At 70.1% G+C, this 49,954-nt stretch carries 38 protein-coding genes; 23 read left to right on the forward strand and 15 right to left on the reverse strand.

Annotation, left to right across the window (positions count from 1 at the left end):
* Nucleotides 1-415: 415 nt before the first annotated feature.
* The 3 genes from ACX93N_RS13300 to ACX93N_RS13310 are packed head-to-tail and all read left to right on the forward strand — an operon-like array spanning nt 416 to nt 7,098.
* Nucleotides 416-3,334, forward strand: a complete 2,919-nt coding sequence (locus tag ACX93N_RS13300) for a PAS domain S-box protein (RefSeq protein WP_459428919.1) — start codon at nt 416-418, stop codon at nt 3,332-3,334.
* Nucleotides 3,335-3,352: 18 nt separating this feature from the next.
* Entirely contained in the window at nt 3,353-5,716 is a 2,364-nt protein-coding gene (locus ACX93N_RS13305) for a PAS domain-containing sensor histidine kinase (protein WP_459428920.1), read from the forward strand.
* A 38-nt stretch (nt 5,717-5,754) separates the two neighbouring features.
* Nucleotides 5,755-7,098: a hypothetical protein gene (locus tag ACX93N_RS13310; protein WP_459428921.1), complete on the forward strand. Its 1,344-nt coding sequence runs from the start codon at nt 5,755-5,757 to the stop codon at nt 7,096-7,098.
* Between the two features lie 52 nt (nt 7,099-7,150).
* Here the strand turns inward: ACX93N_RS13310 and ACX93N_RS13315 are convergent, their stop codons facing one another.
* Nucleotides 7,151-8,491, reverse strand: a complete 1,341-nt coding sequence (locus ACX93N_RS13315; protein WP_459428922.1) for an MFS transporter — start codon at nt 8,489-8,491, stop codon at nt 7,151-7,153.
* A 90-nt stretch (nt 8,492-8,581) separates the two neighbouring features.
* On the opposite strand from ACX93N_RS13315, the gene ACX93N_RS13320 reads away from it, so the two are divergent.
* The gene (locus ACX93N_RS13320; protein WP_459428923.1) at nt 8,582-9,382 is read left to right on the forward strand and encodes a glycerophosphodiester phosphodiesterase; all 801 of its coding nucleotides are present in this window, start codon (nt 8,582-8,584) and stop codon (nt 9,380-9,382) included.
* Between the two features lie 80 nt (nt 9,383-9,462).
* On the opposite strand, the gene ACX93N_RS13325 is transcribed toward ACX93N_RS13320, so the two are convergent.
* Nucleotides 9,463-10,293 (reverse strand): class I SAM-dependent methyltransferase, encoded by an 831-nt coding sequence (locus ACX93N_RS13325; RefSeq protein ID WP_459428924.1) that lies wholly within the window; start codon nt 10,291-10,293, stop codon nt 9,463-9,465.
* Nucleotides 10,294-10,526: 233 nt separating this feature from the next.
* On the opposite strand from ACX93N_RS13325, the gene ACX93N_RS13330 reads away from it, so the two are divergent.
* Entirely contained in the window at nt 10,527-11,189 is a 663-nt protein-coding gene (locus ACX93N_RS13330; RefSeq protein ID WP_459428925.1) for a winged helix-turn-helix transcriptional regulator, read from the forward strand.
* 101 nt (nt 11,190-11,290) lie between these two features.
* Here the strand turns inward: ACX93N_RS13330 and ACX93N_RS13335 are convergent, their stop codons facing one another.
* Nucleotides 11,291-12,916 carry a tRNA-dihydrouridine synthase gene (locus tag ACX93N_RS13335; protein WP_459428926.1) on the reverse strand — a complete coding sequence of 542 codons (1,626 nt, stop codon included), beginning with the start codon at nt 12,914-12,916 and terminating at the stop codon, nt 11,291-11,293.
* 78 nt (nt 12,917-12,994) lie between these two features.
* Nucleotides 12,995-13,669 (reverse strand): class I SAM-dependent methyltransferase, encoded by a 675-nt coding sequence (locus tag ACX93N_RS13340; protein ID WP_459428927.1) that lies wholly within the window; start codon nt 13,667-13,669, stop codon nt 12,995-12,997.
* Between the two features lie 133 nt (nt 13,670-13,802).
* Between ACX93N_RS13340 and ACX93N_RS13345 the strand changes: the two genes are divergently transcribed.
* Nucleotides 13,803-14,651, forward strand: a complete 849-nt coding sequence (locus tag ACX93N_RS13345) for a hypothetical protein (RefSeq protein WP_459428928.1) — start codon at nt 13,803-13,805, stop codon at nt 14,649-14,651.
* Between the two features lie 65 nt (nt 14,652-14,716).
* On the opposite strand, the gene ACX93N_RS13350 is transcribed toward ACX93N_RS13345, so the two are convergent.
* Entirely contained in the window at nt 14,717-16,189 is a 1,473-nt protein-coding gene (locus tag ACX93N_RS13350; protein WP_459428929.1) for a protein adenylyltransferase SelO, read from the reverse strand.
* Between the two features lie 135 nt (nt 16,190-16,324).
* Between ACX93N_RS13350 and ACX93N_RS13355 the strand changes: the two genes are divergently transcribed.
* From ACX93N_RS13355 to ACX93N_RS13365, 3 genes are read left to right on the forward strand one after another with little or no spacing between them, the layout of a single operon-like run.
* On the forward strand, nt 16,325-18,199 hold the full coding sequence (locus tag ACX93N_RS13355) for an N-acyl-D-amino-acid deacylase family protein (RefSeq protein ID WP_459428930.1): 1,875 nt from the start codon (nt 16,325-16,327) through the stop codon (nt 18,197-18,199).
* A 34-nt stretch (nt 18,200-18,233) separates the two neighbouring features.
* Nucleotides 18,234-19,832: an amidohydrolase family protein gene (locus ACX93N_RS13360; protein ID WP_459428931.1), complete on the forward strand. Its 1,599-nt coding sequence runs from the start codon at nt 18,234-18,236 to the stop codon at nt 19,830-19,832.
* A gap of 30 nt (nt 19,833-19,862) precedes the next feature.
* Nucleotides 19,863-20,231 carry a YMGG-like glycine zipper-containing protein gene (locus ACX93N_RS13365; protein ID WP_459428932.1) on the forward strand — a complete coding sequence of 123 codons (369 nt, stop codon included), beginning with the start codon at nt 19,863-19,865 and terminating at the stop codon, nt 20,229-20,231.
* Here ACX93N_RS13365 and ACX93N_RS13370 read toward each other — a convergent pair.
* The 4 genes from ACX93N_RS13370 to ACX93N_RS13385 form a co-directional block, all read right to left on the reverse strand.
* Nucleotides 20,228-20,476: a hypothetical protein gene (locus tag ACX93N_RS13370; RefSeq protein ID WP_459428933.1), complete on the reverse strand. Its 249-nt coding sequence runs from the start codon at nt 20,474-20,476 to the stop codon at nt 20,228-20,230. The genes ACX93N_RS13365 and ACX93N_RS13370 overlap by 4 nt on opposite strands.
* Before the next feature lie 13 nt (nt 20,477-20,489).
* Nucleotides 20,490-22,328: an AsmA family protein gene (locus ACX93N_RS13375; protein WP_459428934.1), complete on the reverse strand. Its 1,839-nt coding sequence runs from the start codon at nt 22,326-22,328 to the stop codon at nt 20,490-20,492.
* Between the two features lie 66 nt (nt 22,329-22,394).
* Nucleotides 22,395-23,867 carry an FAD-binding domain-containing protein gene (locus tag ACX93N_RS13380; protein WP_459428935.1) on the reverse strand — a complete coding sequence of 491 codons (1,473 nt, stop codon included), beginning with the start codon at nt 23,865-23,867 and terminating at the stop codon, nt 22,395-22,397.
* Complete coding sequence (locus tag ACX93N_RS13385) at nt 23,864-24,817, reverse strand: GIY-YIG nuclease family protein (protein ID WP_459428936.1); 954 nt, start codon at nt 24,815-24,817, stop codon at nt 23,864-23,866. The genes ACX93N_RS13380 and ACX93N_RS13385 overlap by 4 nt, the downstream gene beginning before the upstream one ends.
* A 135-nt stretch (nt 24,818-24,952) precedes the next feature.
* On the opposite strand from ACX93N_RS13385, the gene ACX93N_RS13390 reads away from it, so the two are divergent.
* Complete coding sequence (locus tag ACX93N_RS13390) at nt 24,953-25,267, forward strand: DUF6482 family protein (RefSeq protein ID WP_459428937.1); 315 nt, start codon at nt 24,953-24,955, stop codon at nt 25,265-25,267.
* On the opposite strand, the gene ACX93N_RS13395 is transcribed toward ACX93N_RS13390, so the two are convergent.
* On the reverse strand, nt 25,264-25,794 hold the full coding sequence (locus ACX93N_RS13395) for a retropepsin-like aspartic protease family protein (RefSeq protein ID WP_459428938.1): 531 nt from the start codon (nt 25,792-25,794) through the stop codon (nt 25,264-25,266). The genes ACX93N_RS13390 and ACX93N_RS13395 overlap by 4 nt on opposite strands.
* Nucleotides 25,795-26,011: 217 nt before the next feature.
* Between ACX93N_RS13395 and ACX93N_RS13400 the strand changes: the two genes are divergently transcribed.
* The 5 genes from ACX93N_RS13400 to ACX93N_RS13420 are packed head-to-tail and all read left to right on the forward strand — an operon-like array spanning nt 26,012 to nt 32,965.
* On the forward strand, nt 26,012-28,309 hold the full coding sequence (locus ACX93N_RS13400; protein WP_459428939.1) for a glycerol-3-phosphate 1-O-acyltransferase: 2,298 nt from the start codon (nt 26,012-26,014) through the stop codon (nt 28,307-28,309).
* A gap of 13 nt (nt 28,310-28,322) precedes the next feature.
* Nucleotides 28,323-29,915, forward strand: a complete 1,593-nt coding sequence (locus tag ACX93N_RS13405) for a WS/DGAT/MGAT family O-acyltransferase (protein ID WP_459428940.1) — start codon at nt 28,323-28,325, stop codon at nt 29,913-29,915.
* Nucleotides 29,912-31,636, forward strand: a complete 1,725-nt coding sequence (locus ACX93N_RS13410; RefSeq protein WP_459428941.1) for a 2-oxoacid:acceptor oxidoreductase subunit alpha — start codon at nt 29,912-29,914, stop codon at nt 31,634-31,636. Before ACX93N_RS13405 ends, ACX93N_RS13410 begins: the two co-directional genes overlap by 4 nt.
* The gene (locus ACX93N_RS13415) at nt 31,629-32,453 is read left to right on the forward strand and encodes a thiamine pyrophosphate-dependent enzyme (protein WP_459428942.1); all 825 of its coding nucleotides are present in this window, start codon (nt 31,629-31,631) and stop codon (nt 32,451-32,453) included. The genes ACX93N_RS13410 and ACX93N_RS13415 overlap by 8 nt, the downstream gene beginning before the upstream one ends.
* Nucleotides 32,450-32,965 carry a ferritin-like domain-containing protein gene (locus ACX93N_RS13420; RefSeq protein WP_459428943.1) on the forward strand — a complete coding sequence of 172 codons (516 nt, stop codon included), beginning with the start codon at nt 32,450-32,452 and terminating at the stop codon, nt 32,963-32,965. The genes ACX93N_RS13415 and ACX93N_RS13420 overlap by 4 nt, the downstream gene beginning before the upstream one ends.
* Nucleotides 32,966-32,971: 6 nt before the next feature.
* Here ACX93N_RS13420 and ACX93N_RS13425 read toward each other — a convergent pair whose 3' ends face one another.
* Genes ACX93N_RS13425 through ACX93N_RS13440 form a run of 4 tightly spaced genes read right to left on the reverse strand, consistent with a single transcriptional unit; the run spans nt 32,972 to nt 36,782 of the window.
* A complete protein-coding gene (locus ACX93N_RS13425; RefSeq protein WP_459428944.1) occupies nt 32,972-33,772 on the reverse strand; it encodes an enoyl-CoA hydratase/isomerase family protein in 801 nt (266 codons plus the stop codon).
* Nucleotides 33,769-34,743 (reverse strand): methylmalonyl Co-A mutase-associated GTPase MeaB, encoded by a 975-nt coding sequence (meaB, locus tag ACX93N_RS13430; protein WP_459428945.1) that lies wholly within the window; start codon nt 34,741-34,743, stop codon nt 33,769-33,771. Before meaB ends, ACX93N_RS13425 begins: the two co-directional genes overlap by 4 nt.
* An 8-nt stretch (nt 34,744-34,751) precedes the next feature.
* Complete coding sequence (locus tag ACX93N_RS13435) at nt 34,752-35,132, reverse strand: cobalamin B12-binding domain-containing protein (protein ID WP_459428946.1); 381 nt, start codon at nt 35,130-35,132, stop codon at nt 34,752-34,754.
* 15 nt (nt 35,133-35,147) lie between these two features.
* Complete coding sequence (locus ACX93N_RS13440; RefSeq protein WP_459428947.1) at nt 35,148-36,782, reverse strand: methylmalonyl-CoA mutase family protein; 1,635 nt, start codon at nt 36,780-36,782, stop codon at nt 35,148-35,150.
* A gap of 155 nt (nt 36,783-36,937) precedes the next feature.
* Here ACX93N_RS13440 and ACX93N_RS13445 point away from each other — a divergent pair, with 155 nt between their 5' ends.
* The 4 genes from ACX93N_RS13445 to ACX93N_RS13460 are packed head-to-tail and all read left to right on the forward strand — an operon-like array spanning nt 36,938 to nt 42,639.
* Nucleotides 36,938-38,119 carry an iron-containing alcohol dehydrogenase gene (locus tag ACX93N_RS13445; RefSeq protein WP_459428948.1) on the forward strand — a complete coding sequence of 394 codons (1,182 nt, stop codon included), beginning with the start codon at nt 36,938-36,940 and terminating at the stop codon, nt 38,117-38,119.
* Nucleotides 38,116-38,760, forward strand: coding sequence for a TetR/AcrR family transcriptional regulator (locus ACX93N_RS13450; RefSeq protein ID WP_459428949.1), 645 nt, complete (start codon nt 38,116-38,118; stop codon nt 38,758-38,760). The genes ACX93N_RS13445 and ACX93N_RS13450 overlap by 4 nt, the downstream gene beginning before the upstream one ends.
* A gap of 23 nt (nt 38,761-38,783) precedes the next feature.
* Nucleotides 38,784-40,400 carry an AMP-binding protein gene (locus ACX93N_RS13455; protein WP_459428950.1) on the forward strand — a complete coding sequence of 539 codons (1,617 nt, stop codon included), beginning with the start codon at nt 38,784-38,786 and terminating at the stop codon, nt 40,398-40,400.
* Nucleotides 40,401-40,446: 46 nt separating this feature from the next.
* Entirely contained in the window at nt 40,447-42,639 is a 2,193-nt protein-coding gene (locus ACX93N_RS13460) for a TonB-dependent receptor (protein WP_459428951.1), read from the forward strand.
* Between the two features lie 27 nt (nt 42,640-42,666).
* Here the strand turns inward: ACX93N_RS13460 and ACX93N_RS13465 are convergent, their stop codons facing one another.
* Nucleotides 42,667-43,410 (reverse strand): TetR/AcrR family transcriptional regulator, encoded by a 744-nt coding sequence (locus ACX93N_RS13465; protein ID WP_459428952.1) that lies wholly within the window; start codon nt 43,408-43,410, stop codon nt 42,667-42,669.
* Nucleotides 43,411-43,558: 148 nt separating this feature from the next.
* Between ACX93N_RS13465 and ACX93N_RS13470 the strand changes: the two genes are divergently transcribed.
* Genes ACX93N_RS13470 through ACX93N_RS13485 form a run of 4 tightly spaced genes read left to right on the forward strand, consistent with a single transcriptional unit; the run spans nt 43,559 to nt 49,851 of the window.
* A complete protein-coding gene (locus tag ACX93N_RS13470; protein WP_459428953.1) occupies nt 43,559-45,394 on the forward strand; it encodes an acyclic terpene utilization AtuA family protein in 1,836 nt (611 codons plus the stop codon).
* Nucleotides 45,391-47,025: an acyl-CoA carboxylase subunit beta gene (locus ACX93N_RS13475; protein ID WP_459428954.1), complete on the forward strand. Its 1,635-nt coding sequence runs from the start codon at nt 45,391-45,393 to the stop codon at nt 47,023-47,025. The genes ACX93N_RS13470 and ACX93N_RS13475 overlap by 4 nt, the downstream gene beginning before the upstream one ends.
* A gap of 14 nt (nt 47,026-47,039) precedes the next feature.
* Nucleotides 47,040-47,858: an enoyl-CoA hydratase/isomerase family protein gene (locus ACX93N_RS13480; protein WP_459428955.1), complete on the forward strand. Its 819-nt coding sequence runs from the start codon at nt 47,040-47,042 to the stop codon at nt 47,856-47,858.
* A gap of 1 nt (nt 47,859) precedes the next feature.
* Nucleotides 47,860-49,851, forward strand: coding sequence for an ATP-binding protein (locus ACX93N_RS13485; RefSeq protein WP_459428956.1), 1,992 nt, complete (start codon nt 47,860-47,862; stop codon nt 49,849-49,851).
* Nucleotides 49,852-49,954: the final 103 nt, after the last annotated feature.

The following is a 49,954-nucleotide window of genomic DNA, read 5'->3' on the forward strand; positions in this document are numbered from 1 at the left end:
GCAAGCCGTTTTCGATTAATCTGGCTGGTCCTACCACCTACAAAAGAGCCCCGCACCCGCGGGGCTTTTTTGTAGGTGGTTGAATCCCGGGCAGGAGAACTGTCTTCGACAAATTGCGCAGCAGTTTGAACGAGCGCCGCAGGCGCGCAGCCCACACCCTGCGCACGATTTCCCTGGCCCGCTCACCAGCCGGGCCTCGAGACAGACTAGCCTTGTCCGCTGCGACTGTGCTATCAAACCGGAAAGAAAAAAGCGCTGCCGCGGCCCGGTCGTTCCCGGATCGCGCGTGGGCGAGGCCGATCGGGATCGATGCATTGCCAGTGAAGGGGGCCTTCACACGGGTGGGCCAGATGCCGGATCAACCCCCAGCAACCGTGTCCGGGCGTCCCGGCCACGCCGCCCAGGAAGCCCCCGGATGCAAGCTCCCGCCCGCCCCGAGACCGAAGCCGAGCGCCTGGCGGCCCTGCTGGACTGCCGGCTGCTCGACACCCCCGACGAGGAGTGCTTCGACCGGCTGACGCGGCTGGCCCGCGCGACCTTCGGCACGCCCATTGCGCTGATCTCCCTGGTCGATGCGGAGCGCCAGTGGTTCAAGTCCCGCCAGGGCCTCGAGACCCGCGAGTTCCCCCGCGATGTCTCCTTCTGCGGCCACGCGATTCTCGGCGACGACATTTTCCAGGTGCCCGACGCCAGCCTCGACCCGCGTTTCCAGGACAACCCGCTGGTCACCGGCGAGCCGCGGATCCGCTTTTACGCCGGCGCTCCCCTGGCCACCCGGGAGGGGCATCGCATCGGTACGCTGTGCCTCATCGATACGGCCCCGCGACGGCTCGACGATGACGGGCTCGCCCGGCTGCGCGACCTCGCCGCCTGCGTGGAGACGGAGCTGGAGCTGCGCCGGCAGGAACTGCACAGCGAGGCGCTCGCCCTGCTGGCGCGGATCGCCGCCCAGGAGACCGCGGATACGCCGCGGGCCCTGCGCGAGGCCCTGAAGCTCGCTTGCAGCTACCTCGACATGCCGCTCGGCGTCATCAGCCGTGGCGCGGGCGATGACTACCAGGTCCAGCTGCACGTCTCTCCCCCGGACATGCTGCGTGAGCAGCAGCGCTGCCCGCTGGCGCGTACCTACTGCAGTCTCGCCCTGGCGGCGAAGGACGTACTGGCCATCGGCCGGGTCACCGGCAGTGAATATGAGGGGCACCCCTGCCACGAGACCTTCGGCCTCGAAAGCTATATCGGCGTGCCCATTTCCATCCTGGACGAACCCTACGGCACCCTGGGCTTTGCGGCCTTTGAGCCGCGCGACCCGGACGTGTTCAGCCGTTCCGAGCGGGAGTTCGTCCGCCTGCTCGGCCGCTGGGTGGCGAGGACGCTGCAGCGCTGGCAGCTGGATGAATCGCTGCAGCAGAGCGAGGCCCGCCTGCGCCGGCTCTTCGAGCTGTCGCCGGTGGGCATCGCCCTCAACGATTTCGAGACCGGGGACGTCATCGAGGCCAACGACGCCCTGATCAACGCCACCGGTTACACGCGCGAGGAGTTCTTCGCCCTTCGTTACCGGGACCTGACGCCCACCTATTACGCGGAGGAGCGGGAAGAGGCCTTGAAGGCCCTGGAAACGACGGGCCGCTATGGTCCCTGGGAAAAGGAGTACATCGGCAAGGACGGCCAGCCCTTTCCGATCGTGTCCAAGGGGGTGCTGTTGCGCGACCCCTCCGGCCGGCGCCTGATCTGGTCCATCGTCGAGGACGTAACGGATCAACGGCGCGCGGAGGAGAAGCTGCGCGCGTCGGCCACTTTCCTCGAGAGCATCGTCGAGAACATGCCGGCCATGATCTTCCTGAAGCACGCCGCCGACCTTAGCTTCGCCCTGCTGAACCGCGCCGGCGAGGAACTGCTGGGCCGCTCCCGGACCGAACTGATCGGCCGCAGTGATTTCAATTTCTTCCCGCAGCAACAGGCGGAGTTCTTCAGCCGCCAGGACCGCCTGGTACTGGAGAGCGCGGACGTCGTGGACATCCCCCGGGAGCCGATCGAAACCACCGCGGGGACCCGGATCCTCCACACCCGGAAGCTGGCGCTGCGCGACGCCCGGGGCGAGCCGGAATATCTCCTTGGCATTTCCCAGGACATTACCGAGCGCGTGCAGGCGGAGGCGGCGCTGCTCGCCGCCCGGGACGAGGCCGAGCGCGCCAACCGCGCCAAGTCGGAGTTCCTCTCCGTCATGAGCCACGAGCTGCGCACCCCCATGAACGCGATTATCGGCTTCGGCCAGCTGCTCGACTATGACGAGGGCCTGAGCGCGGATCACCGGGAGAATGTGCGCGAGATCCTCAAGGCGGGCGAGCACCTGCTGCAGCTCATCAACGAGGTGCTGGACCTGGCCAGGGTGGAGTCCGGCACGGTCAAGCTGTCGCTGGAGCCGGTAGCGGTCGGCCCCCTGGTCGAGGAGTGCCTGGGCCTTGTCGTCACCCTGGCCGAGCAGCGCGGCATCGATGTCCGCCTTGACGACCCGGGCCCCGTCCAGGTCCTGGCCGACCGCACCCGCCTGAAACAGGCCCTGCTCAACCTGCTCTCCAACGCCATCAAGTACAACCACGAGGGGGGGCGGGTGCGGGTCGCCGTGGAAGCCGGGGCCGGGGAAGCGCTCCGCATCGTGGTGGCCGACACCGGTCCCGGCATTGCCGCAGACAAGCTCGACGGGCTGTTCAGGCCCTTCAACCGCCTCGATGCCGAGCACAGCGACATCGAGGGTACGGGCATTGGCCTGGCGCTGACCCGGCGGATCGTCGAGCTGATGGCGGGCACCGTCGGCGTCGAGAGCGAGCCCGGGGTGGGAAGCCGCTTCCGCATCGAACTGCCCGCCGCGTCGCCGGCGGCCGCCAGCCCCGGGCCCTCAGGCGATGCCACGACCGCCGCGGTCCCGGGTCCGGCACAGGACAGCGCGCAGGAGCAGCGCCGCAGTGTTCTCTACATCGAGGACAACCCCGCGAACCTCAGGCTCATGGAGCAGATCCTCGCCCGGCGGGGGGACGTGCACCTGCTGACGGCCCACACGCCCGGCCTCGGGATCGAGCTGGCCATGGCCTGGGAGCCGCAGCTGATCCTGCTGGACATCAACCTGCCGGGCATGGACGGCTACGAGGTACTGAAGGTGCTCGGAGCCGAGGAGCGCACCCGGCGCATCCCCGTGGTCGCCGTCACCGCCAACGCCATGCCGCGCGACATCGAGCGGGGCAGGCAGGCCGGCTTCGTCGACTACCTGCCGAAGCCGCTGGCGATTCCACAGCTTAACGCTCTGCTGGACCGGCTCCTGAGCCGGGCCGCGGAGCCCTAGCGGGCCGGGGGCAGGGAGATGCGTCGCCGAATTCCGCGGCCGATGACCGAGGCGCAGCTGCGCCGCTCCATCTACGGCACGGTGCTGCTGACCGTGCTGGTGCCACCCTTCCTGGGCGGTTCGCTGATGGGTTTTGCCGGTTTCTACCCCATGCCGGAGTTCTACCACGCCTTCCTCCACCTGACCGGCGCCTACTTTGCCCTGGTGCTCGCCACCGCGCTGGCGCTGACGCCGCGGGCGCTGCGCTTCGTCCTGGCCACGGCCGAGCTGCCGGCGGCGCAGGCCCGGGCGAGGACCCGCTGGCTGCTTGCGCGGGTGCCCTGGCTGCTGCTGTGCCTGGTTACCGCCTATTCGGTCATCGGTGTCATCACGGTCGACTGGTCGCTGGCGGACCTGGGCTACGCCAGCTACAGCCTGCAGGAGCACCTGCTCCACCAGGCCGGTCTCGTCCCCGTGCTGCTGGTCACGATCTTCCCCGTCTATTCCTACTTCACGGACAGCCTGGGCCGCTACCTCGCCCCGCGCGGCATCCGCGTCAATGCCGCGCCACTGTGGGTCAAGCTGCTCATGCTCGGTATCGTCACGCCGCTGCTCATCGACACCCTGCTGGTGGGCTATTTCTACAACCACACGGGCTATTTCGAGGCGGAAACGCTGGCTATCTGGCTCACGCTGCTGCTGCTCGCCGCGGGTGGGACCCTGCTGGCCATGGACAGTTTCCGGCAGGCGCTGGCGCCGCTGCGCGCCTTCGTGCAGGAAGCCACGAGCGCCGGCCCGCCGGAGGCCATGCCGCCACCGCTGTCGCTGGACGAGCTCGGCCTGCTCTCCGCCCGGCTGGGGGACATCACCCGCTCCCTGCGCCTGAGCGAGGCCAAGCTGAACGAGGCACAGCGCCTGGCGCGAGTCGGCAACTGGGAGTTGGACCTGCGCAGCGGGAGCCTGTCCTGGTCCGACGAGGTCTTCCGCCTCTTCGAGATCGACCGGGACGGGTTTGCCGCCAGCTACGAGGCCTTCCTCGCCGCCATCCACCCGGACGACCGCGCGCTGGTGGACGCCCGCTACCGGCGGTCGCTGGAGGAGCGAGAGCCCTACACGGTGGTCCACCGCCTGCTCATGCCGGACGGGCGCATCAAGTGGGTGGAAGAGCGCTGCTCGACCGACTTCGCCGCGGACGGCACGCCGCTCGTTTCCCGCGGTACCGTGCAGGACGTCACGGAAAGGTACGAGCTGGAGCAGCAGCTGCGCCAGCTGAACGAGCGCCTCGAGCAGCGCGTCGCCTACCGAACGGCCGAGCTGCAGGAGCAGAACGAGCGCAACGAGGCCGTGCTCAGGACCACGCCGGACGGCTTCTTCGCCGCCGACAGCGAGGGCCGGCTCACCTACGTCAACCCGGCCTTCTGCCGCTTGCTGGGCTACACGGAAGAGGAAATGGCGGCGCTGTCGGTCGTGGACATCGAGGCCATCGAAACGTCGGCCGGGGTGGCCAAGCACATGGCCAGGATCGAGCGGCTGGGCTACGACCGCTTCGAGACCCGGCACCGTCGCAAGGATGGCACGGAGATCGATGTCGAGGTCTCGGTGAGTTTCGTCAGCGCCGGTGGCTACCCCTCGTTCTTCACCTTCGTGCGCGATATCAGCGAACGCAAGCGGAGCGAAGAGGCGATCAGGCTGGCCCGGGAAGAGGCGGAGCGAGCGAACGCGGCAAAGACGGATTTCCTGTCGCGCATGAGCCACGAACTGCGCACGCCGCTGAACGCAATTCTCGGCTTCGGCCAGCTGCTTGAGAGCGACAGCGAACGCCCCCTCGACGCGGTGCAGGCGGAGCAGGTCGGCGAGATGGTGCAGGCGGGGGAGCACCTGCTGGCGCTGGTCAACGAAGTACTGAACCTGAGCCGGATCGAGCGCGGGGAACAGGAAAGCCGCTCCGAGGCGCTCTCCGCGGCGCCGCTGGTCGCGCAGTGCCTCCGGCAGCTGGAGCCCCTGGCGGCGCAGCGCAGTATCACCCTCGATGCGCAGCTGTCCGAGGACTGCTGCCGGGTGCTGGCCGACCCCATGCGGCTGCGGCAGGTGCTGCTCAACCTGCTTTCCAATGCCATCAAGTACAATCGCGACGGTGGCACCGTCCGGGTCTTCTGCTCGGTCGCCGGAAGTGGGGTGGCCAGGATCAGCGTGGAGGATTCGGGCCCCGGTATCACGGCGGAGAACGAGGCGCGGATCTTCCTGCCCTTCGAGCGGCTGGAAACTGCCTACGAGGGGGTGGAGGGCACCGGTATCGGCCTCGCCGTCGTGAAGATGCTGATCGAGGGCATGGGCGGCCGGGTGGGCGTTGACAGCACGGTCGGCAGCGGCAGCACCTTCTGGTTCGAGCTGCCGGCGGCGTAGCTTTCCCGTCCACGGCAGCTGTGTCATCTTGCGGTGTCATGGACACGCATCCCGCTCCCGCCGGCGCGGCCCGCTGTGCGCTCGCAATGCTCGCCTGCCTGCTACCGGCCCTGGCGGGCGCGGCGCACCCGAACAACTCCATCGCGCCCCGCATCCCGCCGGCAACCCCCTACGGCTATAACATCAGCCTGAGTAACGACCCCCGGCGACGCGACGGCGAGCGGGCCCCGGTGCCTGCCGAAACGCCACTACCGCTCATGGACTATCACGCCACCGAGGCGCAAGCCGGTGCCTATACGGCGGCGCTCATCGAGCCGGCCGGTGATCTCGGACGCGCCCTGCAGGCCCGCGGCGACCACCGCGAGGCGCTGCCGTACCTGAGGCGCGCCATCCACCTGGCGCGGGTCAACGAGGGGCTGGCGACGCCGACCCAGCTGCCGCTGCTGGAGCGGGTGCTGGCCAGCCAGCTCGCCCTCGGCGACCGCGATGGGGCGGCCGGGACGCAGCGCTACCTGCTGCGCCTGCGTCTCGCGAATGCGCCGGATGAGGCCGCACGACAGGCGGCGGTGGCGGAATACGCGGACTGGCAGCGGGGACGCTACCTCGCCCGCGAGGGGTTCGAGACCTACCGCTTCCTGGTCGACCTGCGGGCCGTGAACGAGCGTGAGCTCGAGCGGCTTGAGGCCGCGGAAGCGGCCGGGACGCCCGCGGCGGACCTGGCCCGGCTGCCCTACCTGCGCGACATGCTGCGCACCGAGTACCTGGTCTCGCGCTACGAGGGAGAGCGCAAGGAGACCATCCGCATGCGCGCCGGTTCCTCGGCGAACCGGAGCTATGCGCCCTCGCAGAGCCTGGAGGCCGAGGACTTCCGCCTTCTGCGCAAGTACAACTACCGCGGGGGGCGGCAACTCGCCGAGCGCATCATCGAGATCCACCGCGCGCAGCCGGAGCCGGACCGCGCCGCGCTCGCCCGAGCCCTGCTGGACCTCGGCGACTGGCACCTCTGGTGGCACCAGCCCGGCTCGGCCCTGCGCAGCTACCGCGAAGCCTGGAACCTCTACGCGAACGACGGCGACCCGGCGACCGATCCCGCCGCGCTGTTTCCCGCCCCGAGGGAACTGCCGGTCGCCTCACCCTTCTTCACGGCGGCGCCGCCGCCGGACGAGCACCTCGAGCCCGCCGAGGGGCAGGCCCGTTTCAAGGTCAACCGGCTGGGGCAGGCTCGGGACGTGGAACTCGCCGTGCTCGAGGCCCGCGACGCGGAGGCGGCACGCACCGCGCTCTACCGCATGCTGAAGGAATTCCGCTTCCGGCCGGTGCTGCGCGGGGGCGACGCGGTCGAGAGCGGCGAGCTCACGCGCCGCTACAGCTATCGCTACTGAGCAGCCGAACGGGAGGGCGACTCGACGCAGCGCCGGCGCCCGCACTCCCGGCTCAGCCTGGCGGCGGGGAGGCCGATAGCGCCGCGCCGCGCCCCCTTGCCTCGTCCACGAAGAACAGCGCTGCCATACCGGCCAGGAACAGGGCGAGGGTGGAGAGCAACGCCAGCCGGTGGTCGCCGCCGCTGAGGCGCCCGACCAGGCCGTAGCTGAGTGGGCCGATGATGGCCGCCGCACGCCCGGCCAGCCCCCACAGGCCAAAAATCTCCGCGTTCCGTGTCTGCGGTGTCAACTGGCCGACCAGTGCCCGGCCGCCGGCCTGCGTTGAGCCCATGGCCAGGCCCATGAGGTTTCCCGCCAGCCAGAGGTCGGCGGGGCTGCTGGCGAAGTAAGTCCAGCCGATCGCGGCGACCCACAGAAGCAGCGCCCCGGTCAGACTGCGCACGGAGCCGAAACGGTCCTGTGCGAAGCCGAATACGAAGGCGCCCAGGGCTGCGGTCAGGTTGACCACCATGATCAGCAGGATGAGCTGCTGGCTGCTGAAGCCCATGACTTCCTGCGCGTAGATCGCGGCGATGACGACGACGGTTGCCACGCCGGACTGGAACAGCGTCAGGCAAAGCAGAAAGCGGAACAGGTCCGGCAGCTCCGCGGCCCGGGCCAGCGTCTGCCGTACCCGCTCGAAGCCGAGCCGCGCCCATGAGCGCCCCGGCGGCTGGGGCCTTGGCTTCGCGCGTTCCCGGAGCCAGAGGAAGGTCGGTGCAGCGGTGACCGCGAAGATCGCGGCGGTGATCAGCAGTGCGACGGGCACGTAGTCAGCGGGGCCTTGGCCGCGGGCGTCCGCCCAGCTGATCCAGGCGAGGCAGCAGCAGAGCGTCAGCAGGCCACCGAAATAGCCGATGCTCCAGCCGAAGCCCGAGATGCGCCCCATGCGGTCGGCGTCGGCAAGCTCCGGAAGGAAGGCCGCGATCAGGTTCTCGCCGCAGGCAAAAGCCACTGCCGACAGCACGACGAGGGTCATGGCAAGCGCGACCTCCCCCGGTCCCGCGACGCCGAGCAGCGCGGTGGCCGCCACGCAGGTCGCGGTGGTGATCAGCAGAAAGGGTTTCTTGGTCGCCCGGATGTCTGCGATGGACCCGATCACCGGCCCGGCGAGGAGGACAAGCAGGTTGGCGGTACCGATGGCAAGGGCCCACAGCAGCGTCGCAATGCCCGGTGTTTGACGCTCCAGATCGGCCGCCACCACCGCCACGAAGTAGGCGCTGTAAACGGTGGTGAGGACGACGGTCGCGTAGCCGGAGTTGGCGAAATCGTAAAGGGCCCAGGCCACCAGCTCACGGCGGCCGGCGCTTCCGCTGACCCGTGCCCTGTTGCCGTCCCCCGCGGGCGCGCTCACCCTGACTCCGCGGGCGGGGCCTGACACGGCATGGTCAGGCGGGCTACTATCAATGGCAGGCCCAGCGGGGCAGCAAGCGAGGTCGGAGCCATGGGCGAGGGGCTGCGGCGGCTGAAGTTGAGAGCTGCCGATGCACTGATGGCGGCGATACCGCGGCCGGTACCGTCACGGGCCGCCCTGCAGAACTGTAAGCTCATCTCTCACCGCGGCGAACACGACAACGTCGACGTGAAGGAAAATACCCTGCCGGCCTTCGACCGGGCAAGGGCGGCTGGGGTCTGGGGCATCGAGTGCGATATCCGCTGGACCGCGGACCTGGTGCCGGTCGTGTGCCACGACACATCGGCGCAGCGGGTGTTCGGCCATCCCGCGGTGATCGCTGCGCTGGCCTTCGAAGAACTCCGCGCCGAGCTGCCGCTGATCCCCTCCCTGGCCGAGGTGATCGAGGCCACCGGCGGCGAGACGCACCTAATGCTCGAGCTCAAGGCCGAGCCCTTCCCCGATCCGGAGCGGCAGCGGGCGGTCCTGGCGCGCACGCTCGCTGCGCTGACTCCCGGGGTGGACTACCATGTGCTCGGCCTCGATCCGCAGGTCTTCGACCTGGTGCCTTTCCTGCCCCGGCGATACTGCATTACCGTTGCTGAAGAGAACGTCGAGGCGCTGTGTCGCGTCTGCCTGGAGGCCGGCTACGGCGGCCTCGGCGGCCATTTCCTGCTGCTGGGCCGGGGGGTGCAGCAACGCCTGCAGCCGGGGGGCCAGGTTCTCGGTACCGGCTTTGTCGGTTCCCGCAACTGCCTGTTCCGGGAGCTCAACCGCGGGGTGGAATGGGTCTTCAGCAATGATGCCGCCCGGCTCCAGGCCATCCGCGACCGCCACCTCGGCGCGCGCTGACCCTGCCGCGGCGCTCCCGGTGGGATTTCTCCATGGCTGCAGGCGTTCCCACTATGCAGTGCCGCCTGCTGCCGGGCTCTTCAACGACGGGTGCCGTGTACGACCAGGTAGTCTCTCGGCACGGTAATCCCGAGTTCATCCCTGAACTGCTCGTGGAAGGCGATGAAGTCGGATTCGAACTGCTGCCGGCGCTCGGTGTCGAGGCTGCCTGCGAGGGCCTGTACGGGGCCATAACCATCGACAAAGGTCCGCCAGGCGGCCTCGCCATCGGGTTCCCGGTAATAGGAGGTGCCGCGTTCAAAGCGCAGCTCGAAATCATTGCCCAGGAGTTCCACCAGCCGCTCCCTGTTTCCCCACGAAAAAGGTGAGGCGGGTGGCTGGCCCTCGGGCGGCGGCATGTGCTGCCTGATCACCTTGAACATTTCGAAGACGTTACCGTCCGCTGTCCAGACCGTCAGTACCAGCTTTCTGCCCGGTCGCAGGACGCGGGCCATTTCGGCGACGGCATCTCGGGGCCGGAGGGTGAACATAACGCCGAAGGTGGAGATGACCGCATCGAAAGATCCGCCAGGGAAGGGGAGTGCCTCCGCGTCACCGTCCACAAAAGGAACGGCGAGACGCCGCGCATGTGCGAGTTCGCGCGCGGAGGCCAGCATGTCCGGTGCGAAGTCGGCACCGGTGACCGAATAGCCTCTGTCGGCGAGTCTTCGCGCCGTCCAGCCGGTCCCCGTCGCCAGGTCAAGGATGCGCATCCGCCCGGTCGGCTCCAGTCTATTGATGGCATGCTCAATGGCATCGAGGATGCCGCGACTGATCTCGTCATAGGCGCCGCCGCCTCTCGACCAGGTGGCCGACGAATTCTCGTTGTGGGGGCGCAGCGTCTGTTGAAGATTTTCCCCTGCAAGTGTCATGAGGTACCTCCGCGCGCATCGCGCTCTGTGCCGGTGGGAGTGGGACGAGCGCCGTGCCCGTCCGTGTTCAACCTCGCAGACGCGTTCTCGCGGCGACCAGTGCAGAAAATGCACCGGGCGTGGAAATAGTGGCTTTCAGATGGCAGTGTCGGCGCATGGGCCAGGTGGCCCGGGTGGTTCATTGGTGGCCCGGCGCTGCCTCGCACAAGGCACGGACAACGGGAGGTCGGCGTATGGCAGGCTTCACGGGGTATGGCCAGTTCTGCCCGGTGGCGAAGGCTTCGGAGATTCTCGCGAAACGCTGGACGCCACTGATCGTGCGCGAACTGCTCAGCGGATCCGCCGGATTCAACGAGATACATCGCGGTGTCCCCCTGATGTCGCGCCCGTTGCTGTCGCGGCGCTTGCGGGAACTGACCGGCGAGGGCGTGGTGCAGCATACGGCTGCCGGCATCTATCAGCTCACGGAAGCGGGCCATGCCCTGGAACCCGTCATCCGCGCCATGGGCCTATGGGGTCAGCGTTGGGTTGAAAGCGAAATCAACGGCTCCGACTGGGATGCTGGCGTACTCATGTGGGACATGCGCCGTCGTATCGATACCGATGCCCTGCCGGCGGGGCGGACGGTGCTGCAGTTCGATTTCCGGGACGCACCCGAGGAAATGCGCTGGTGGTGGCTGCTGATCCAGGGCGGGGAGGTGGATCTGTGCGTCTCCGACCCCGGCTATGAGGTCGACCTGTTCGTTATCACCCGGGTGCGGGTCCTCGGGCCGATATGGATTGGCAAGCGGGCGCTTGCGCCGGCGCTCGAGCGGGACGAGCTTCGCCTCCACGGCCGCGTCGATCTAGCCAGCTCCATCAGCCGGTGGCTGATGCTTTCGACCCTCGCCGAATAGCCGCGTCTGCCGAAACGGGAATCGCTGGGAGCAGTCCGAGCATCGGCAAGGCCGTCACGCTGCGAGCGAGTGCGGCTGTGACAGGGGCCGGCAGCGGCGCTTCAGCCTGCTGCGGCGCTGAGGAACGGCCCGTCGACGCAGAGCCGGCGGCCGTCCGGCGCCGCACAGGCGCCGCAGATGCCCACGCCGCACTTGGTCAGGTAGTCGATCGCGCTGAAGATCTGTGAAGGCCGGCAGAACTCGCGCTGTACGGCCTCGGCCGCATGCACCATCGGCGCGGGACCACAGTTGTAGAACACCAGCCGTTCGTGTTCCGCCGGGGTCATGGCTTCGAGGCGCTCACGCAGCAGCTCCGTGACCCGGCCGTGGAAGCCGGCGCTGCCGTCGTCCGTGGAGACGTGCACCTGGGCCACCGCGCGGCATTCCTCGAGGTAGTAGAGGCGTTCGGCGCTGCGCGCGCCGGTGAAGACTTCCGCGTTGCCGAAGTCCCGGGCGAGCTGGTAAACGGCGGCGAGGCCGGTGCCGCCGGCGACGGCCATGATGTGCGCGTCCTCCGGCGGGTCCGCGGGGATGCCGTGGGGGCCGCGGACATAGGCCTCGGTGCCCACGGGCAGCTCCATGAGGGCATGGGTGAACCGGCCCACGTCGATGGCGATGAGGGTGAAGGGGTCGTCGTTCAGGGCCGAGAACGGCTTCTCGCCGAGGCCCGGGATCCACAGGAACACGAACTCGCCGGCCTGCACGTTCACCTTGCGGTCGAAGGTGAGCAGGGCGATGTCGTCGCAGACCCGCGTATTGTCCACCAGGGTCACGGGACGGAAGTGCATGTCGACGTCGTAGCGCACCTGAGCCTCGGCGTGGGCGCCGCCGCCGGCGAGATCGGCGTCCAGGCTGCGGAAGTACTGCTCGATGTCATCGGTGGTCATGCCGGTAAGCGCCGAGCCGATGCCGACCACGGTGGCGCCGGCCTCGCGGGCGGCGCGCACGTCCTCGGCGCTGGAGAGGCCGCCGCAGCCGACGATGGGCAGGTCGCTCACGGCGCGGATCTCGCGCAGGCACTTGAGCGCGATGGGCAGCACGCCCTTGCCGGACATCCCGCCGGCGCCGTTGGACAGCACCGGGTGGCCGTGGGCGCTGGTGTAGCCGGGGCCCACGGTGTTGATGGCGCAGAAGCCGTCGGCGCCCGCCTCCTCGGCGGCCCGGGCGATCGCACCGATGTCCGGCGTATTCGGGGTGAGCTTGGGGATGACCGGCACGTCGACGGCGGCTTTCACCGCGGCGACGATCTCCGCGACCAGCGCCGGGTCCTGGCCCATGGCCATGCCGTAGCCCTTGGCGTGCGGGCAGGAGAGGTTGAGCTCCAGGCCGTCGCAGATCGGGGCCAGCTCGCGGGCGACGGCGACGAATTCCTCGACGGTGCCGCCGAAAATGGACGCCAGGAGGAAGCGGTCGTCCGGCACGGTGAGGCCGGCAAGCACCTCCCGGGAGGCCTCCGGGCCGGGGTTGGTCAGGCCCACGGCGTTGACGAAGCAGCCGGGGGCATACTGGCTGTAGACCGGCTCGCGGTTGCCGGCGCGCGGCACCGGGCCGATGCTCTTGGTGGTGATCACGCCCACCTGCGGCACGTGGTCGAGGAAGTACTGCATGATCGGGCCGGCGGTGGTGACGATGCCCGAGGGGATGGTGAAGGGCCCGGACAGGCGCTTGCCGAAGAACTCTGTAGTCAAGGAAACCCCGCGATAGCTGGCGGTGAGCGGAATGGGGCCATTATACCGCCTGCCGCCGGCCGCGGCAGGCGGACGGGCTCAGACCAGGCGCTCGAAGACGTGGTTGACCTTGCGGCGCTTGCTCGCCAGGCCCAGCTTCTTGCGCGGGCCGGACTTGTCGGTCATCACGAAGCGGTAGGCGATGTCTGTGTGGCGCATGGCGATGCCGTGCACCAACCCGGCCCACCACTCGGGCGGGTGCAGCGTACAGTGGGCGTTCTGGCCGTTGGGCAGGTGCTTCACCGCCGGGTAGCAGGCGACGTTGGCGAACACGAACTTGCGCGCCAGGCTGAACATCTCCTCGATGACCCAGGGCACGTCCGGCTCGGTGATGTGCTCGAGCACGTCGGTGCTGATCACCGCGTCGTAGGGCCGGTCCGGCAGCTCGGCAAAGGGCGCGTGGCCCGGGTCGTAGCAGCGGATCTCGTCGACGCCCCAGTAGTCCTGCAGGCTGCTCACGGTGAGCTGGTTGTCGATGCGCAGGTTGCGCTCGGCGTAGGCCAGGCCCTTGCCGGCGCCGTAGTCGAGGAGGTCCCGGGCGCCGGTGCGGTCGATGAGCGCCTTGATCTCGCGCACGTGGCCCACGAGCATCTTGCCGGGGAAGGTCTCCTCGGCGCTCTTGCCCTCGGCCTGCTCCCCGGCCGTGTGCAGGGTCTCGTACATCTGCACCATGGCGAGGTACTCGGGGCTGGGATTGTCGCGGGTGTAGCGCATGGAACCGGGGTTGTTCCTCGCGGAATGGTGTTGGCCAACGGGAGTCAGCAGCTAGGGTATCACCGGGGGGCGTACCGGAACAGTGTGATCCCGCGTCGGCACTGATTCAGCTGACGCGCACCGGGTAAACTTGATGGCGCTGCCGTCTTCTGTAAAGCTCTCGCTGAACGAAGAAAGTGAGGGGGAGGTTCCAGCCATGCTGCGTTCAATCATCAGGAGTTTACTTGCTGGATCGTTGCTTGCCTGTGCCTCTGCCCTGGTGGCGGCGCAGGATGTATATTATTCGAACAATACGTCCCACTCTGGTGAAATCGCGACTGCGGCCTCGGAGCTCGCCGGTTCGCTGGGCGGGTCGGCCGTCGGCTTTGACGGCAATAGCGGTGCGGAGTGGTCAACGGCCGCAGCCAGCGCCAGCGTAATTCTCCAGGGGCAATCCGCCCAGGTTGCCTCCCTCTCCTCAGCCGAGCGGAGCAATCTGGCCAGTTTCGTCAGTGGTGGTGGCACCCTTCTGTTGCTCAGGTCGCAGGAAAACCTGGACCTGATGAACGAGATCCTCGGTACCTCCATGACAGCGGGAACATCCACGAGCGGTTCCGGCACGCCGGCCATACCGCGGACGGCTGCGGGCGACGCCAGCAGCTTTTCCAGCGCTCCGGCGACGCTGCCTAGCCTCAACGACATGCAGCCGATCAATACAGCGTCCATCCCGCCTTCGGTCCTCAACGCCTATGAACTGACCGGAGCCACCCATGTCGCTTCCGGGGGCCTCGGTGCGGGTTCCGTTACCTATCTGTCCTGGGATTGGTGCTGTGGGGATACGCCTGCGCAGCGCGCAGACTGGGACGCAGGGCTGTTCGCAGCGGCCGGGTTCAGCCCCGCTGAACCGGAGGCGGTCCCGGTGTCCCGGCCACTCGTCACCGTCTCGCTTTGCCTGGCGTTGGCGCTGCTCGGTGCCGGCTATCTGAGGCGCCGCCCCGCCTGAGACCGGCTCGCGCGCTACTGGCGCCTTGCCCGAATGGTCGCCGTGGCTGGCTTCCCGCCCGGCCCTCAGGTCCCGCAGAAGGTCCGCCGGACCTGTTCCTCCGGCCGCGCCGGCCGCGCCAAGTCGGCATCTGCGGGGTCCCAGGTCCAGGGGTTGGCAACCCGCTCTGCCAGGCGCTGGAAGGGCGCGAGGTCGCCGCCCTCGGCGGCCTCGATGGTCGCCTGCACGAGGTGGTTGCGGGGAATGAACACGGGGTTCGCGGCGCGCTGTCGCGAGCGGCGCTGCTCCGGGCTCTCCCCGTCGGCGGTGAGGCGTGCCTGCCAGCGCGGCAGCCAGGCGGCGAGGGTCTCGCCCGGCTGGAACAGCGCCTCAAAGTCCCTGGCCTCCGGCCCGTCGAACTCGGCCAGGTAGCGGAAGGCGAGCGTGAAATCCGCGCCGTCCTCCGCGAGGGCCGCGAAGAACGCCTCTACCAGCCCGTCATCGTCCGGCCGCAGCGCCGCCAGGCCGAGCTTGCGCGCCAGTCCCGCCGCGTGCGCCTCGCCAAACTGCCGTGGGAACGCGCCGAGAGCCTCCTGGGCGAGGGCGATGGCCTCCTCCTGCTGATCGTGCAGTAGCGGCAGCAGCGTCTCTGCGAAGCGGACCAGGTTCCAGTGGGCGATGCCCGGCTGGTTCTGGTAGGCGTAGCGGCCGCCGTGGTCGATAGAGCTGAACACCGTTTCCGGGTGGAAGGCCTCCATGAAGGCGCAGGGCCCGTAGTCCACGGTTTCGCCGCAGAGCAGCATGTTGTCCGTGTTCATGACACCGTGGATGAAGCCCAGCTGCTGCCAGCTGGCGATCAGGCCGGCCTGGCGGGCGATCACTGCCTCGAGGAGGGCGAGTGCCGTGTTGTCGGCACCGGCAAGCGCCGGGTAGTGGCGCTCGATCACGTAGCCGAGGAGTGTCTCCAGCGCCTCCCGGTCGTCGCGCGCGGCGAAATACTGGAAGGTGCCCACGCGGATATGGCTGCTCGCCACCCGGGCCAGCACGGCACCGGGCTCGATGCCGTCGCGCATGACGCGCTCGCCGGTCGTCACCGCCGCGAGGGCGCGGGTGGTGGGGACGCCGAGGGCGTACATGCCCTCGCTCACGAGGTACTCGCGCAGCACGGGCCCGAGGGGCGAGCGGCCGTCGCCGCCGCGGGACCAGGGGGTGGGGCCCGAGCCCTTGAGCTGGATGTCGAAGCGGCGGCCGTCCCGGTCGAGGAGTTCGCCGAGGAGGAGGGCGCGGCCGTCGCCGAGCTGCGGGTTGTACTGGCCGAACTGGTGTCCCGCATAGGCTGCGGCGAGAGGCTCGGCGCCCTCGGGGACGGCATTCCCCGCCACCACGGCAACGCCTGCCGCCGAGGCGAGCCAGTCCGCGTCGATGCCCAGCGCCGCGCAGAGCGGGCGGTTGACGCGGAGGAGCCGCGGCTCACGTACCGGTATCGGGTCCAGGCGGGCGTAGAAGCGTGCCGGCAGCCGGGCGTAGCTGTTGTCGAAGGGCAGGGCGGGTGCGTTCATGCTATGGGTGACTCCTGGCTGGCGGGTGCCGGCGGTGTGGCGCGGCCGGCACCACAGGGGTAACCTTAGCGGCGAAAGTGCTCGCGCGAAAGCGCCGGCGCTCCGGTCAAGTCCCTGTTTTTATTAGGTGATTTTATGAGTGACGGGCAGTCCTGGGACGTTCTCATCCGCAACGCGACGGTCTTCGACGGCAGCGGCGATGCGCCGCGGAAACTCGACCTTGCCCTGCGCAAGGGCCGGATCGCCGCCAAGGGCAGCGCCCTGCCGGCGAATCATGCCGGGCGCGTTGTCGATGCCGGCGGCCTCTGGCTCATGCCCGGCCTGCTCGATATCCACACGCACCTCGACCTGGAGGTGGACCTGGAGCCGACCCTGCCCGAGGTGGTCCGCCATGGCACCACCACGGTGCTCGTGGGCAACTGCAGCCTCGGTACCTGCTTCGGCACCCAGGCCTTCGGCGGGCAGGAGCCGATCATCGACTGTTTCACCCGGGTGGAGAACATCCCCAAGAGCGTGCTGCGCAAGTGCGTGGAGGCCATCACCTGGGACAACACCGGCGATTATCTCGATCACTTCGACGACCTCCCGCTCGGGCCCAACATCGGTGCCTTCGTGCCGCACTCGATGCTGCGCATCGAGGCCATGGGCCTCGCGGACAGCATCAGCCGTGCCCCGACGAGCGCAGAGCTCGCGCGCATGGACGAGCTGCTGGAGAGCGCCATGCGGCAGGGGTATGTCGGCATGAGCACCGATGGCCTGCCCTTCCACTACCTCGCCAACGAGCCGCACACGGACCAGCGCATCCCCACGCAGTTCGCCAGCTTCGGCGAGCTCAGGCGGCTGCTCGCGACCGTGCGCGGCCACGACCGGGTCTGGCAGACCACACCGATCCTGCAGAACCGGGCCACGGCACTGCTCTATTTTGCGCTCACCAGCGGCCGGCTGTTCGGGAAGACGCTCAAGACCTCGGCCCTGTCGGTGATGGAGTTTGCCCTGGCGCCGCGGGCGGCGAAGGCCTTTCTCGGCTTCGCCGGGCTCATGAACAGCCGGCTGTTCAAGGGGAACCTGCACTTCCAGGCCCTCGGCACGAATTTCCGCATCTGGTCCGACGGCATCGTCAGCCCCATGTACGAGGAGCTCGACAGCACCTGCCGGCTCATCGCGAAGGAATACGACGATGTGGCCGGCCGCCGGGCGCTCCTCGACGACCCGGCCTGGGTGGAGGCTTTCCGTGCCGACTGGCACCACGGCCGCCGCGGCCGCAACCTGGCTTATCTCAAGGCAAGGCTCGGCTTTCCGGAGCACATGGTGGTGCGGGAGCTGGACCGGCTGGTCTTCGACGGGGCGCCGGTCCCCGACTGGGACGGCGAGACGCTGCAGGCGGTTTACGAGCGGGTGCTCGCCTACCAGGCGGGTGCCGGCGCTGCGGCGCGCTCCGCGGACGAGGAGGCCGCGCTGGCGGCCTTCCCGAAGCCTCTCGGCGATGACGCCGACTTCATGCTTCACCTGCTGCGCGAATATGACAAGGGCTTCCGCTTCTGGACGGACGTCGGCAACGTGGGCAACCGGGCGACGCTGGACTACCTCCTGCACGAGCGGGCGCTGCCGGGCTTCAACGACTCCGGTGCGCACATCACCAACATGGCCTTCTTCGACGGCAACCTCATGTCCCTGAAGCTGGCGCAGCAGCACGGCCTCGACACCGTGGGCCGCATGGTGCGCCGGCTGACGCGGGAGCCCGCCGAGTTCTTCGGCCTTGACGTGGGCACCCTCGACATCGGTGCGCAGGCCGATATCACCCTGATCGACCCGGAACGCCTTCGCGACTGGGACTGCAACGACACCCGGGAGTACATCTACCGCGACCTTTTCGAGCACCATCAGCTGGTCAACCGCCCGCAGGATATCGTGCGCCAGGTGTTCATACACGGGGAGTCGGTCTGGGAGGACGACGCGTTCACGCCGGTGCTCGGCAGCCGTTCCCTCGGCCGCGCCCTGCGCGCCGCCTGAGCCCCCGCACCGCTGACCGGACAAGGAGAACCGCATGCCTCGCCGCTACCGCACCCTGGCATTCATCCTCGCCCTGGCCGTTCCCTCCGCCTTTGCCGTGGAGCCCGGGGAGGAGGGCATCAGCCGCGTCCTCGCCAGCGGCGAGGTCGATCCGCCGCGCGTTGCACCGCCGCGGGGCGAGGAGGCCCGCGGGCCCTTCCCGCGGCTCACGGTCGCCAACGCCATGCTGGTGGACGGCACCGGCGCGCCGCCGACCGGACCGGTGACCCTTACCATCGAGAACGACACGATCACCCGCATCGCCGGCAGCCGGCCCGCGGATCTCGACGCAGAGGGGGAGGTCATCGATGTGGCCGGGGGCTACGTGCTGCCGGGGCTCATCGATGCCCACGTCCACCTGGGCACCCCGTCGCACGCCGCGGCGGGCGCCCTCACGGACCCGGAGTACGTGCTCAAGCTGTGGCTCGCCCACGGGGTGACCACGGTGCGTGACGTCGGCGCGGTCATGGGCCTGGGCTGGACCCTGGAGCACCGGGAGCGGGCGGCCGCGGGCGAGATCAGCGCGCCGCGGCTGCGCGTGCACGCCATGTTCCCGCCGGAGACGGCCACGGCAGAGGCGGCCCGCGCCTGGGTGAAGGCGGTACGCAAGCGCGGGGCCGATGGCGTGAAGTTCCGCGGTGCCCGGCCGGGCCCCTTCGCCGCCGCCATGGCCGAGGCGAAGCGCCTCGGCATGAAGACCTCCTACCACCACGCGCAGCTTTCCGTGGTGCAGACCAATGTGCTCGACAGCGCGCGCCTCGGCCTCGACAGCATGGAGCACTGGTACGGGCTGCCGGAGGCGATGTTCGAGGACCGGGTGATCCAGGACTACCCCCTCGACTACAACTACGGCAACGAGCAGGACCGCTTCGGCGAGGCCGGCCGGCTCTGGCTGCAGGCGGCGGCGCCGGGCTCGGACACCTGGCAGCGCACCATCGACGAGCTGGTGGGTCTCGACTTCACCCTGTCGCCGACCTTCACCATCTACGAGGCGAGCCGGGACGTGATGCGCGCCCGCAACGCCGACTGGCACGACGCCTACACGATGCCCTACATGGCCCGCGCCTTCGAGCCGAACCCCGAGATCCACGGCTCCTATTTCTTCGACTGGACCACGGCGCACGAGGTCGCCTGGAAGCGCAACTACCGGCGCTGGATGCACTTCGTCAACGATTACAAGAATGCCGGCGGCCGCGTGGTGGCCGGCAGCGACGCGGGTTTTATCTACAAGGTCTACGGTTTCGCCTACATCCGTGAACTCGAGCTCCTGCAGGAGGCCGGCTTCCATCCGCTGGAGGTGCTCCAGGCCGCCACCCTCAACGGCGCCGAGCTGCTCGGTATCGATGACCTCACCGGCACCGTCGAGGTGGGCAAGCGGGCGGACCTGGTGATCGTCGACGAGAACCCGCTGGCCAATTTCAAGCTCCTCTACGGAACGGGACATCGTCGGCTGAACCGGGAGACGGGAGCGATGGAGCGCGTGGGCGGCGTGCGCTACACGGTGCGCGACGGTATCGTTTTCGATGCGCCGGCGCTGCTCGAGGATGTGCGGGCACTGGTGGCGGCGCAGAAGGCCGCAGAGGGCCGGCAGTAGCGCGGTTGCGCGAGCAAGCGAGGAGACGTCATGGCAGGTCGGAAGCGGGCGGTAGTGCTTGCGGCGGGGCTGGTCCTGGCCGGGTGTACCACCACGAAGGAAATCATCATCGATGAGCAAGGCGTCGACATGGCGCGCTACCGGCAGGACCTGGCCGAGTGCCGCGCGTACGCGGAGCAGGTGCGTACCGGGGAGAAGACCGCCAGGGGCGCGGCCAGCGGTGCGGCGATCGGCGGCGCCATCGGTGCTATTACCGGCGGCAGCCGCGAAAGCGCGGCCCGCGGTGCCGGCGTGGGTGCCGTGTCCGGTGCCGCGAAGGGTGCCTCCCGTGGTGAACAGGAAGCCGTGCGGGTCGTGAAGCAGTGCCTGCGCGGCCGGGGCTACCGGGTCCTCAACTAGCGCCCCCGGCTCCGGCGCCGGAACAGGCGCCGCCACCAGGGCCGGCGCGGCCCGGCCTGGAGCTGGCGATGACTCTCGGGCACCCCGTGCTCTGCATACCACTGCTCCCACTCGAACGGCGTCAGGGTGCGAGGCAGCTCCTCCGCCTTTGCCCGGCGCAGCGACTGCGCACGCAGGGAGGTATCGGAGGGCTCTTCCCGTTCCTCGAGCAGCTCGCGGATCAGCCGCTGGTTGCGCGTTTCCATCGCCCCCTGCGCCTCAATCGTTGTCGAACAGCTTGTTCAGCAGCTTGCCGGCCTTTTTCTCCAGCTTCTTGCGGGCCTCGTTCTTCAGTGCATCCTCGATCACCGCCTCGGCGTCCAGAGTGCACCAGTCCTTCGGCTCGCCCGCGAGGTTGCCCTCACAGGCTACCGGGAAGGTAAGCGCCAGCAGCCGCTCGTCGACGGCGCAGGCCGGGTCGAGCTCGCCCAGGGCGGGCCGGAGCCGGCCGCCGATCGTCGCGGTGAAGTCGCCCGCGAGGAGGGCGAGGTCGCCCCGGCCGGCGAGCGCGATGCCGGGAAGCGACGCGGCGAGGCGCTCGAGACGGGCGCGTCCGCTCCCGAAGGCGACATCCGCTTCCAGGGCCTTGAAAGCGGTGTCTCGCGGGAAGGGCTGGCTGAGCCTGTCGCCATTGGCCAGGGCCACCACCCGGCAGAATTCCCGCTGCACGCTGATGTCCTTCACCGTGACGGCGTCTGTGCGCAAGGTCACCGGGCCGGTGAGCGCCTCGACGAACTCCTCGCTGTCGCTGCCGCGACTGTTCACGTCCCAGGTCAGGCTCGCCGAGCCGTTCCCGCTGACGGGGCTTTCAAGGGCCGTCAGGGCGCTGGCGAGGTCGAGATCCGTGACCGCCCCGCGGCTTTCCAGTGTGGCCGGGGCGTAGTGGGCATCCAGCGTTGCCGCGAGGGCGATACTACCGCCGTGCAGTTTCCCGCCGACGTCGCTCAGGGTGACTGTTCCCTCCACCGCGCGCAGCGTGGCGCTGACCCCGGTCAGCCGGTGCGGCCCGAGCTGTACCTCGTCGATGGCCAGGCGGGCGGCCGTGTCCAGGCTGCGCAGCGCATCGTAGGGCAGCTCGCCCGCGCCGGCGGGTTCCCCCCCGGCCGCCCCCGGGCCGGCCAGCGCGAGCAGGGCCGGGGTGAAGCGGTTAAGCTCGAGGCTGGCGTCGATCATCGGGCTCTCGTACCGCGCGTAGCGCACCGTGCCTTCGCCGCGGCTGTCGTCCACCGCGAGCGAGAGCTGGAAGTCGCCGGCGGCGCGGCGGAGATCCATCGCGCCGGAGAGTTCGAGCTCCAGGGGCGCCGTGGTCGGGCCGCTCACCGTGACCGCCAGGGAAGGCAGGCTGAGTCGACCGGCCTCGAGGTCGGTGCTCAGGCGGCCGACGGCGGCGATCTCGAGGGGGGACTCATCGGCACCGCCGGGGATGCTGATCATCAGCTGCAGCGGCGTTTCCCGGCCCGCGGTGTTCACGCCCTCGGCGGTAAAGTGCTTCAGCTGGACCAGGGAGAGTGTTTCATCGGCCGTGTCCACCGTGCGCAGGCGGACATTCCGCAGGCTGAGCTCGCCCACGTCCAGAGCCAGGGGGGCGGCCAGTGCTTCGGCGCCGCCGGCCTCCAGGCGGCGGGCTTCCCGCCGCGCCGCGTAGAGCGCATCGAGCTCGGCATTGGAGAGGCCCACGGTCGTTTCTGCCGCCGCGGCGCGCGCCTCGGCCGGGTCGGCTACGCGGGTGACGTCGGCGTCTTCGATGTAGAGGCGGTCGATTTCCACGCTGCCGCGGACCAGGGGCATCACCGCGAGACCGATACCGAGACTACCCGCGCGCAGCACGGGGCCTCCGGCCGGCGTCTCGAGGGTTGCGTCCTCGAGGGCGAGGGACAGACGCGGGAAGAGCGACAGGGCAACGTCCCCCTGCACGGTAAGCCGGGCGCCGGTCTCGGCCTCGAGGCGCTGGCTGGCCATCGCCACGAGGTGCTCCCGGTCGACGAGGAGCAGGCCGGCGATTGCGGCGAGGGCCAGGACGACCAGGATGATCAGCAGGGCTTGCAGGCTGCGTGCCATGGAAACTCTCCGGTAGATCGGGTCAGGCACCATGGTAGTCCCCTGGGCCCGGCGGCGCACGGCGGCCTAACGGGGCGCCGCGTTACCGTGAAAGCGCCGCTCCACGTGCCGGTCGAGGATGCGCTCGCGCTCGGCGCGTACCCGGGGGTCCTGCTTCAGGGCCCAGAGTGTCTCTCGCGCCCGTCGCTGTGCGGCGACGGGGTCCACCACGGGCGCGGGGTAGGCGTCCGCCGCGTAGAGAGCCTGTTCCATGGGCGTCAGCGCCCAGGGGGTGTGCACCAGCGGCGCCGGCACCTCCGCGAGTTCGGGCACCCAGCGGCGGATGAACTCGCCCTCCGGGTCCTGTTCTTTCGACTGCTTCACCGGGTTGTAGATACGGATGGTGTTGATGCCGGTGACCCCTGCCTGCATCTGCAGCTGGGCGTAATGGATACCGGGCTCGAAGTCGAGAAACAGCGCGCCCAGGTGCGCGGCCCCGGCGCGCCAGTCCTGCCAGAGGTGGTGGCAGAGGAAACTCACCAGCATGGCCCGCGAGCGGAAATTGATGTAGCCGGTGGCGGCGAGGCAGCGCATGCTCGCGTCGATGAGCGGCAGGCCCGTGCGCCCCTCGCGCCAGGCGGCGAGGAGCGTCTCGTCGCGGCCCCGCGGATGGGCGAGGTAGCCGCGGTTGAGGTCTTCGTGCTCCATGCGGCACTCCATTTCGAATTTCTGGATGAAGTGGCAGTGCCAGTGCAGGCGCGACTCGAAGGCCGCCAGGGGACGGCTCCAGCCCGGTTCCCGACGCCGCCGCTCTAGGGCCTGGAAGACCTGGCGCACGCTCAGGTTGCCCCAGGCCAGGTAGGGCGACAGGCGGGAACAGCTGCGGCGGCTCGCCGCCGGTTTCGAGATGTCGAGCTGGTAGCGCCCTGCCCGCTGCTCGAGGAAGCTGACCAGGGTGCGCCGCGCAGCGGCCTCGCCCCCACGCTGGAACAGCGTAGCTTTCTGCTGCCAGGCCGCGGGCGGATCGAAGGCCAGCGGGGCCAGCGCGTCGAGGGCCGCCCGCGGCGGTGCGCGATAGGCGTCCCAGGCGGGGGTGGCCAGGGGCGCGCGCATGGTCTCTCCCCAGCGCCGGTTCCAGCCGCCCCGCTGCGACAGGCCCCGCGTCACGCCGTTGCAGGGGGTCTCCAACCAGCGGATGCCCTCGGCGTCACAGAAGCGCGCCACGGCCCGGTCGCGCGCGAAGGTCACGGCGAGGCCGGTCTCTTCGTGGGAATGCAGCGTGGCGATGCCCACGGCGTCATGCACGCAGCGCAGCACCTCGACGGCGTCGCCCCGGACCGCGAGCAGCGGCGCGTCCCGGTCCGCCAGCTGGCTGCGCAGGTCGTCGAGAGACTGCCAGATAAAGCGCCAGTGCCGTTCCGAGTAGTGCGGGTCGGCAAGGAGAATGGGCTCGACAATGTAGAGAAGCAGCAGCGGACGGCCGCCGGCCAGGGCCGTTGCGAGCGGGGCATGGTCCGCAAGGCGCAGATCGCGCTTGAACCAGAGCACGTCGATGCTCATACGGTCCCGGTCACTCCCCGGCGCTCGCCCCGGTCCTGGCCCAGGAAGGGGTTGCCGACGGCCTCGCCGGTCCCGGCGGCGTGCAGGTCCAGGCCGCCCCGCCGCAGCGCCCGGAGCAGGATGTAATAGGCGTCCCGGTCGACTGCACCGGGCGGCGCCCCGGCCGCGCGGCGGGCGCTGCCCCGGCGCGTAAAACTGCCCTGGTAGCTCCAGTCGCGCACGGCGTGCCACTGGCACCGGGGCTGGCCGGGGAGCGGCCGGGACACGCGTTCCTCGAGGAGGATGGCCCCGTCGAAGGGCCACGCGGCCAGGCGCTGGCCTTCGAGAGCGGCGCGCAGGCGGTCGTTATGCGCCGTGGCGGTCTCTTCGCCCGCGCAGGCACCGTTGCAGCGGCGCAGCTGGTACTGGAAACAGGGGCCGCGCCCGCCCTCGAGGCCGAGGACCCGCGCGCAGAGGCCCTCGCGTCGCGCCAGCCGGCGCAGCCGCTCCTCCGCAAGCTGCTCGCTGTGGTAGAGGCCGAGGGGGGCGCTGGCCAGCACCTCGCCCTCGGGGAAGCAGGTGGGTCGGGGCTGCAGGAAGCCGCCGCGGCCGGGCGTCAGCTGCAGGGTCCACAGGCGGCGCGGCCGCCGCTGCCGGCGGTTGTAGAGCGGCAGCTCCGCCTTGATGGCAGCGTTCTCGCGCAACAGGGCACCCAGCTCGCCCGCGCAGGGCTCGCAGTCGATGCGTTCGAGCGCGTGCAGCATGCGCTGCTCTCGACCGGGTACCCGCGCCGCCCGCAGGTGGCTGGCGACGCGGCTGCGCAGGTTGACACTCTTGCCCACGTACAGGAGCGACCCCGCCCGGTCGAAGAAGCGGTAGATGCCCGCGCAGGCGGGGAGGTCCTCGGCGCCGGCGCCGGCCAGGGGCCGGCCCCGGCGCGTCAGGCGGATGGTGGCTGGTGGCGACTCCATGACGCCATGATCACGGAGCGCGCCGGCGCCGCCCAGCGCCGTTCAGGTTCTGTCCCGCCTGCTTCGGCCGGGCGCGCGGCGCCCGTGTAAACTGGGGCGTGTTGTCCTTATCGTCGTGGAGTAGTCGCGTTGAAGATGACCGTGGAAGAAGCCAGGCGCACCGGCATCGGGCGGCTGATCGTGGAATCCGTCGACCTGAGCCTGTACATCGCCAGCGCCGAGCTCGGCGGCGAGCGGATCATCCTGGCGCGCGAGGATGGCAGCATCCTGAAGACGCGCAACCTGCAGGCGATGAAGGAACTATTGGCGCCGCTGGCGGACTGGCCCTCGGTGCTGCGTCAGCGCAGCGCCTACGACGAGATGTGCGGTCAGTCCTGGGCAGCGGCGGACAATACGCTGGAAGTGCCTCTCGATGTGCGCGGCCAGCCCGCGCCGCGCCGGGAGCACTAACCCGTCGGGTACTGGCGCAGCGTGAGCGTGTCGCCGCGCTGGGTGAACTCGATGTGGCGCAGGAAGGACATGCCCAGGAGGACCTCCCGGGTGCGCAGGCCGGTGGCGACGCCGGCCTCGACATTGCTGAGCTCGATGTCGCCGATGCTGACGCTGTCGAGGCGTGTGGCGTAGCTGGTGCTGTTGCCGTTCGCGGTGCGGGTGACGAAGGCCCGCCCGCGGGGGAGCTGCAGCTGCTCCGCCAGGTGCGCCGGGATCGCGACCCCTGTGGCGCCGGTATCGACCAGGAAAACGACCGGCTGCCCGTTGATTGCCCCGCTGGTCACGTAGTGGCCCTGCCGGTTGCGCGCCAGCACGACCTCGCGGACCCCGTCGCCCGTGACGGTAGTTGCCACCTGCTGGTTCGGGTTGTGCTGGCGCTCGATAAGGCCGGTGAAATACCAGGTGAGCATGCCCAGGATCAGGATCCAGGCGATGACCTGCATGCCGAGCCCCAGGCGCCGCTGTTCGTTGACGGGATCTGTCATGGTCCTGTTAAGAGTCCGCTGCCCCTCGCCGGTTCCGTTGCCGTTATCACGCTCTGCCCTTGCTACGTTGCCCGCGCAGGGCGGACCACCCGGCGCCGCCCCTGCACCCCGGGGGGTGAGGCCGCGGATTGGCGGCCCGGCAAGCCGTGATACCATCCGGAGCGTATTCCGTCACCCCGCGGCTGTGCCGGTAACAGCGCGTAAGGAAGCGTAAGCGATGGGCTCGAACCCCTGGCAGTCCCTGCGTGAAGGCCGCGCCATCGTCATCATCGATGCTGCCCACCGCGTGGAGCGGCGCCTGCTGGACCGCTGGCTGGAAGAGCGACTCGCGGAGCAGGGCTGCCAGGCGGCTATCGAGCGCGTGGTCATGCGCATCGCGCGGCGCCCCGAGCATCTCGACGCTATCCCCCTGGAACCGCTCCTCGGCGACAGCGCCGACGACGTGGTGGTGCTGCCCGTGCGGGTGGTCTGGCGCAGCTCCCTGCACGCCAAGACCACGCGGCCGCGGCCCCGGGACCTGCTCTTCGGCAACCCCCGCCGTCCGGGAACCTGGCGCGCGCGGCGCATCCTCGCCCAGCACCCGGACCGCGCCGTCTGCATCGCCGGCGAGCCGGCAACCCTCGGCGATCTGCGCGAGCGCCTCGTGCAGCGGGACGGCGCTGCCCCCGGGCCGCGGCAGCTCGCCGAGTTCATCGCCGCGCAGGCGGGCCTGGCCCTCGATATCGCTGAACGGCGCCTCCAGGGCAGCCGCTACAAGGTGCCCCGGCGTGTGGCGCAGAACCTGCAGGCGAACCCGCGCTTCCGGGCGGCCCTCGCAGAGCTCAGCGAGGAAACGGGCAGGCCCGTCGCGCAGCTGCGCCAGGAGTCCGAGGTGATCATGCGCGAGCTGGTGGCGCGGCCGGCGCCGTTCTGGCTGGACGTGATGGCGCAGCTCAATCACCTCATCATGTCCCTCGGCTACGACACGGAGGTCGTCATCGACCGCGAGGGCCTGGAGCGGATCCGTCAGCTGGTGCGCGAGAACCCGGCGGCGCTGCTGTGGACGCACAAGACCCACGTCGACGGCTTCGCCGTCAACTCCATGCTCTTCGACAACGACTTTCCCAACCCGCACATCCTCGGCGGGGTGAACATGGCCTTCGCCGGGCTGGGCTTTCTCGCCCGCCGCGCCGGTGCCATCTTCATCCGCCGCAGCTTCAAGGGCGACCCGCTCTACAAGCTCGTGCTGCGCCATTACATCGGGTACCTGATGGACAAGCGGTTCCCGCTGAGCTGGGCCTTCGAGGGTACGCGCTCCCGGGTCGGCAAGCTCATGCCGCCGCGTTACGGCCTGCTCAAGTACGTCATGGAGGCCGCCCACGCCACCGACGCGCGCAACCTGCACATCATCCCCATCGCCATCAACTACGACCTGATCGGTGATGTGCGCGACTACGCGGTCGAGCAGGCCGGTGCGACCAAGCAGCCGGAGAGCCTGCGCTGGTTCATCGGTTACCTGCGCGGCCTGCGCCAGCCCATGGGCCAGATCTATTTCGACTTCGGTGAGCCCGTGGTGCTGCCGGCGGTACCGTCCGTGGAGGACGAGCGCGAGCTGCAGAAGGTCGCCTTCCGCGTCGGCCTCGAGGTCAACCGGGTCACCCCGATCACGCTCCCGGCGCTCTTGTGCATGGTGCTGCTCGGCGCCGCGCCGCGGGCGCTGACCAGCGACGAGCTGCTCGCGGAGCTGCGTGCGCTCGTGGCCTGGGCGCGGCAGCGCCGGATTCGTCTCGCCAGCCACCTGGACCTCGACGACGAGGCGCCGCTGGACCTCATCGTCGACAGGATGATCGCCAACGGCGTGCTCACGCGCTACGACGACGGCCCGGAGCGGGTCTATGCCATCGCCGGCGAGCAGCACGGCGTGGCCGGCTACTACCGCAATACCATCGCCCACTTCTTCGTGGACAAGGCCATCGCCGAGCTCGCACTCATGCGCATGGCCTTCCGCAAGCTCATCGGCCGGGACGCGTTCTGGTCCGAGGCGGAGCGGCTCCGGGACTTCTTCAAGTTCGAGTTCTTCTACGCGCCGCGGGAGGAATTCCGGGTGAACATTGCCGGCGAGCTCGCGCGCTACCGGCCGGACTGGGAGGCGCGGCTGGAGGAGGCGGGCGGCGCCGGCGAGGTGCTCGACGGTTTCCGTCCGCTGGTCGCGCACAGCACCATGCTGCCCTACATCGAGGCCTACCGGGTGGTGGCGGACGTACTCGCCCGCCAGCCCCGGGATGTCGCCCTGGAAGAGCGCGATTGCGTGCAGCAGAGCCTCGCCTACGGTCGCCAGGCCTACCTGCAGCGGCGCATCAGCTCCGAGGCCTCCATCGGCAAGCTGCTGTTCTCCAACGGCTACAAGTTGCTGGCCAACTTCGGCCTCACCGAGGCCGGTGACAGCGCCCGCGGCGAGGCGCGCCTCGCCCTCGCGCAGGAATTCCGTACCCTGCAGCGGCGCGTGGAGCGCATCCGCGCCGCCGCATTGCCCTGAGGAGGTGCCTGCCATGCAGCAGTTGAGCGCCCAGGATGCCCAGTTCCTCTACCTGGAAACGGCGCACAACCTGACCCACGTCACCGCCGTATCCATCTATGACCCGAGCACGGTGCCCGGCGGGCGCACCGTGCGCTTCAAGGACATCCTCGCCCACGTGGAAGCGCGGCTGCGCTCCAACCCGTTGTTCACGCAGCGGCTGCTGCGCCTGCCCCTGGAGATCGACTACCCCTGGTGGGTGGAGGACGAGTACTTCGACCTCGAGTACCACGTCAGCCACGGCCGGCTGCCGGAACCCGGGGACTGGCGCCAGTTCTGCATCCACCTCGCCCGTTACCATTCGCGACCCCTGGACATGAACCGGCCGCCCTGGGAGATGTACGTGGTCGAGGGGCTGGACCACGTACCCGGGCTGCCTGCGGGCAGCTACGCGATCGCCACCAAGGTGCACCACGCGGCCGGTGACGGCACGTCCCTGACCCGCTTCTTCGCCAGCCTCGCCGATGCCGACCCCGACGGCACGCCGGCCGTGCCGCCGGAGGAGCCTCCCGAGCAGCCCCATGGGACACCGTCGGTCGTGACGCTCGCCCGCCGCGCCGTGGGCAACAACCTGCGTTCGCCGCTGCGGCTCGCCGGCGGCGTGCTGCGGGCGGCACCGGGCCTGCTGCGCAGCGCGGAGGAGTCGGTCCTGCGCCGCGGCGCCGCGGCCGACAAGGACCGGGTGGCGGTGCCGCCCACGCGCTTCAATGTGCCCGTGTCACCGCACAAGGCCTTCGGCGCCTGCTTCGCGCCCCTGGACCAGCTGCGCGCGGTGCGCGAGCAGGTGCCCGGCGCGACGGTGAACGACGTGGTGCTCGCGGTCTGCGCTGGCGCCCTGCGCCGCTACCTGGAGCACCACGGGGAGCTGCCCCGGGAGCCGCTGGTGGCCTGGGTACCGGTGAATGCGCGGGCGCGCGACGGTGACGACGGCGCCGGCTCGGGCAACAACATCACCGCCATGACCACGCGTATCTTCACGGACGAGAAGGATCCTGTGAAGCGCCTGCGCAAGATTCACCGCGCCACGGTGCGAAGCAAGGCGGCCCGCGCCGGGGTCTCGGCGCGGGTCATGACGGACCTGACCCGGCATGTGCCGGCCGCCACCCAGCTGCTGGCGAGCCGGCTCCTGCTCACCAGCGGTGTGGCCGCGCGGCTCTGCAACCTGTTCATCTCCAACGTGCCCGGGCCCCAGGTGCCCCTGTACATGAACGGCGCCCGCGCCGTGCACAGCCTGGGGCTCGCGCCGCTGGCCGACGGCATGGGGCTGTTCATAGCCACCCCGAGCTACAACGGCGAGATCGGTTTCAATGTCATCTCGACCCGGGAGATCCTGCCGGACATGGATGTCTTCATGCGCTGCCTCGAGGACTCGCTGGCGGAGTACCGGGACCTGCCGGCGCCCGGGCGCAAGGCCCGCAAGGCGCCGGCGCGCAAGGGCACGGCGAGGCGGAAAAAGGCGGCGCCCGCGCGCAAGGCCGCCGCCGGGAAGCGGATGCCCGCCAGCAAGCGAAAGCCCGCGGAGAAGAAAGCGGCGCCGCGGCGCAAGGGCGGGAAGAAGGCGTCGTGAGCCGCACGCTCGCCATCGCCCTCTGCGGGTCCGGCGGCGCCGGTGTCGTGGCCTGCGGCGAGCTGCTGCTCCGCGGCTGGGCGCGCGCCGGTGGCCTGGGCTTCCTGCGCAAGGCCTTCGGCCCGCAGATCCGCGGCGGTGAGTCGGCGGCGCTGCTCTGTCTCGGCGAGGACGAGACCTACCTGCCCACGGCAGCCATGGACCTGCTGGTCGCCCTGGACTGGAACCAGTTCGCCCGTTTCGAGGACGAGATCGTCCTCGGCCCGCAGAGCATTGTGCTCTGCCCGGACGACGAGGAGCCGCCCGCGGGCGTGCAGGCAAGCGGTGCCACGGTGCTGGCGCTGCCGCTGGCGTCCGCCGTGGCCGGGGCGCACCCGGAGGGGCGCCGCAACATGTTCGCCCTCGGGCTCCTCGGCCAGCTCCTAGGGCTCGATGCCGAAGCACTGGCGGCGCTGGCCTCGGCGCGCCTGGCGGGCAAGGCGCAGGCCTACCGCGACGCCGCGGCGGCCTGCATCGATGCCGGCGCGGGCTGGCCCCTGGCCGTGACCGTGGATGCCCCGTCCCGGCCGGGCGGCGAGCGCTGGCTGCTCACGGGCAACCAGGCAGCCGGCTACGGCGCCCTCGAGGCCGGGGTCCGTTTCGTCGCCGCCTACCCGATCACGCCGGCCTCCGATGTCCTCGAGTACCTGGCCGGCGCGCTGGAGACGCTGGGCGGTCAGCTGGTCCAGGCCGAGGACGAGCTGGCGGCGGTGAACATGGTCCTGGGGGCTGCCTTCGGCGGCGTGGATGCCTTCACGGCCACCTCCGGTCCGGGCCTGGCCCTGATGACGGAGAGCCTGGGGCTTGCGGTCGCCAGCGAGACGCCGCTCACGGTCCTCAACGTGATGCGCGGCGGGCCCTCCACGGGTATTCCCACGAAGAGCGAGCAGGGCGATCTCGATATCGCCCTGCACGGGCTTCACGGCGACGCGCCGCACCTGGTTCTCGCCGCTCTCGACATTGCCGACTGTGCGTTTACCACCAGCTGGGCCGTGGCCCTCGCCCGGCAGCTGCAGACGCCCGCGCTGGTGCTGTCGGACCAGTTTCTCGGCCAGTCCCTGGCTGTCGTTTCGCCGCCTGACCTGCCCGCTGCGCCGCCCGGGGCGACGGCAGAGGGGGCAGAAGCGGCAGAGGAAGCCGGCGAGTACCTGCGCTACCGCCTCACGGCGTCGGGCGTGTCGGCGCTGGCCCTCCCCGGTGACCCGGGCCTGCGCTTCACCGCCGACGGCCTCGAGCACAACGAGCGCGGTGCGCCGTCGACGGTGGCCCGGGATCACGCGGCCCAGCTCGACAAGCGGGCACGCAAGCTGACGTCCCTCGACCCCGGTCCATACTGGGGCACGGTCGACGGCGAAGGCGAGCTGGCGCTGGTGGCCTTCGGCTCTGCGAGCGCAGCCGCCCGCGCGGCTGCGGCGCAGCTCCGGGCCGGCGGCACGGCCTGCCGCGTCATCTGCCTGCGGCTGCTCGCGCCGCTGCCGGCGGCGGCCCTGGGCGACGCCCTCGCCGGCTGCCGCCGCGTCCTGGTCGTGGAACAGAATCACTCGGCGCAGTGCTGGCGGCACCTGCGCGCCAACCTGGGCGACGTCCCGGTGCCGGCCGAAAGCTACGCCCGGCCCGGGCCCGCGCCCCTCGACCCCGCGGCGATCGCCGCGATCCTTGCGGAGGAACCGGTCCATGGCTGAAGCGGCCCTGCGCCCGAAGGACTACAAGTCGGGGCTGAAACCGATCTGGTGCCCGGGCTGCGGGCACTATGCCGTACTCAACGGCCTGGTGAAGGCGCTCGCCGCGCTGGGCTTGGACCGGGACCGGGTGGCCCTGGTCTCGGGCATCGGCTGCTCCTCGCGCCTGCCCGCCTACGTCGACAGCTACGGCTTTCACGGGGTTCACGGCCGCGGCCTGGCGGTGGCGCAGGGGCTCGCGGTCGCCCGCCCGGACCTCGCGGTCATCGCCCTCGGCGGCGACGGCGACGGCTTTTCCATCGGCGGCAACCACTTCATTCACGCCTGCCGGCGCAACGTCGACATCACCTACATCGCCATGGACAACGAGGTCTACGGCATGACCAAGGGGCAGGCCTCCCCGACCACGCCCATGGACTGGGATCACAGCAAGCTCACCCCGCACGGCCCGGGTATCCGCCCCTTCAAGCCCGCCGCTCTGGCGCTCGCCGCCGGCGCGCCGTGGATCGCCCGTGGCTACTCGGGCAACCCCAACCAGCTGGCGAAGCTCCTCGCCGCGGCCCTGGAGCACCGCGGCTTCAGCTTCCTGCACGTGCTCAGCCAGTGCATCACCTACTGCCCGGAGCAGACGGACTGGAAGGCGATCGTCAGCGAGCGCGACGATGCGCCCGCTGCTCACGCCGATGCCGCGGCGCAACTGTTCCTGGCGGAGGACGGCTTCGCGACCGGCCTGCTCTACGCGGAGCCGCGCACGCCCTGGCCGCCGGCGGCGCCCGCCGCGGCGGCGGATCCGCGCCTGGAGGAGGCCTTCGCGCCATGACGGTCGCGTCCGCGGAACTGCTTCATTTCCTCGCACACGCCTGCGAGCTGGAACAGGAGGCCCACGACCGCTACACGGAGCTCGCCGACGCGCTGGCGGCCCACAACAACGGCGAGGTGGCGGCCTTTTTCCGGGCCATGGCCGAGGAGGCCAGCCGGCACCTGGCGGAGGTGAGCCTGCTGGCGTCGGGCCTGCCGCTGCCCGCGCTGAAGGCCTGGGAATACGACTGGCCTGGCGCCGAGGCGCCGGAAACGGCCAGCCACGAGGCGGCGCACTACCGCATGACCCTGCGCGAGGCGATGGAACTGGCGCTGGCGCAGGAGCGCTCTGCCGGCGCCTTTTACCGTGAGAGCGCCGACCGGGCTGTCGAGGACGATACCCGCCGGCTGGCCAGCGAATTCGCGGACGAGGAGGCGGAGCACGCCGAGCGCCTCGCGCTGCGGCTGCAGGAGTTGCCGGCGGTGAGCGAGCTGGCCCGGGAGGACGATGACCCGCCGCACCTGCCTGAGTAGCTGCCGTCAGCGGTCGTGGAATTCGGGCGGTCGCTTCTCCACGAAGGCCCGCGCCGCCTCGGCGGCATCCTCGGAGAGGGCGAGAAGGGACTGGTGCCGGTCCTCCATGGCCATGGCGGCCTCGAGCCCCTGCGCATCCAGGGCGTGGTTCAGCGCCTCCTTGGTGAGGCGCAGCCCCATGGGCGTCGCCGCGAGCATTTCGTCCACGTAGGGGCTGGCGGCGGCCTCCAGTTCCGCATCCGGTACCACCGCCGAGACGAAGCCGGTGGCCAGCGCGCGCTCCGCCCCGAGGAAGCGGCCGGTGAGGAGAAGCTCCGAGGCCAGCGAGCTGCCCACGAGCCGCGGCAGGAAATAGCTCGAGCCCATGTCACAGCCGGTGAGGCCGATGCGCAGGTAGGCGGCGTTCATGCGCGCGCTCTCGCCGGCGATGCGGATGTCCGCGGCCATGAGCAGGCTGAAGCCGCCGCCGCAGGCAGCGCCCTGCGCGAGGGCGACGATCGGTTGCGGGCAGCGGCGCATGGCCGGGCAGATGCGCGCGATGCGCCGCTGGATGGCCCAGATGGCGTTCGGACCCCGCTCCGGCGGGTTGAAGCCCGGGTCGGTGAGGTCGAGGCCCGTGCAGAAATGGCGGCCCCCGGCGCGCAGCACCACCACCCGCGTGGCCGGGCGGTCGCGCAGGCCCTCGAAATAGTCGACCAGGGCATCGACCAGCGCCGGGTCGAGGGCGTTGCCGCTCGCCGGCCGGTTCAGCGTGAGCCAGTCCACCGCGCCGCGGTGGTCGATAAGCAGGGGTTCGTCAGGGGTCATGGGCTGTCTTGCTCCGGTTCACGGCTCAGGAGGTCGGCCACGAGACGGCGGGCCGCGCTGTCGATATCGAGCTCGCGGCGGGTCACGGCGCCGGCGAGGGCCTCGCCCGCCGGGCCGGCGAGCTGCCCTTCCAGGGCCTGCTCCAGCCGAGCGCGGGCCAGGTCGCGCAGCTCGCTGGCGGCGCGCGCCTGGCGGCGCCGTTCCAGCTCGCCGGAGGCCGTGGCCTGCTCCCGGTGGGCGGCGATGGCTGCGCGCAGCGCGTCGAGGCCCGTACCCTCCGTGGCCACGGTCTCGACGATGGCCGGGCGCCGGGCCGGGGCGGTGGCCGCGATGGCCGCCTCGAGGTCGCGGCGCGTGCTCTCGAGGCCCGCCCGGTCCGCCTTGTTGATGACGAAGATATCGGCGATTTCCATCAGGCCCGCCTTGTTGGCCTGCATCTCGTCCCCCCAGCCGGGGTTGAGGACCACGAGGACCGTGTCCGTGGCGCCGGCCACGTCGAGCTCGGCCTGGCCCACGCCCACCGTTTCGATGAGTACGAGGGGCCAGCCGCAGGCCTCGAGAACGCGGCGGGCCGTGCAGGTCGCCATGGCCAGGCCGCCCAGGTGCCCGCGGGATGCCATGGAGCGGATGAACACGTCGGCGTTGCCGAGGTGCGGTTGCAGGCGCACCCGGTCGCCGAGGATGGCGCCGCGGGTGAGGGGCGAGGAGGGGTCGACGGCGAGGAGGGCGACCCGCTCGCCGCCCGCCTGCAGTTCCGTGGTGAGGGCGCTGGCGAGGGTGGATTTGCCGGCACCGGGCGCGCCGGTGATCCCGACGCTGTAGCTGTCGCCCGGGCAGGGCAGCAGAGCCGCCTCCAGCTCGGCGGCGGCGTCACCGCCGCGCTCGGCGATGGAAATCAGGCGGGCGAGGGCAGCGCGGCTGCCGCCGACGGCCTCGGCGACCCGTGCCGCTACCGCGTCCACCCCGGCCACGGCCGGTGTCAGTCGAGGCCGGTGAGGCGTCGCGCGGCGCCGACGATGTCGGGCAGCTGCGAGCCGGGCGGATAGACCTCGACGCCGAGGCCCTCCAGCCGGCGCTTCGCGTGCGGCGGCACCACGCCACCGCAGAAAATCGGCAGGTCGGGCCGCTCGTCCTTGAGGGCGTTCACCGCCCGCACGGCGACGTCGACGTGGCCACCGATGTTGAGGCCGACCAGGTCCACGTCCTCGTCGATGCTCGCCTGCACGACCTCTTCGGGCCGGGCCATGCCGATCATGATCACCTCGAAGCCCGCATCCCGGAGCGCCCGGGCGACGATCGTCGGTCCGCGCCAGTGCCCGTCCAGGCCCGTCTTCGCCATGAGAATACGCTTGCCGCTCATTGTCTTGTCCCCGCCTCAGGTCTGGATGGGCGTTGCCCAGTCGCCGAAGACGTCGCGCCAGACGTCGCCGATCTCGCCGAGGGTGACCTCCGCCTCGAGCGCATCCATCATCGCCGGCATGATGTTGTCGCTGCTGCGGCAGACGCGCTCCAGCTGGCGCAGGGCGTCCGCGGCGCCGGCCTCGTGGCGGGTGCGGCGGACCTCCTGCAGGCGTTCGAGGGCCACGTCGAAGGCGTCGTCGACCCCCATGAAGCCGTCGACCTCGTAGGGGGAGACGTCGTCCGTGTGCGCCGTGACGCCGACGATGACCTGCTCGCCCGTCTCCTGGGCCATGAATTCCCGGTGCTGGTTCGCGCCCGCCTTCTCGTGCAGCCAGCCGGAATCGAGGCTGGCCAGGAAGCCGCCCTGCGCCTGGATTTCCTCGAAGAAGCCCCAGGCCTTCTCGACCAGCTCCGCGGTGAGGGACTCGATGTACCAGGACCCGCCGAGGGGGTCGGTCACCGCCGTGACGTTGGTCTCTTCCTGCAGGATCTGCTGGATGCGCACCGACATCTGGTGCGCGTGCTCGCTGGGGATGGAAAGGGCCTCATCGTAGCCGGAGACCCCCAGGGACTGCACGCCACCGAGTGCGCCGGCCAGGGCCATCACGGTACCGCGGACGATGTTGTTCAGGGGCTGCTGGTAGGTCATGCGCGAGCCCGCGGTGACGCAGTGGATGCGCAGGTTGGCCACCTTCGCGTCGGTGATGGCGTAGCGCTCGGCGAGCAGCTGCTGCCACATGAGCCGCGCCGCCCGCAGCTTGCTCGCCTCCTCGAAGAGGTCCATGGACATGCGGAAGCTGACCCCGCCGCAGCCGCGCGCGGCGCGCGCGATGGGCATGGTGCCGCGGCGCTGGATCTCGTCGAGGTACTCGACCGCGTTGGCGAACAGCGCCCCCAGTTCCTGCCAGGCATTGAGGCCCGTATCCGCCGCGTTATAGCCGGCGATGGAGACGGGGACCCAGCGCGGCAGGTGGCGGTCACAGAACTCCATGATGTCCGCGTTGAAGCGCAGGCCCACATCGGTGGGCACCTGCTGCTTGGTGACGCAGCCGAGGTAGGTCAGGAAATAGTCGCTCTGCCCCGTGCCCGGCAGCCGGTCCAGCGCCACGCCCCGGCGCTTCGCCACGGTCCAGTAGCCGGCGAGGGCAAAGGGAGCGTGCTGCACCACCGCCCCGCCGGCGTGCGCATAGCTCGTCTCGATGGGCAGGTCCTTCATGCAGATGTCGATATCGCGGACGCTCTGCATCACCGCGCCGGTGAGGCCGACATCCTCGCGCCGCGCGACCACCTCCGGATGATCGACGTTGTAGCAGTGGTCCCCGGTGTTGCGGTCGTGCTCCATGATGAAGCCGGTTTCGCCCTGCTCGAGCAGGAACTTGATGCGGGCGTTCTCGTCCTCGGGCTTGCCGAAGCCCGAGAGCTGGAAAATCCGCCAGGGCTTGGTGCGGTAACCGGTGGGGTAGGCGCCCCGGTGGAAGGGCGGTTCCCCGGGACCCGCGGCGAGGCGCTCGCGGTGTTGCGCCGGCACATCCTCGTCCCGGTAGAAGGGCTTGAGCGGGATGCCCGAGGCGCTCGTCCAGGGCTTTCCGTCGTTGTTCTTATCATTCATGGCGCGGTCTTTCATGCGGGATATACCTGCAGCAATGTAAACCCCGCACGGCCGTTTGTCTACCGGCGAGAACTTTTGCTTGACGACCAGTAAAAAAACCTTACCCTTAACCGAAACGCGTCAACACAGAATAATGCCAGCGCGAGGAAGATCCCATGACGCCATCGAGTGTCCTCCTGACCGCCACCGAGAAGGTCTATCTCGGCGAGCGTGCCGCCACGGCCGTCGCCGCGGAGGCCGAGCGCCTCGGCAGCGAGCGCGTGTTCCTGCTGGTCAGCCGCACCCTCAACCGCGAGACGGAGGAGATCGAGCAGATCCGCGCAGCCCTGGGCCCGCGGTTGGCGGGCTGCTGGGACGGCATGCCGCCGCACGCGCCGCGCAGCGCCGTGCTCGCCGCGGCAGAGGCCGCGCGCAAGGCCGATGCGGACCTCATCGTCACGGTCGGCGGCGGCTCGGTGACCGACGCCGGCAAGATCATCAGCATCTGCCTGAAGCACGATCTGCGCGAGCACGACGATCTCGAGCCCTTCCACGTTTACGTCGACGATGCGGGCGAGGTGATCAAGCCGGCGTTCGAGGGCCCGGACGTGCGCGTCATCACCTGCCCGACCACGCTCTCCGGCGGCGAGTTCAACCCGCTTTCCGGGGCGACGGACGAGAAGATCCAGCACAAGCAGGGCTACGAGCACCGGCTCATGGCGCCGGTCGCCATCGTCCTCGATCCGGCGCTGACGGTGCACACCCCGGAGTGGCTCTGGCTGTCCACGGGGGTTCGTGCCCTGGATCACGCGCTGGAGACGCTCGGTTCCCTGGCGTCCAACTACTTCTGTGATGGCATGGCCGACTCGGCCCTCCGCCTTCTGGTCGAGGGCCTGCCGGCGGTGAAGGCCGACCCGAGCGACCTGGACGCGCGCCTCAAGTGCCAGGTCGGGGCCTGGCAGTCCATGATCCCCATCATCGCCGGAGTGCCCATGGGTCTGTCCCACGCCATCGGCCACATTCTCGGCGGTACCTGTGACGTGCCCCACGGCTATTGCTCCTGCGTGATGGCACCTTCCGTGCTGGCCTGGAACGAGCCCGCCAACGGCGGGCGGCAGCGGCGCATCAGCGCCTGCTTCGGCGAGGCCGAGCGGCCTGCCAGCGAGCTCGCGGACGCGTTCATCCGCGGCCTCGGCATGCCGCGCTCCCTGGCGGAGGTCGGGGTGGGACGCGAGCAGTTCCCCCGGGTCGCAGAGTACACGATGCAGGATTTCTGGGCCCGCACCAATCCGCGGGCGATCGAGCGGGCGGAAGACGTGCTGCCCGTGCTCGACCTCGCCGCCGGAGAGGCCCGGTGACGGCAGCGCGTTCCGGCAACAACCTCAAGGCGGAGCTGGCCCAGTTCAAGCGCCGGCGGATCCGCGAGGAGGCGAGCCATCTTTTCTACCGGCAGGGCTACGAGGGCACGACCATCGACGCCATTGCCGACAAGCTGCAGGTCACCAAGCCGTTCATCTACAGCTATTACAAGAACAAGGGCGAGATCCTCCATGACATCGCCCGGGTCGGCATCACCCTCTCCCTCGAAGCCCTCGAGCGCTGCCTGGCCATTCCAGGCTCGTCCTGGGACCAGCTCAAGCTGGTCGTGGACGAGGTGACGCGCATCATCGTGCAGAACCAGGAATACATCGTCGTCTACCAGCGCGAGGAGAAGAATCTCGAGCCGGAGCAGGCGCGGGCAATCCGGGAGCAGCGTTCCGCCTTCGACCACCGTCTCGCCGAGGTCCTCGCCAGCGGCGATGCGGTCGGCGAGTTCCGGGTGCAGGACCCGGCGCTGACCGCGACCACCATCGGCGGCATGATGAGCTGGGTGGCCCTGTGGTACCAGCCGGGGGGGCACTGGTCCGAGGCCGAGATCATCACCCACATCATTCGCAGCGTTGAGCGCCTGGTGGCGGTGCGTGGCCGCCAGGAAGCACCGCCCGCGCAGCGCCCCTGAACCAGGATACCGGGAGGACAGCCATGACCGACTCGACCTGCACCGACCCCCGCGTCCCCGCCCGCGATGCCTGCGTGGTCCGGGATCTCATAGAGCGCTGGGCGCGGGAGCAGCCCGACGCCGTCTACGCCGTCTTCGAAAACGGTGAGCAGTGGACCTATGCGGCGCTGAAGGAACGGGTGCAAACGGTAGCCGCGGGGCTCGCGGCCCGGGGGGTCGCGCAGGGTGACCACGTGGCCGTGTGGCTCTTCGGGGGCCGTGAGGGCATTCTCAGCTTCTTCGCCATCAACTACCTGGGCGCGGTCTTCGTGCCCTTCAACACGGCCTACAAGGGCAAGCTCCTCGCCCACGTGCTCGACAATTCCGATGCGCGACTGCTCATCGCCCACGGCGACCTGGTCGAGCGCCTCGACGACGTGGACACGGCTTCTATCGAGCGGGTGGTGCACGTGGGCCCCGCGGCCGCGATCCGCCTGCCGCTGGAGCCCTTCGAGGCCCTGCAGACCGCGGACGGGTCCTGCCCGCCGCTGGAGCGCCCGATCGAGCCCTGGGATACGCAGTCGATCATCTACACCTCGGGCACCACGGGTCCGTCCAAGGGCGTGCTGTCTTCCTATCTGCACATCTACACGAACGCGGGGCCCGAGACCTGGCACTTCGTGCGCGGAGACGACCGCTTTCTCATCAACATGCCGCTGTTCCATATCGGCGGCATGGGCATCATCTTCGTGATGCTCGCGCGCGGCGGCTCGATCGCGGTGATGGAGAATTTCAGTACCGACGGTTTCTGGCCCTTCGTGCGCGAGACGAAAACGAGCTGCGCCTTTCTGCTCGGGGTGATGGCGACCTTCCTGCTCAAGGCGCCGCCCTCGCCGGCGGACCGGGACCACAGCCTCCGCCTCGCCTTCATGGTGCCGTTCACGGAGACGGCGCTGGAAATGCACGAGCGCTTCGGCATCGACGTGTACACGATCTTCAACATGACGGAGATCTCCTCGCCCATCGTCTCCGAGCCGAACCCCCGGAAGCGGGGCACCTGCGGCAGGAAGCGCGACGGTGTCGAGGTGCGCCTGGTGGACGAGAACGATTGCGAGGTGCCGGTCGGCGAGATCGGCGAGATGCTCGTGCGCACGGACCGGCCCTGGGGCATGAACCACGGCTATTACAAGAACCCCGAGGCGACCGCCGCCGCGTGGCGCAACGGCTGGTTCCACACCGGCGACTGTTTCCGCCAGGACGAGGAGGGCTTTTTCTACTTCGTCGACCGGCGCAAGGACGCCATCCGCCGCCGCGGCGAGAACATCTCCTCCTTCGAGGTCGAGGCCGAGGTGGTGGCCTACCCGGCGGTGCGCGAGGCGGCGGCCTACGGGGTGCCCAGCGAGGTCGGGGAAGACGACGTCATGGTGGCCGTGGCGCCGGTCGAGGGGCAGACCATCGACCCCGCCCAACTCCTCAGCTTCCTCGCGGACAACATGGCCTACTTCATGGTGCCGCGCTACATCCGCGTCCTTCCGGAACTGCCCAAGACACCGTCGGCGAAGGTGCAGAAGCACCTGCTCCGCGGCGAGGGCGTCACGGACGACAGCTGGGACCGGGAGGCCCACGGCTTCACGCTGAAAAGAGAGAAGCTGAAGGCCTGAAGCAAACGACTCACAACTACCGCAATAGCAAGACGGGATAATCATTATGAAAACCGCAACTGCACTTTCAGCCGGGCTCCTCGCCGCTCTCGGGCTCACCGGCCCTGCCGCCGCCCAGGACGTACTGGAGGAGGTCGTGGTCACGGCCACCAAGCGCAGCACCAGCCTGCAGGACATCGCCGGCGGGGCGAGCGTCATCGGCGGCGAGGATGTGGGCCCCGGAGGCATCGAGAATGTCCGCGACATGGCGGCGGCCGTGCCCAACCTTTCCATCGGCGACCAGTTCGGTTTCGCCCGGGTCTTCATGCGCGGCATCGGCATGACCAGCATTGACATCGGTGGCGAGGGCTCCGTGTCCTTCCTGCAGGACGGCGCGATCATCCCGCGCCCCGCGGCGCAGCTGGTGGGCATGTTCGACCTCGAGCAGGTCGAGGTGCTGCGGGGGCCGCAGGGCACCCTCTACGGCCGCGGCGCGACCGCCGGCGCCATCAACCTGGTGACCGCGAAGCCGGGCGACGAGCTCGGCGGCTACCTCACGGCGACCGGCGGCAACTACGGCCTCATGACCTTCCAGGGCGCCGTGGACCTGCCCCTGGGCGATGCCTGGGCGCTGCGCCTCGCCACCAAGATCGAGGAGCGCGACGGCTATGGCGAGAATCTCTTCAGTGGCGAGGACGTGGACGACCGCAGCGCCCAGGCCTACCGCGGCACCCTGGCCTATGACGGTGACGGCGCGGTGAGCGGAGCGCTGTCTTTCCAGTACTATGAGGAGGATGACCGCAACTTCGCCTTCCACTATTTCGGCCCCTCGCAGGGGACCGCCGGGGGCGTCCCGCCGGCCGTGCCGGTGCTCGGGGGGCAGACGGTTTTCGATGTCGGCGGCGATTTCTACGACATCAACTCCGATCAGGAGGCGCTCAACGAGCGCGACGGCTACCTGGCCAACCTGCTGCTGGACTTCGAACTCAGCGACCGCATGAGCCTGCGCTCGGTCACCTCCCTGCAGGACCTGGACCGCTTCCTGCGCGACGACCTGGACTCCACCGACGCGGACCTCTTCGGCCGCAACGACTACACCGAACAGAGCGAGTCCTTCGGCCAGGAGTTCACCCTCAACGTCGACGGCGACCGCATGGACCTGCTGGCGGGTGTCATGTACTTCGAGGAGGAGCTCTACGGGCAGGTGCTGGTGCCGCTGAACAACGTCTGCTTCCTGCTCGCCCCCGCGCTCTGTGGCACGCCGGTCGGGGATGCGCTCAACAGTGGCCGCTATGAGCAGAACGGCGATGTGGACATCACTGCCTACGCGGCCTACGCCGAGGTCACCTGGGATCTCTCCGATGCCCTGACCCTGATCGCCGGCGTGCGCTACAACTACGAGGAACGCGAGGGCACGGGCACCTTCCGCTTCGACGCGGCGGGCCTTGACGTGAACACGGACCAGGACGCGGACTGGGATGACATCACCCCGCGGATCACGCTCCAGTACCGGCCGACGGACGAGCTCATGCTCTACGCCACCTACAACCAGGCCTTCAAGTCCGGGGTGATCAACACGGGGAGCGTCAGCCCGCCGCTCGATCCGGAGACGGTCGACGCCTGGGAGGTGGGGCTCAAGGGCGGCAGCGCCGACGGCGCCCTGAGCTATTCGCTCATCGGCTTCTGGTACGACTACCAGGACCTGCAGATCTCCTTCGTGGACGAGACCAGCACGGTGACCACGGTGAATGCCGCCGAGGCGGAGAACTACGGTCTCGAGCTGGAACTGGCCGGCGAACTCGGCGGCGGCTTCAGCGCCGACTTCTACGGCACCTATCTCTCCGCCGAGTACAAGGAGTTTTTCAACGGCGACTACGCGAACGGTTTCGAAATCGCCGATCTCTCCGGCAACACGCTGCCGAACGCACCGGAGTACACGGCGCGCCTCGGCATCAACTACGAGACCGAGGCCGCCGGCGGCCTGCTGCGCGTGCGCGGCGAGGCCTACTGGCAGGACGAGATCTTCTTCACCGAGTGGAACCGGGCCGACGCCTACCAGGACAGCTACACGCTGCTGAACGCGAGCATCGACTACGCGCCGCCCGGCGGGGACTGGCTGCTCTCGCTCTGGGGACGCAACCTCGGCGATGAGGAGATCATCTCCAACAACATCATCACGGCGCCGCTGTACAACTCGCTTCGCGTCGGCTCGATGATGCCGCCGCGGACCTACGGGGTCACGGCGTCCTTCAGCTTCTGAGCCGCGGCGCGACCCGCCCGGGGCGGGTCAGCGCGCCGCGAGGCGCTCGAGACGCCCGGTGACCCGCTCCAGGCGGCGCACCAGGGCGTCCGGGTCCGCGGCCGTTTCCTCCGCGGTTGCGGCCGGTTGGAGGTGGCGCCACACAGGCTCCACCAGTTCCTCGACGTAGTCGGCGATGCCGGCATCGGCGGTGCCGCGGTGCCGGTACAGGTACGTGCGCATGCCGTATTCGAGGCCACCGAAGAAGAGGTCCCGGCAGGCCGGCAGCGCGATGCTTCCGCGGATCTCCCCGCGGGCGATGCCCTCGCGGAGAATGCGGTCGAAGTAGCCGACGTAGGTGCGGTTCAGGGCGCGGATCGGCGAGTCCTGCTCCGGCGCCTCGTCGTCGCCGTGGACGTAGAGCAAGTCGACGCCGATGTAGACCTGGATCAGGCGCATCATGAGCGCCCGGTCCGCGGCGAGTTCCTGCACATGGTTGAGGGCGAGGGCACGCAGGCGCTCGCGGGTGCCCATGACATCGTTGAGGATGGCCTCGGCGTTCCGCGACAGCCGCTCGGTGTAGAAGCGGTCGAGGATGGCGAGCATCAGATCGTGCTTGCTGCCGAAGTAGTGGAACACGGTGCCCTCGGACACGCCGGCAGCCTCGGCGATGCGCCGGGTCGAGGTGGTGTAGAAGCCGTTGCTGGCGAAGAGCTCCGTCGCGGCCCGGAGGATTTCCTGCTCGCGGCGCTCGAGGCGCGTGCGGCTGGTGGTCTTGCTGTTTGCGCTCATGCCCTGTCTCCGGCCGGACCCTGCACCATAGCCCCGGCGGGGCGCCGGGTAAACCGGGTGAACGTCCTGCTGTGCCCCGCCTTGAGTATTGCTTGATTATTTTAAGCGATGCATAATTCCGCGACCAGCCCCGGGGAGCAAGCCAGCCATGACGGGACGCATTGCCATCGGTGGCGCCGCCGGCTTCTGGGGCGACGCCGCCCTCGCCACGCCCCAGCTTCTGGCCGGCGGCGCGGTGGACTACCTCGTGTACGACTACCTCGCCGAGATCACCCTGTCGATCCTCGCCCGGGCGCGGGCCGCCGATGACAGCAAGGGCTACGCCACCGATTTCGTCAGCGCGGCCATGGCGCCCAATCTCGATGCCATCGCCCGCCAGCGCGTGCGCGTCATCGCCAACGCGGGGGGTGTGAACCCGCGCGCCTGCGCCGAGGCGCTCCGCGCCGAGATCGACCGCCAGGGGCTGGCGCTCCGCGTGGCCGTGGTGCTCGGCGACGACCTCACCGAACGCGCCGGGCACCTCCACGAGGACGGTGTCACGGAGATGTTCAGCAGCGGCCCGTTCCCGCCACCGGAAGCGGTCGCCAGCATCAACGCCTACCTCGGCGCCTTCCCCATTGCCGCGGCCCTCGACGCGGGCGCCGATATCGTCATCACCGGGCGCTGCGTCGACAGTGCCGTGACGCTCGGCGCCTGTATTCACGCCTTCGGCTGGGGGGCCGGTGAGGTCGACCGGCTCGCCCAGGGCTGCCTCGCCGGCCACATCCTCGAATGCGGGACCCAGGCCACCGGGGGCAATTTCACGGACTGGGAGCAGGTCGTCGACAGCCTGCCCGAGGCGGGCTACCCCATTGCCTGGGTCGATGCCGACGGCACCGTGGAGATCGGCAAGGCGCCCGCGACCGGTGGCCTCGTCAGCGTGGGCACGGTCGCCGAGCAGATGCTCTACGAGATCGGCGACCCCCGCTGCTACCAGCTCCCGGATGTCACCTGCGACTTCAGCGAAGTCACCCTCGAGGCCGTCGCGCCGGACCGGGTCCGCCTCGCCGGCGCCCGCGGCCACGGCGCGCCCCTGCAGTACAAGGCCTGTGCCACCTGGGCGGACGGCTTTCGCGCCGGCCAGCTCTGGACCATGGTCGGGCGCGACGCCCGCCGCAAGGCGGAGCACCTGGCCGACGGCATCCTGGCCCGTACGGCGCTCATGCTCGAGCGGGCGGGCCTTCCGCCGCTCAGCGAAAGCAGCGTCGAGATCCTCGGCGTCGAGTCGCACTTCGGCGCCGGGGCCAGCGGCCTGGAGCCGCGGGAGGTCGACCTCAAGATCGCCGCGAAACATCCGAGCGCCCGGGGCATCGGTGTCTTCCTCAAGGAAATGGTCGGCCTTGCGCTAACCGCGCCCCCGGGGCTCACGGGGTTCGCCGGCGCCCGGCCCAAGCCCAGCCCGGTGGTGCGCCTCTTCGCCTTCCTGCTGCCGCGGGACGCGGTCAGCATCAGCGTCGAGATCGACGGCGCCCCGGTGCCGTTCACCCAGCCCGCCCTGCCGGCCCCGGCGGACCCGGGCACCGCCGCCGCCGACCCGGTGCCGCCCGCCGTGGCAGAGCCGCTGGTGTCCGTGCCCCTGGAGGTGCTCGCCTTCGGGCGCAGCGGCGACAAGGGTGACAAGGCCAATATTGGCATCATCGCCCGGCACCGCGACTTCCTGCCCTGGATCGCCGATGCCCTCACCGCGGACCGGGTCGAGGCCTGCTTCCGGCACTTCCTCGCGCCCGGCCAGGCCGCGCCGGTGGAGCGTTTCTATCTGCCCGGGGCGGGCGCCTTCAACTTCCTCCTGCACAGCGTGCTCGGCGGCGGCGGTACCGCCAGTCTGCGCGCAGACCCGCAGGGCAAGTGCTATGCACAGCTTCTCCTCGCCGAGCTCATCCCCCTGCCGCGGTCCCTGGCCGCGGCCCACGGGCTCGCCGATGCCATCGCCGGAGAGACCGCATGAGTGATCACGGGCAACGCTACGCGTCGCAGGTCAGTACCGCGAGCGAGATCTTCGCGGCCAACCGCGCCGCCCAGCTGGCGCTGGTGGAGCGCCTGCAGGAGCTCCTCGGCCGTGCCGAGCAGCTGTCCGCGGCGGCGCGCCCGCGCTTCGAGAAGCGCGGCCAGCTCCTGCCCCGGGAGCGGCTGGCCCGGCTCCTGGACCCGGGCTCGCCTTTCCTGGAGATCGGCAACATGGCCGGCTACCTGGTGGACGACAAGGATCCGGAGACGTCGGTGCCCGGCGCCACGCAGATCGTCGGTATCGGCTACGTGGGTGGCGTGCGCTGCATGGTCCAGGTGGACGACTCGGGCATCAACGCCGGTGCCATGACGCGCACCTCGACCCGCAAGGGCATCCGCGCCATGGATATCGCACTGCAGCAGAAGCTGCCCTTCGTTCACCTGGTGGAGAGCGCCGGCGCCAACCTGCTCGATTACGAGGTGGAGATGTGGATGCTCGGCGGCGGTATCTTCGCCCGCCTGGCCCGCCTCTCCGCGGCGGGGCTGCCCACCTTCACGGTGCTCCACGGCGCGTCGGCTGCGGGCGGTGCCTACATGCCCGGCATGAGCGACTACGTCGTCGGCGTAAAGGGCAACGGCAAGGCCTACCTGGCGGGGCCGGCGCTGCTCAAGGCGGCCACCGGTGAGGTCGCCGACGATGCGGAGCTCGGCGGCGCCGCCATGCACGCCTCCGTCAGCGGCCTGGTGGAGTATCTCGCCGAGGACGATGCGGAGGGTATCGCCACCTGCCGCGACCTGGTAGCCCAGCTCGGCTGGAACCGGCACTGCCCGCCGCCGCAGGCCCGGGACCACGAAGAACCCCACTACCCCGCGGAGGAACTACTCGGCATCGTTCCCGTCGACTACCGCCAGCCCTACGAGGCGCGGGAGGTGGTTGCGCGCATTGTCGATGGCTCGCGCTTCCTCGACTTCAAGCCGGGCTACGGCGCGACCCTGGTCTGCCTGCAGGCGCGCATCTACGGCATCCCCGTGGGCATCCTCTGCAACAATGGCCCCATCGACCCGGACGGGGCGAGCAAGGCGGCGCAGTTCATCCAGCTTTGCGACCAGGCGCAGACCCCGCTCGTGTTCCTGCAGAACATCACCGGCTACATGGTGGGCACGGCCTACGAGCAGGCGGGCATGATCAAGCACGGCTCGAAGATGATCCAGGCGGTGACCAATGCCCGCGTGCCGCGGCTCACGGTGATGATCGGCGCGAGCTTTGGCGCCGGGAACTACGGCATGTGCGGCCAGGGCTACGACCCGGATTTCGTCTTCTCCTGGCCGAACACGCAGATCGGGGTCATGGGCGGCGAGCAGGCGGCGCGCACCATGTCCGAGGTTTTCCGTGCCGGCGCGGCGCGCAAGGGCAAGCCCGTGGATGAGGCCATGATCGCCGAGCAGGAGGCCCGCGTCACGGCGCACTACGACCGCCAGTCGGACGCCTTCTACACCTCCGGCCGGCTTCTCGATGACGGCCTCATCGATCCGCGCGATACGCGGCGGGCCCTGGGCATGGCCCTGCAGACCTGCTGGGAAGCCCGGCACCGCACGGTACAGCCGAACGCCTTTGGCGTCGGCCGCATGTAGGGAGACGCAAGGCCATGGGCGAACTGCCGGAAGTGACTGCGCTCGAGCTGGAGCGCCGCGATGACACGCTGGTGATCTGGTTCAACCGGCCGGAGACGCGCAACGCCCTCTCGGCCGCGGTGGCCGGGGAACTGCAGCAGGTGTTCGAGGCGCTGCCGGCGGCCTCGCAGTATCGTTTCGTGGTGCTGCGCGGCCGCGGCGGCGTGTTCTGCGCGGGCGGCGACCTGAAGCAGTTCCGCGAGGTGTTCCAGGGCGGCGCCGAGCGCGCGGCGATCGTCGAGGCCAACGCCGCCTTCGGGGAGCTCATGGCGGCCATCGATGCGCTGCCGCAGCTGTTCGTTGTCGCCATCGAGGGCGCCGCCATGGCCGGCGGGCTGGGCATCGCTTGCCTGGCGGACCTGGTGCTGGCGACCGCCGGTGCCCGCTTCGCCCTGACCGAGGTCTCCCTCGGCATCCCGCCGGCGCAGATCACGCCGGTGGTCATCGAGCGGGTGGGCCTTGCCGAGGCGCGCCGCCTCCTGCTCTCGGCGCAGCGTTTCGATGGCACGGAGGCGGCCCGGCTGGGTTTCGTGAACGAGGTCGTTGCCGATGCGGAGGCGCTCGACGCGCGCCTCGCCTCGCTCCTCGACGAGGCCCGCCGCTGTGCGCCGGGAGCGCTGGCGCTGACCAAGCAGATCATCCGCGCGAGCGCGGCGGGCGGTGAGCGCCAGGCGCTGGTGCAGTTCGCGGCCGAGCGCTTCGCCGACGCCATGCTCGGCGACGAGGCCCGGGAGGGCATGCGCGCCTTTGCCGACAAGCGTGCCCCGGCCTGGGCCGGCGGTGAGGACTCCTGACATGAGCCGTTTCGACAGCGTACTGGTCGCCAACCGGGGCGAGATCGCCCTGCGCGTGATCGAGAGCGCCCGCGCCGCGGGCTACCGCACCATCGCCGTCTACTCCGATGCGGATGCCGAGGCGCCGCACGTCTTCGCGGCCGACGAGGCCGTGCGCATCGGTCCCGCGCCGGTGAAGGATTCCTACCTCGACGGGGAGCGCATCCTCGCCGCCGCCCGGCGGGCCGGCGCCGGCGCCATCCACCCGGGTTACGGCTTCCTGTCCGAGAATGCGCGCTTCGCGGCGGCCTGCAGCGAGGCCGGCATCGTGTTTATCGGCCCCTCGCCGGAGGCCATCGACCTCATGGGCAACAAGGCGGCGGCCAAGCGGCGCATGCTCGCCGCCGGCGTTCCCTGCATCCCGGGCTTCCAGGAAGCGCAGGCGCAGGACGACGCCCTCCTCGCCGCCGCGGAGGACGTGGGCTACCCGCTCATGGTCAAGGCCGCGGCCGGTGGCGGCGGACGCGGCATGCGCCTGGTCGAGACCCCCGCTGAGCTCCCCGGCGCCATCGCCGCGGCCCGCTCCGAGGCGGAGAACGCCTTCGGCAGCGGCGAGCTGATCCTCGAGCGCGCGCTGACGGCCGCGCGCCACGTCGAGGTGCAGGTCTTCGGCGACGAGCACGGCAACCACATCCACCTCGGCGAGCGCGACTGCTCCGTGCAGCGCCGGCACCAGAAGGTGGTCGAGGAGGCGCCCTGCCCGGTGATGACGCCGGCGCTGCGCCGCACCATGGGCGAGGCGGCGGTGGCCGCCGCCCGCAGCATCGACTACGTCGGCGCGGGAACCGTGGAGTTCCTGCTGGACGCAGATGGCAGCTTCTACTTCCTGGAAATGAACACCCGGCTGCAGGTCGAGCACCCGGTGACCGAGGCCGTCACGGGGCTGGACCTCGTCGCCCTGCAGCTCGCCGTCGCCGAGGGGGAGGCGCTGCCCTTCGGCCAGGAGGACGTCGACCTTTGCGGCCACGCCATCGAGGTGCGGCTCTACGCCGAGGACACCGCGAACGGTTTCCTGCCCGCCGCCGGTACCGCGGTGGCCTGGGTGCCGCCGGCCGGGGAAGGCATCCGTGTCGACCACGGCCTCGCCCCCGGACAGGACGTCACGCCCTTCTACGATCCCATGGTCGCCAAGGTGATCGCCAGCGGGCCTGACCGCGCTGCGGCGCTGCGGCGCCTGCGCCGGGCGCTGGAGGACACGGTGCTCTTCGGCCTGCCGTCCAACCGCTCCTTCCTCCTCGACGTGCTCGCTGACCCGGTCTTCGCGGCGGGTGAGGCGACCACGACTTTCATCGACGAGCGCTTCCCGGGCGGCCCGCCGGCGCCCGTGCCCACGGACGAGCAGCTCTGCTGCGCGGCGCTGCTGCAGTACCTCGAGGCCCTCGCGGCCTCCGAGGCCGCCCGGGTCAGCGACGACGCGGCCTGCGCTGGCTGGACCGGGCCCCGGGCCCTCGCCGTGCGGCGGCGCTATGTGCGGGACGGGGAGGATGTCGACGTCCTCTTGCGCCAGCTGGACGAGGCGCGTTTCAGCGCCACGCTCGGCGACCGGGAAGTGGTGCTCGAGCTGTTTGATGCCCCCCGCGACGGCTGCCTGCGCGTGTCCGTTGACGGCCTCCAGGCCACTGTGCCCTTTGCCTTCACCGGCCCCGGCGAGGTGAGCCTGCAGTGGCGGGGCCGCGACGCGGTGCTAACCGATGCCCTGGCCGCCCGCGCCGCCGGGCAGGGCGGCAGCGGTGACGGTAGCGTCAGCGCCCCCATGCATGGCAACCTCCTGCGCCTGCTGGTGGCCGCGGGGGATAGGGTCAGCGCCGGTGACGAGCTCGCCGTGGTGGAGGCCATGAAGATGGAGCACCGGCTGCAGGCGGCCGTCGACGGCACCGTCAGCGCCGTGCATGCCAGCGTTGGCGAGCAGGTCAGTGCCGGCGCCGTGCTCATCGAGATCGCCCCGGGCGACTAGGCGCGGGTCTGCCAGCAGTTTTCCGGTACGGGCGCGGTCGGGTGCCCCCAGCCTTGCCCGGCCGGGTCGCTCCCCGATACACGCTTTGTGGGGGCACCCGACC

Source organism: Pseudohaliea sp., assembly GCF_054552115.1.

What these genes read in the sequence shown, in the direction of transcription:
- ACX93N_RS13300 (WP_459428919.1), top strand. Translation starts at nt 416, where the DNA reads ATGCAAGCTCCCGCCCGCCCCGAGACCGAAGCCGAGCGCCTGGCGGCC.
- ACX93N_RS13305 (WP_459428920.1), top strand. Translation starts at nt 3,353, where the DNA reads ATGCGTCGCCGAATTCCGCGGCCGATGACCGAGGCGCAGCTGCGCCGC.
- ACX93N_RS13310 (WP_459428921.1), top strand. Translation starts at nt 5,755, where the DNA reads ATGGACACGCATCCCGCTCCCGCCGGCGCGGCCCGCTGTGCGCTCGCA.
- ACX93N_RS13320 (WP_459428923.1), top strand. Translation starts at nt 8,582, where the DNA reads ATGGGCGAGGGGCTGCGGCGGCTGAAGTTGAGAGCTGCCGATGCACTG.
- ACX93N_RS13325 (WP_459428924.1), bottom strand. Translation starts at nt 10,293, where the DNA reads ATGACACTTGCAGGGGAAAATCTTCAACAGACGCTGCGCCCCCACAAC.
- ACX93N_RS13330 (WP_459428925.1), top strand. Translation starts at nt 10,527, where the DNA reads ATGGCAGGCTTCACGGGGTATGGCCAGTTCTGCCCGGTGGCGAAGGCT.
- ACX93N_RS13340 (WP_459428927.1), bottom strand. Translation starts at nt 13,669, where the DNA reads ATGCGCTACACCCGCGACAATCCCAGCCCCGAGTACCTCGCCATGGTG.
- ACX93N_RS13345 (WP_459428928.1), top strand. Translation starts at nt 13,803, where the DNA reads ATGGCGCTGCCGTCTTCTGTAAAGCTCTCGCTGAACGAAGAAAGTGAG.
- ACX93N_RS13350 (WP_459428929.1), bottom strand. Translation starts at nt 16,189, where the DNA reads ATGAACGCACCCGCCCTGCCCTTCGACAACAGCTACGCCCGGCTGCCG.
- ACX93N_RS13355 (WP_459428930.1), top strand. Translation starts at nt 16,325, where the DNA reads ATGAGTGACGGGCAGTCCTGGGACGTTCTCATCCGCAACGCGACGGTC.
- ACX93N_RS13360 (WP_459428931.1), top strand. Translation starts at nt 18,234, where the DNA reads ATGCCTCGCCGCTACCGCACCCTGGCATTCATCCTCGCCCTGGCCGTT.
- ACX93N_RS13365 (WP_459428932.1), top strand. Translation starts at nt 19,863, where the DNA reads ATGGCAGGTCGGAAGCGGGCGGTAGTGCTTGCGGCGGGGCTGGTCCTG.
- ACX93N_RS13370 (WP_459428933.1), bottom strand. Translation starts at nt 20,476, where the DNA reads ATGGAAACGCGCAACCAGCGGCTGATCCGCGAGCTGCTCGAGGAACGG.
- ACX93N_RS13375 (WP_459428934.1), bottom strand. Translation starts at nt 22,328, where the DNA reads ATGGCACGCAGCCTGCAAGCCCTGCTGATCATCCTGGTCGTCCTGGCC.
- ACX93N_RS13380 (WP_459428935.1), bottom strand. Translation starts at nt 23,867, where the DNA reads ATGAGCATCGACGTGCTCTGGTTCAAGCGCGATCTGCGCCTTGCGGAC.
- ACX93N_RS13385 (WP_459428936.1), bottom strand. Translation starts at nt 24,817, where the DNA reads ATGGAGTCGCCACCAGCCACCATCCGCCTGACGCGCCGGGGCCGGCCC.
- ACX93N_RS13390 (WP_459428937.1), top strand. Translation starts at nt 24,953, where the DNA reads ATGACCGTGGAAGAAGCCAGGCGCACCGGCATCGGGCGGCTGATCGTG.
- ACX93N_RS13395 (WP_459428938.1), bottom strand. Translation starts at nt 25,794, where the DNA reads ATGACAGATCCCGTCAACGAACAGCGGCGCCTGGGGCTCGGCATGCAG.
- ACX93N_RS13400 (WP_459428939.1), top strand. Translation starts at nt 26,012, where the DNA reads ATGGGCTCGAACCCCTGGCAGTCCCTGCGTGAAGGCCGCGCCATCGTC.
- ACX93N_RS13405 (WP_459428940.1), top strand. Translation starts at nt 28,323, where the DNA reads ATGCAGCAGTTGAGCGCCCAGGATGCCCAGTTCCTCTACCTGGAAACG.
- ACX93N_RS13415 (WP_459428942.1), top strand. Translation starts at nt 31,629, where the DNA reads ATGGCTGAAGCGGCCCTGCGCCCGAAGGACTACAAGTCGGGGCTGAAA.
- ACX93N_RS13420 (WP_459428943.1), top strand. Translation starts at nt 32,450, where the DNA reads ATGACGGTCGCGTCCGCGGAACTGCTTCATTTCCTCGCACACGCCTGC.
- ACX93N_RS13425 (WP_459428944.1), bottom strand. Translation starts at nt 33,772, where the DNA reads ATGACCCCTGACGAACCCCTGCTTATCGACCACCGCGGCGCGGTGGAC.
- ACX93N_RS13435 (WP_459428946.1), bottom strand. Translation starts at nt 35,132, where the DNA reads ATGAGCGGCAAGCGTATTCTCATGGCGAAGACGGGCCTGGACGGGCAC.
- ACX93N_RS13440 (WP_459428947.1), bottom strand. Translation starts at nt 36,782, where the DNA reads ATGAATGATAAGAACAACGACGGAAAGCCCTGGACGAGCGCCTCGGGC.
- ACX93N_RS13445 (WP_459428948.1), top strand. Translation starts at nt 36,938, where the DNA reads ATGACGCCATCGAGTGTCCTCCTGACCGCCACCGAGAAGGTCTATCTC.
- ACX93N_RS13455 (WP_459428950.1), top strand. Translation starts at nt 38,784, where the DNA reads ATGACCGACTCGACCTGCACCGACCCCCGCGTCCCCGCCCGCGATGCC.
- ACX93N_RS13460 (WP_459428951.1), top strand. Translation starts at nt 40,447, where the DNA reads ATGAAAACCGCAACTGCACTTTCAGCCGGGCTCCTCGCCGCTCTCGGG.
- ACX93N_RS13465 (WP_459428952.1), bottom strand. Translation starts at nt 43,410, where the DNA reads ATGAGCGCAAACAGCAAGACCACCAGCCGCACGCGCCTCGAGCGCCGC.
- ACX93N_RS13470 (WP_459428953.1), top strand. Translation starts at nt 43,559, where the DNA reads ATGACGGGACGCATTGCCATCGGTGGCGCCGCCGGCTTCTGGGGCGAC.
- ACX93N_RS13475 (WP_459428954.1), top strand. Translation starts at nt 45,391, where the DNA reads ATGAGTGATCACGGGCAACGCTACGCGTCGCAGGTCAGTACCGCGAGC.
- ACX93N_RS13480 (WP_459428955.1), top strand. Translation starts at nt 47,040, where the DNA reads ATGGGCGAACTGCCGGAAGTGACTGCGCTCGAGCTGGAGCGCCGCGAT.
- ACX93N_RS13485 (WP_459428956.1), top strand. Translation starts at nt 47,860, where the DNA reads ATGAGCCGTTTCGACAGCGTACTGGTCGCCAACCGGGGCGAGATCGCC.